The 55415-nt window shown below is 72.2% G+C and carries 48 protein-coding genes (1 of these 48 running past the window's edge); 24 read left to right on the top strand and 24 right to left on the bottom strand.

Annotated elements, in window-relative coordinates:
* Window positions 1-298: 298 nt before the first annotated feature.
* The 4 genes from ACWCXX_RS17865 to ACWCXX_RS17850 all read left to right on the top strand — a co-directional run bounded on the left by ACWCXX_RS17865 (window position 299) and on the right by ACWCXX_RS17850 (window position 4029).
* Window positions 299-1207, top strand: coding sequence for a dihydrodipicolinate synthase family protein (locus ACWCXX_RS17865; protein ID WP_451128180.1), 909 nt, complete (start codon window positions 299-301; stop codon window positions 1205-1207).
* A gap of 66 nt (window positions 1208-1273) precedes the next feature.
* A complete protein-coding gene (locus tag ACWCXX_RS17860) occupies window positions 1274-2275 on the top strand; it encodes a proline racemase family protein (RefSeq protein WP_451128178.1) in 1002 nt (333 codons plus the stop codon).
* Window positions 2272-3213 carry an ornithine cyclodeaminase family protein gene (locus ACWCXX_RS17855; protein ID WP_451128176.1) on the top strand — a complete coding sequence of 314 codons (942 nt, stop codon included), beginning with the start codon at window positions 2272-2274 and terminating at the stop codon, window positions 3211-3213. The genes ACWCXX_RS17860 and ACWCXX_RS17855 overlap by 4 nt, the downstream gene beginning before the upstream one ends.
* Before the next feature lie 87 nt (window positions 3214-3300).
* Window positions 3301-4029 carry a GntR family transcriptional regulator gene (locus ACWCXX_RS17850; protein WP_451128174.1) on the top strand — a complete coding sequence of 243 codons (729 nt, stop codon included), beginning with the start codon at window positions 3301-3303 and terminating at the stop codon, window positions 4027-4029.
* An 85-nt stretch (window positions 4030-4114) separates the two neighbouring features.
* Here ACWCXX_RS17850 and ACWCXX_RS17845 read toward each other — a convergent pair whose 3' ends face one another.
* Window positions 4115-5581: an aminopeptidase P family protein gene (locus ACWCXX_RS17845; RefSeq protein ID WP_451128172.1), complete on the bottom strand. Its 1467-nt coding sequence runs from the start codon at window positions 5579-5581 to the stop codon at window positions 4115-4117.
* 363 nt (window positions 5582-5944) lie between these two features.
* Here ACWCXX_RS17845 and ACWCXX_RS17840 point away from each other — a divergent pair, with 363 nt between their 5' ends.
* A complete protein-coding gene (locus ACWCXX_RS17840) occupies window positions 5945-8329 on the top strand; it encodes a M9 family metallopeptidase (protein ID WP_451128170.1) in 2385 nt (794 codons plus the stop codon).
* 96 nt (window positions 8330-8425) lie between these two features.
* On the opposite strand, the gene ACWCXX_RS17835 is transcribed toward ACWCXX_RS17840, so the two are convergent.
* Together ACWCXX_RS17835 and ACWCXX_RS17830 are read right to left on the bottom strand one after the other, a co-directional pair.
* On the bottom strand, window positions 8426-8815 hold the full coding sequence (locus ACWCXX_RS17835) for a barstar family protein (RefSeq protein WP_451128168.1): 390 nt from the start codon (window positions 8813-8815) through the stop codon (window positions 8426-8428).
* A gap of 135 nt (window positions 8816-8950) precedes the next feature.
* Window positions 8951-9343 (bottom strand): ribonuclease domain-containing protein, encoded by a 393-nt coding sequence (locus tag ACWCXX_RS17830; protein ID WP_451128166.1) that lies wholly within the window; start codon window positions 9341-9343, stop codon window positions 8951-8953.
* 395 nt (window positions 9344-9738) lie between these two features.
* Here ACWCXX_RS17830 and ACWCXX_RS17825 point away from each other — a divergent pair, with 395 nt between their 5' ends.
* Window positions 9739-10101, top strand: coding sequence for an ATP-binding protein (locus tag ACWCXX_RS17825; protein ID WP_451128190.1), 363 nt, complete (start codon window positions 9739-9741; stop codon window positions 10099-10101).
* A 105-nt stretch (window positions 10102-10206) separates the two neighbouring features.
* Here ACWCXX_RS17825 and ACWCXX_RS17820 read toward each other — a convergent pair whose 3' ends face one another.
* Both ACWCXX_RS17820 and ACWCXX_RS17815 read right to left on the bottom strand, forming a co-directional pair.
* Entirely contained in the window at window positions 10207-11280 is a 1074-nt protein-coding gene (locus ACWCXX_RS17820; protein ID WP_451128164.1) for a DUF2637 domain-containing protein, read from the bottom strand.
* A 192-nt stretch (window positions 11281-11472) separates the two neighbouring features.
* Window positions 11473-12321 carry a (2Fe-2S)-binding protein gene (locus ACWCXX_RS17815; RefSeq protein ID WP_451128162.1) on the bottom strand — a complete coding sequence of 283 codons (849 nt, stop codon included), beginning with the start codon at window positions 12319-12321 and terminating at the stop codon, window positions 11473-11475.
* 147 nt (window positions 12322-12468) lie between these two features.
* Here ACWCXX_RS17815 and ACWCXX_RS17810 point away from each other — a divergent pair, with 147 nt between their 5' ends.
* Entirely contained in the window at window positions 12469-13230 is a 762-nt protein-coding gene (locus ACWCXX_RS17810) for a GntR family transcriptional regulator (protein WP_451128160.1), read from the top strand.
* 78 nt (window positions 13231-13308) lie between these two features.
* Here the strand turns inward: ACWCXX_RS17810 and ACWCXX_RS17805 are convergent, their stop codons facing one another.
* Entirely contained in the window at window positions 13309-14094 is a 786-nt protein-coding gene (locus tag ACWCXX_RS17805; RefSeq protein WP_451128158.1) for a hypothetical protein, read from the bottom strand.
* A gap of 164 nt (window positions 14095-14258) precedes the next feature.
* Complete coding sequence (locus tag ACWCXX_RS17800; protein ID WP_451128156.1) at window positions 14259-15983, bottom strand: PucR family transcriptional regulator; 1725 nt, start codon at window positions 15981-15983, stop codon at window positions 14259-14261.
* 433 nt (window positions 15984-16416) lie between these two features.
* Here ACWCXX_RS17800 and ACWCXX_RS17795 point away from each other — a divergent pair, with 433 nt between their 5' ends.
* The 6 genes from ACWCXX_RS17795 (at window position 16417) to ACWCXX_RS17770 (ending at window position 27182) form a co-directional block, all read left to right on the top strand.
* Window positions 16417-17307, top strand: coding sequence for an FAD binding domain-containing protein (locus ACWCXX_RS17795; RefSeq protein WP_451128154.1), 891 nt, complete (start codon window positions 16417-16419; stop codon window positions 17305-17307).
* Between the two features lie 2 nt (window positions 17308-17309).
* The gene (locus ACWCXX_RS17790) at window positions 17310-17903 is read left to right on the top strand and encodes a (2Fe-2S)-binding protein (protein ID WP_451128152.1); all 594 of its coding nucleotides are present in this window, start codon (window positions 17310-17312) and stop codon (window positions 17901-17903) included.
* Window positions 17904-17905: 2 nt separating this feature from the next.
* A complete protein-coding gene (gene pucD / locus ACWCXX_RS17785; protein ID WP_451128150.1) occupies window positions 17906-20290 on the top strand; it encodes a xanthine dehydrogenase subunit D in 2385 nt (794 codons plus the stop codon).
* A gap of 364 nt (window positions 20291-20654) precedes the next feature.
* Entirely contained in the window at window positions 20655-22106 is a 1452-nt protein-coding gene (locus ACWCXX_RS17780; RefSeq protein ID WP_451128148.1) for an NCS2 family permease, read from the top strand.
* A gap of 63 nt (window positions 22107-22169) precedes the next feature.
* A complete protein-coding gene (locus ACWCXX_RS17775) occupies window positions 22170-23321 on the top strand; it encodes an XdhC family protein (RefSeq protein ID WP_451128146.1) in 1152 nt (383 codons plus the stop codon).
* Between the two features lie 105 nt (window positions 23322-23426).
* Window positions 23427-27182 carry a S8 family serine peptidase gene (locus tag ACWCXX_RS17770; RefSeq protein ID WP_451128144.1) on the top strand — a complete coding sequence of 1252 codons (3756 nt, stop codon included), beginning with the start codon at window positions 23427-23429 and terminating at the stop codon, window positions 27180-27182.
* Window positions 27183-27299: 117 nt separating this feature from the next.
* Here the strand turns inward: ACWCXX_RS17770 and ACWCXX_RS17765 are convergent, their stop codons facing one another.
* On the bottom strand, window positions 27300-28562 hold the full coding sequence (locus ACWCXX_RS17765; protein ID WP_451128188.1) for an MFS transporter: 1263 nt from the start codon (window positions 28560-28562) through the stop codon (window positions 27300-27302).
* A 252-nt stretch (window positions 28563-28814) separates the two neighbouring features.
* Between ACWCXX_RS17765 and ACWCXX_RS17760 the strand changes: the two genes are divergently transcribed.
* From ACWCXX_RS17760 to ACWCXX_RS17750, 3 genes are all read left to right on the top strand, one after another.
* A complete protein-coding gene (locus tag ACWCXX_RS17760) occupies window positions 28815-29075 on the top strand; it encodes a hypothetical protein (protein ID WP_451128142.1) in 261 nt (86 codons plus the stop codon).
* Entirely contained in the window at window positions 29060-29242 is a 183-nt protein-coding gene (locus ACWCXX_RS17755; RefSeq protein ID WP_451128140.1) for a hypothetical protein, read from the top strand. Before ACWCXX_RS17760 ends, ACWCXX_RS17755 begins: the two co-directional genes overlap by 16 nt.
* A 104-nt stretch (window positions 29243-29346) precedes the next feature.
* Entirely contained in the window at window positions 29347-29793 is a 447-nt protein-coding gene (locus tag ACWCXX_RS17750; RefSeq protein WP_451128138.1) for a nuclear transport factor 2 family protein, read from the top strand.
* A 73-nt stretch (window positions 29794-29866) separates the two neighbouring features.
* Here ACWCXX_RS17750 and ACWCXX_RS17745 read toward each other — a convergent pair whose 3' ends face one another.
* From ACWCXX_RS17745 to ACWCXX_RS17705, 9 genes are all read right to left on the bottom strand, one after another.
* Complete coding sequence (locus tag ACWCXX_RS17745; protein WP_451128136.1) at window positions 29867-31006, bottom strand: zinc-binding dehydrogenase; 1140 nt, start codon at window positions 31004-31006, stop codon at window positions 29867-29869.
* Window positions 31003-31305 carry a putative quinol monooxygenase gene (locus ACWCXX_RS17740; RefSeq protein WP_451128134.1) on the bottom strand — a complete coding sequence of 101 codons (303 nt, stop codon included), beginning with the start codon at window positions 31303-31305 and terminating at the stop codon, window positions 31003-31005. Before ACWCXX_RS17740 ends, ACWCXX_RS17745 begins: the two co-directional genes overlap by 4 nt.
* A 5-nt stretch (window positions 31306-31310) precedes the next feature.
* Entirely contained in the window at window positions 31311-31973 is a 663-nt protein-coding gene (locus ACWCXX_RS17735) for a glycerol-3-phosphate responsive antiterminator (RefSeq protein WP_451128132.1), read from the bottom strand.
* A 47-nt stretch (window positions 31974-32020) separates the two neighbouring features.
* Complete coding sequence (locus ACWCXX_RS17730) at window positions 32021-33574, bottom strand: FAD-binding oxidoreductase (RefSeq protein WP_451128130.1); 1554 nt, start codon at window positions 33572-33574, stop codon at window positions 32021-32023.
* Window positions 33571-35244: an FAD-dependent oxidoreductase gene (locus tag ACWCXX_RS17725; RefSeq protein WP_451128128.1), complete on the bottom strand. Its 1674-nt coding sequence runs from the start codon at window positions 35242-35244 to the stop codon at window positions 33571-33573. The genes ACWCXX_RS17730 and ACWCXX_RS17725 overlap by 4 nt, the downstream gene beginning before the upstream one ends.
* 73 nt (window positions 35245-35317) lie before the next feature.
* A complete protein-coding gene (locus tag ACWCXX_RS17720; protein ID WP_451128126.1) occupies window positions 35318-36889 on the bottom strand; it encodes an FGGY family carbohydrate kinase in 1572 nt (523 codons plus the stop codon).
* Between the two features lie 94 nt (window positions 36890-36983).
* Window positions 36984-38432, bottom strand: coding sequence for an MFS transporter (locus tag ACWCXX_RS17715; protein WP_451128124.1), 1449 nt, complete (start codon window positions 38430-38432; stop codon window positions 36984-36986).
* A gap of 336 nt (window positions 38433-38768) precedes the next feature.
* Window positions 38769-40322 carry a peptidoglycan recognition protein family protein gene (locus tag ACWCXX_RS17710; protein WP_451128122.1) on the bottom strand — a complete coding sequence of 518 codons (1554 nt, stop codon included), beginning with the start codon at window positions 40320-40322 and terminating at the stop codon, window positions 38769-38771.
* A gap of 304 nt (window positions 40323-40626) precedes the next feature.
* Entirely contained in the window at window positions 40627-41343 is a 717-nt protein-coding gene (locus ACWCXX_RS17705; protein ID WP_451128120.1) for a nitroreductase family protein, read from the bottom strand.
* A gap of 322 nt (window positions 41344-41665) precedes the next feature.
* On the opposite strand from ACWCXX_RS17705, the gene ACWCXX_RS17700 reads away from it, so the two are divergent.
* Genes ACWCXX_RS17700 through ACWCXX_RS17690 form a run of 3 tightly spaced genes read left to right on the top strand, consistent with a single transcriptional unit; the run spans window position 41666 to window position 44106 of the window.
* On the top strand, window positions 41666-41899 hold the full coding sequence (locus tag ACWCXX_RS17700; protein ID WP_451128118.1) for a phosphopantetheine-binding protein: 234 nt from the start codon (window positions 41666-41668) through the stop codon (window positions 41897-41899).
* Window positions 41896-43146 carry a beta-ketoacyl-[acyl-carrier-protein] synthase family protein gene (locus tag ACWCXX_RS17695; protein ID WP_451128116.1) on the top strand — a complete coding sequence of 417 codons (1251 nt, stop codon included), beginning with the start codon at window positions 41896-41898 and terminating at the stop codon, window positions 43144-43146. The genes ACWCXX_RS17700 and ACWCXX_RS17695 overlap by 4 nt, the downstream gene beginning before the upstream one ends.
* A 27-nt stretch (window positions 43147-43173) precedes the next feature.
* Window positions 43174-44106 (top strand): alpha/beta fold hydrolase, encoded by a 933-nt coding sequence (locus tag ACWCXX_RS17690; RefSeq protein ID WP_451128114.1) that lies wholly within the window; start codon window positions 43174-43176, stop codon window positions 44104-44106.
* Between the two features lie 45 nt (window positions 44107-44151).
* On the opposite strand, the gene ACWCXX_RS17685 is transcribed toward ACWCXX_RS17690, so the two are convergent.
* Window positions 44152-44520, bottom strand: a complete 369-nt coding sequence (locus tag ACWCXX_RS17685; RefSeq protein WP_451128112.1) for a nuclear transport factor 2 family protein — start codon at window positions 44518-44520, stop codon at window positions 44152-44154.
* Between the two features lie 195 nt (window positions 44521-44715).
* Window positions 44716-45168, bottom strand: a complete 453-nt coding sequence (locus ACWCXX_RS17680; RefSeq protein WP_451128110.1) for a DUF5709 domain-containing protein — start codon at window positions 45166-45168, stop codon at window positions 44716-44718.
* A gap of 250 nt (window positions 45169-45418) precedes the next feature.
* Here ACWCXX_RS17680 and ACWCXX_RS17675 point away from each other — a divergent pair, with 250 nt between their 5' ends.
* The gene (locus tag ACWCXX_RS17675) at window positions 45419-45688 is read left to right on the top strand and encodes a DUF6296 family protein (protein WP_451128108.1); all 270 of its coding nucleotides are present in this window, start codon (window positions 45419-45421) and stop codon (window positions 45686-45688) included.
* 184 nt (window positions 45689-45872) lie between these two features.
* Here ACWCXX_RS17675 and ACWCXX_RS17670 read toward each other — a convergent pair whose 3' ends face one another.
* A complete protein-coding gene (locus tag ACWCXX_RS17670; RefSeq protein WP_451128106.1) occupies window positions 45873-46292 on the bottom strand; it encodes a cold-shock protein in 420 nt (139 codons plus the stop codon).
* 270 nt (window positions 46293-46562) lie between these two features.
* Between ACWCXX_RS17670 and ACWCXX_RS17665 the strand changes: the two genes are divergently transcribed.
* Entirely contained in the window at window positions 46563-47762 is a 1200-nt protein-coding gene (locus ACWCXX_RS17665) for a winged helix DNA-binding domain-containing protein (RefSeq protein ID WP_451128104.1), read from the top strand.
* Between the two features lie 60 nt (window positions 47763-47822).
* Here ACWCXX_RS17665 and ACWCXX_RS17660 read toward each other — a convergent pair whose 3' ends face one another.
* Window positions 47823-48665 (bottom strand): response regulator transcription factor, encoded by an 843-nt coding sequence (locus ACWCXX_RS17660; protein WP_451128102.1) that lies wholly within the window; start codon window positions 48663-48665, stop codon window positions 47823-47825.
* 129 nt (window positions 48666-48794) lie between these two features.
* On the opposite strand from ACWCXX_RS17660, the gene ACWCXX_RS17655 reads away from it, so the two are divergent.
* Complete coding sequence (locus tag ACWCXX_RS17655) at window positions 48795-50471, top strand: AMP-binding protein (protein ID WP_451128100.1); 1677 nt, start codon at window positions 48795-48797, stop codon at window positions 50469-50471.
* Window positions 50468-52075: an AMP-binding protein gene (locus ACWCXX_RS17650; protein ID WP_451128098.1), complete on the top strand. Its 1608-nt coding sequence runs from the start codon at window positions 50468-50470 to the stop codon at window positions 52073-52075. The genes ACWCXX_RS17655 and ACWCXX_RS17650 overlap by 4 nt, the downstream gene beginning before the upstream one ends.
* Before the next feature lie 22 nt (window positions 52076-52097).
* On the opposite strand, the gene ACWCXX_RS17645 is transcribed toward ACWCXX_RS17650, so the two are convergent.
* The 3 genes from ACWCXX_RS17645 to ACWCXX_RS17635 all read right to left on the bottom strand — a co-directional run bounded on the left by ACWCXX_RS17645 (window position 52098) and on the right by ACWCXX_RS17635 (window position 53979).
* Window positions 52098-52319 (bottom strand): hypothetical protein, encoded by a 222-nt coding sequence (locus tag ACWCXX_RS17645; RefSeq protein WP_148840141.1) that lies wholly within the window; start codon window positions 52317-52319, stop codon window positions 52098-52100.
* Between the two features lie 76 nt (window positions 52320-52395).
* A complete protein-coding gene (locus ACWCXX_RS17640; protein ID WP_451128096.1) occupies window positions 52396-52950 on the bottom strand; it encodes a GNAT family N-acetyltransferase in 555 nt (184 codons plus the stop codon).
* Window positions 52951-53259: 309 nt separating this feature from the next.
* Window positions 53260-53979 carry a hypothetical protein gene (locus tag ACWCXX_RS17635; RefSeq protein ID WP_451128094.1) on the bottom strand — a complete coding sequence of 240 codons (720 nt, stop codon included), beginning with the start codon at window positions 53977-53979 and terminating at the stop codon, window positions 53260-53262.
* A gap of 324 nt (window positions 53980-54303) precedes the next feature.
* On the opposite strand from ACWCXX_RS17635, the gene gcl reads away from it, so the two are divergent.
* Window positions 54304-55415 carry the 5' portion of a glyoxylate carboligase gene (gene gcl / locus ACWCXX_RS17630; RefSeq protein ID WP_451128092.1) on the top strand. The gene runs 664 nt beyond the window's last position, so the window shows 1112 of its 1776 coding nt (coding positions 1-1112); its start codon is at window positions 54304-54306; its stop codon lies beyond the right edge, outside the window.

The raw sequence follows: 55415 nt of genomic DNA, 5'->3' as shown, positions 1-55415 counted from the left end.
AATACATCCAGTATGCGGACGCCCCTCCGCCTTGCGATGCACCGCATCTGACGCCGCGCGCTGATCCACCGGGGATTACGGGACAGCCCTTAGGCTTCCCGCTCGAATGCCGCCCTCCGGCATTCGAGCAGAAACGGTCCGGCCCCGGCCCACCGGGGAGGGCGGCCGGGGTCGCCCGCCCTCCCCGTTCTCCCCGCACCCCCGGCGATCCGGCACACCCGCCACCGCCCGCACCACCACGTTCCCGCCGTACCGCGCCATGCCGCACCGCGACAGGCCACTCACCCAAGGAGTCACCATGCAGACGAACAGTCACCCGCGCACCCGCCCCTGGCAGGGCATCATGGTCGCCACCCCGCTTCCCCTGCGCGACGACCGCACCATCGACTACGACGCCTATGCCGAACACGTGCGACAGCTCGTCGAGGCGGGCTGCGACGGCGTGGTGCCCAACGGATCGCTGGGGGAGTACCAGACCCTCACCGACGAGGAACGCGACCGGATGGTCCGGGTCGCCGTCGAGGCGGCCGGGGACGGCAGCCGCGTCATGCCGGGCGTCTCTGCCTACGGCAGCGCCGAGTCGCGGCGCTGGGCGGAACGGGCCGCCGAGGCGGGAGCCGGGTCCGTGCTGCTCCTGCCGCCCAACGGATACCGCTGCGACGACGCGGCCGTGCGCGCCCACTACGCCGACGTGGCCGAGGTCGGGGTCCCGGTCGTCGCGTACAACAACCCGTACGACACCAAGGTGGACCTGAGCCCGGCCCTGCTCGCCGAACTCCACAACGAGGGCAGCATCGTGGCCGTCAAGGAGTTCACCGGCGACGTCCGCAGGGCGTACGAGATCGCCGAGCGGGCCCCCGGCCTCGACATCCTGGTGGGCGCCGACGACGTACTGCTGGAGCTCGGCGTCGCCGGTGCCGTCGGATGGATCGCCGGCAGCCCGAACATGCTGCCGTCCTGCTGCGTCGAGCTGTACCGGGCAGCGGTGAGCGGCGATCTGGCGACCGCCCTGCCGCTCTACCGGGAGCTGCACCCGCTGCTGAGGTGGGACTCCAAGCCGGAGTTCGTCCAGGCCATCAAGCTGTCCATGGACGTCGCCGGACGCCACGGCGGTCCCACCCGCCCGCCGCGCAACCCTCTGTCCGCCGACGACGCGGCCGCCGTGCGCGCCGCCACGGAGAAGGTCCTCGCCGGGGGCCTGCGCTGAGAACGGCGGCCGGCGCACCCCGCCGGCCGCCGTCCCGTTTCCCCTCGTGACGAACCAGGAGAAGCCATGCAGACACGTCACATCTTCCATGCCGTCGACTCGCACACCGAGGGCATGCCCACCCGGGTGATCACCGGCGGCGTCGGCACCATCCCCGGCGCCACGATGGCCGAACGGCGCAGTTACTTCGAGAAGCACCGGGACGCCGTGCGCACCCTGCTCATGTACGAACCGCGCGGCCACGCCGCCATGAGCGGCGCGATCCTCCAGCCGCCCACCCGGCCGGACGCGGACTACGGCGTTCTCTACATCGAGGTCTCCGGCTGCCTGCCGATGTGCGGGCACGGCACCATCGGCGTGGCGACGGTGCTGGTGGAGACCGGGATGGTGGAGGTCACCGAACCCGTCACCACCGTGCGACTGGACACCCCCGCCGGGCTCGTCGAGGTCGACGTCCGGGTGAAGGACGGCGCGGCCACCGCCGTGACCCTCACCAACGTGCCCGCGTTCAGCGTCGCACTCGACCGGACGGCGGACGTACCCGGCTACGGGACCCTGCGCTACGACCTCGCCTACGGCGGCAACTTCTACGCGATGGTGCACCTGGCCGACCTCGGGCTGCCCTTCGACCGGGCGCACAAGGACGACATCCTGGCGGCCGGACTCGCCCTGATGAAGACGGTCGACGCCACCGACCTGCCCGTCCACCCCGAATCCCCGGACATCCACGGGCTCAAGCACGTGCAGTTCATCGCCCCCGGCTCCGACGCGCGCCACTCCCGGCACGCGATGGCCATCCACCCCGGCTGGTTCGACCGCTCGCCCTGCGGCACCGGCACCTCGGCGCGCATGGCCCAGCTGCACGCGCGCGGCGAACTCGCCCTGGACACCGACTTCGTGAACGAGTCGTTCATCGGCACCTCGTTCACCGGACGGCTCGTCCGGGAGACCACCGTGGGCGGGCTGCCGGCCGTCGTGCCCACCGTCACCGGACGCGCCTGGATCACCGGGACCGCACAATATTTCCTGGACCCGACCGACCCCTTCCCCGAAGGATTCCTGCTGTGACCCTTCCCCTGCTCGGCACCGACGACATCGAGGCCCTGGGGCCGACCGGAGCCGCGGACGCCCTGGAGGCGGCACTGCGCGGGGGGCTGGACCCGGAGTCGGCCCCGGCCCGGCACCATCTCCCGGTCCCCGGCGGGGAGTTGCTGATCATGCCGGCGACCACCCGCCGGGTGACCGGAGTGAAGATCGCCGGGGTCGCCCCCGGCAACCCGGCACGCGGCCTGCCCCGGATCACCGGAAGCTATCTGCTGCTCGACGCCGCCACCCTGCTGCCGCTCGCCCTGCTGGACGGGGCCGCGCTCACCGCGCTGCGCACCCCCGCCGTGTCCGCGCTCGCGATCCGGCACCTCACCGAGCCGGTCCTGCGCCATCTGGTGCTCTTCGGCACGGGCCCCCAGGCGTACGGGCACCTCGCCGCGGTGCTCGCGGAACGCCGGGTGGAACGGGTCACCGTGATCGGCCGCACCCCGCACCGCACCGACGCGCTCGTCGGGCACGCCCGTCGGCTCGGCACGGACGCCCACGCGGGGGAGGCGAACGGGGCGGCGGTCGCCACGGCCGACCTGGTGCTCTGCTGCACCACCTCCGCCACCCCGCTGTTCGACGGCGCCCTCGTGCCGGACGGGGCGACGGTCGTCGCGGTCGGCTCGCACACCCCCGACGCCCGCGAGGTCGACACCGCTCTGGTCTCCCGCTCCCGGGTGATCGTCGAATCGCGGTCGGCGGCCTTGGCGGAGGCCGGTGACCTGCTGATCCCGATCGCCGAAGGGGCCTTCCGGGCGCGGGACGTCGCCGGCAACCTCGCCGAGCTGGTGACCGGCCGGTGCGGCGGCGATGAGCCGGACGGAGCCGGGCGGCCCCGGTTCTTCAAGAGCGTCGGAGCGGGGTGGGAGGACCTCGCCGTCGCCGAGGCGGTGCACCGAGCTTCGACGCCCTGACCAGGTCTCCCGCGACTCCGGGACGGCGGGCCCTCATGGAACGTGACATTGTATTCTGGGGCCCCGCACGGCGCTGGAGGAACAGATATGGCCCGCCTGACGACGCTCAACGCCATCTCCGCGCAGGAGCACTTGCGCGACCAGGTGGGGAACGCCCTCAGGGCGGCGTTGATCGCCGGGGAGCTCCGGCCGGGCGTGATCTACTCCGCTCCCGCGCTCGCCGCCGAATTCGGGGTGTCCGCCACCCCGGTCCGCGAGGCCATGCTCGACCTGGCACGCGAGGGCCTGGTCGAAGCCGTCCGCAACAAGGGTTTCCGGGTCACCGAGTTGACCGAGCAGGACCTCGACGACTTCACCGAGATCCGGGCCATGATCGAGGTGCCCACCGTCGGCCGCATCACCGCGATGGGCCGCACCGAGGAGCTCGAAGCGCTCCGGCCGCTGGCGCGGGCGATCGTCGACGCCGCCGCCGAGCAGGACATCATCGGCTACCTGGAGGCCGACCGCCGCTTCCACCTCGAACTGCTCGGTCTGGCGGGCAACCGCCGACTGGTGGAGGAGGTCGGCAACCTGCGCAAGCGGTCGCGGCTCTTCGGGCTGAACAAGCTCGCCGAGACGGGAAAGCTGGTCCAGTCGGCCGAGGAACACGTGCAGTTGCTCGACCTCATGGTCGCCGGTGACGTGCAGGGCGCCGAGAGCTGCATGCTGGCCCACATGTCGCACGTCAGGTCGCTGTGGGCCGAGAAGCGGGCCGACGGCACGGGCATCGCGGCCCCGCGGGTCGCCACCGTACCGCTGCCGGCCGCGGAGAGCTGACCCACCGGCTCCACCGACCCACCGACCCACCGACCCCGTCGGCGGGCGCCCGTGCACGGACGCCCGCCGACAGGACCGGCCGGAATCAGCCGTCCAGCAGGGCGCCCATCCACTCCTCGATCCCGTCGGCGGTGCGCGGCAGCGCCGACGACATGAGGCGGGCGCCGTCGTTCGTGATCACGAGGTCGTCCTCGATCCGCACCCCGATGCCGCGCAGCGCCCGGGGCAGCGTCTCGTCGTCGGGCTGGAGGTACAGCCCCGGTTCCACCGTCAGTACCTGACCGGCCTCCAGACGCCCGTCCAGATACGCGTCGGCGCGCGCCTGCGCGCAGTCGTGCACGTCCATGCCGAGCATGTGACCGCTGCTGCAGAGCGTGTACCTGCGGTAGAGGCCGTTGTCCGGGTGGAGCGCCTCCTCGGCGGACGGCTGGAGCACACCCCACTCGTGCAGTCCCTCGGCGACGACCCGCATGGCCGCCAGGTGGAAGTCGCGGAAGCGGGCCCCCGGCCGCAGGGCGGCGATGCCCGCCTCCTGCGCGGCCAGCACCAGTTCGTACACACTGCGCTGCACGGGGGAGAACCGGCCGGACAGCGGCAGGGTACGGGTGATGTCGGCGGTGTAGAGGGTGTCGGTCTCCACTCCCGCGTCCAGCAGCAGCAACCGCTCGCGGTCCAGCGGGCCGTCGTTGCGGATCCAGTGCAGCACGCAGGCGTGCGCCCCGGCGGCGGCGATCGTGGAGTAGCCCGGACCGTTCCCCTCCAGCCGGGCCCGCAGATCGAAGACGCCCTCGATCCAGCGCTCCCCGCGCGGGTGCCGCAGCGCCTGCGGCAGGCTGCGCACCACGTCCTCGAACCCGGTCACCGTCGCGTCCACGGCGTGCTGCAGCTGCTCGGTCTCCCAGGGGTCCTTGACGAGACGTAGCTCGCTGAGCACCGCTTCGAGACCGGCCGGGACCGATCGCGTCGACGGCAACGAGCGGCGGGAGCCCAGGAGTTCGTCGACGGACGGATCCACCCCGCCCAGTGCCCGTACCGGCGGCTGCGGTCCGGTGAACAGCTTCTCCCAGGCGGCCAGGTCCGCGCAGCGGATGCCGGTGATCCGGGCCGCCTCCTCCAGGTCGGGCCTGCGGCCGACCCAGAACTCCCCGTACCTGCGATCGCGGTAGAACTCGTGGCCGCCGCGCGGGGACCGGGGGCGCAGGTACAGCACCGCCTCGTGCCGTTCGTCGCCGTCGGGCTCCAGGACGAGGACGTGGCCAACCTGGTCCTCGCCGGTGAGGCCGGTGAGCCAGGCGTAGCCGGTGTGAGGCCGGAAGCGGTGGTCGGTGTCGTTGGAGCGGACGGCGAGCGCGCCCGCCGGGAGCACCAGGCGCTCGCCGGGGAAGCGGGCGGCCAGCCGGGCGCGGCGGGCGGGGGTGAGGTCGAAGGAGGGGACGCGGAGGTCCGTCGGCAGCGGGGACTTGGCCCACCCGGTGCCCATGAAGGCGTCCAGGGCGGGCGACACCGGCAGGTCGTGGCTGCCGGTGCGGGGCGCGGAGAAGGAACGGGACACGGGCTTGCTCCTCGGGGCTCTGAGGGCTCTGGGGGCTCTTGTGGGGGCCGGAGTTCCGGCTTTCCGGCTTTCCGGCTCTCCGGGGACGTGGTGGTGCGGTGGTCGGAAGCCGGTGGTGGCGGCCGGTGCGTCCGGGGCCGCGTGTCACATCCCGTACTCCGACGAGAAGTTGTCGCGCAGATGAATGTGCGTGAGAGGGGTTCCGAAGAACATGTGACATGTGCCATTGTACAGCGCGCAAGGGAGAGGAGTCGTGCTCACGTCACAACGTGAGCGCAGTCAGACCCGGTCCGGCACCGACCTCTTGCATTCCCCCACAACCGCGCCCTGTCGCGCGGTCACCACTCCGCTGGGAGGCGGCACGTGAAGAACCTGAGGGTTCGACAGAAAATAACCGGATTGTCCACTGCGGTCCTGGCTGCATGCCTGGGCGTGGGCCTGTTCACGGCACCGAGCCAGGCCGTCGAGCAGGGCCCCGCCGCGTCGGCTGCGGCCCCCCACTCCCCGGACACCGCCCGGAAGCGGGCGGAACCCCGGACCGAGGACCCCGGTGGTCCCACCGCCGAGTCGCTGACGGCACCCACCGCCGATGCCGCTCATGTCCAGCGCAAGCCGCTCAAGGCCGCCGACCAGCCCCCGCTGTCCGCGTCCAAGGACGCGCTCAAGCGGGACTACGACGACCAGGCCACCGCGCTTCCGAGCCACCCGGCACCTTCCATGAAGGCCGAGAAGCGCCGCGCCAAGAAGCTCGGCACGGCCGCTGCCGAGTGCAACGTCACCGACTTCACCAACAACACCGGAAGCGCCCTGGTCGAGAAGGTCAAGGCGGCCACCACCGACTGCGTCAACACGCTGTTCCGCATCCAGGGCCAGGACGGCTACAACGCCTTCCGCGAGGACCAGATGGTCACCATCGCCGACGCTATGCGCGACGCGTCGGCCTCCTACCCGGGTGACGCCAGCACCGGCATGCCGCAGCTGATCCTCTTCCTCCGGGCCGGCTACTACGTGCAGTACTACGACCCCGACACCGTCGGGGAGTACGGGCCGCGCCTGGTCACGGCCATCCAGGGCGCGCTCGACGGCTTCTTCGGCTCCTCGCACGCCTTCGACGTCACCGACGCCAATGGCGAGAGCCTGTCCGAGGCGATCATCCTGGTCGACAGCGCCGAGCAGAACGCCCGCTACCTGAACATCGTCAAGAAGATGCTGGCGGACTACGACGAGTCGTACAACGACCTGTGGCACATGCGGAACGCCGTGAACAGCGTGTACACGGTGATGTTCCGCGGTCACCAGGTGCCGGAGTTCGTCACCGCCATCGAGGCCGACCCGAGCGTCCTGACCTCGCTGCGTGACTTCGCCGCGAACCACATCGACCTGCTGGGCACCGAGAACTCGTTCCTGGCCGCCAACGCGGGACTCGAACTCGGCCGCTTCCTCAAGGAGGACTCGCTGCGGGACAAGGCGAGCCCGCTCGTGCTCGAACTGATGGGCAAGAGCTCCATCGACGGCCCCACCGCCCCGCTCTGGATCAACCTGGCCAAGATGGTCGACGCCTACGACAAGGGCAACTGCGCGAAGTACGACGCCTGCAACCTCGCGGAGCGTCTCGAGAAGGTCGTCCTGCCGGTGAAGCACACCTGTAGCGACAGCATCACCATCCGGGCGCAGGACATGGCCGCGGAGGAGCTGGAAGCCAGCTGCACCAGCCTGCGCAACCAGGACGCCTACTTCCACGAGGTGGCCCGGGACAACGGTGCGGTCGCCGACGACAACAACAAGACCATCGAGGTCGTGGCCTTCGACTCCAGTGCCGACTACCAGACCTACGCCGGTGTGATCTTCGGTATCGACACCAACAACGGTGGCATGTACCTGGAGGGCGACCCCAAGGCCGAGGGCAACCAGCCCCGGTTCATCGCCTACGAGGCCGAGTGGGCCCGTCCCGACTTCCAGATCTGGAACCTCAACCACGAGTACACGCACTACCTCGACGGCCGCTACAACATGTACGGCGACTTCGCCGCGGGCATGACCACGCCGACCGTCTGGTGGGTCGAGGGCTTCGCGGAGTTCGTCTCCTACTCGTACCGCAAGCTCAACTACGACGCCGCCATCGCCCAGGCCGCGAACCGCACCTACCCCCTGAGCACCCTGTTCGACACCACCTACGAGAACGCCGACCAGACCCGCATCTACAACTGGGGCTACCTGGCCGTCCGTTACATGCTGGAGTCGCACCGCTCGGACGTCGACACCCTGCTCGGCCTCTACCGCAAGGGTGACTGGGACGCCGCCCGTACCCTGCTCACGTCGACCATCGGCAACCGTTACGACGCCGACTGGAACACCTGGCTGGAGGCCTGCGCGGCCGGTGCCTGCGGCGGCGGTTCCACCAACCCGCCCGGTGAGATCACCGAGTGCAAGGACGCCGACACCCGGATGCTGGGCAAGAACTGCATGCGCAGCAACCTGAAGTCCGTCAAGGGCGACTACGCCTACCTGGCCGTCCTCATCCCGAACGGCACCGCCCAGCTGAAGATCACCTCGTCCGGCGGTACCGGTGACGCCGACCTCTACTACAGCGACAAGGAGTGGGCGACCACCAAGGTCAACACCGACAAGTCCGTCGGGGCGGGCAACGAGCACACCCTGACCATCAACAACCCGACGCCGGGCTACCACTTCATCAGCCTCTACGGCAACGAGGCGTTCGACGGCGCCAAGGTCACCACCGAGTTCTGATCCCCACGACCCCCATGGTGCCGGCCGGCCGAGTGATGTTCCCGCTCGGCCGGCCGGTTCCGTCCCGGGGCGCGTCCGCCGGACCCGCTCCGGGGTTCACGACAGCCGCAGCGTGCCGGGCCTCGCGTCGTCCGCCAGGATCTCCACGATCAGGTCGAAGAGCGTCGGCCCCCGCCCGGCCAGCGCCTCGTCGAGCCGCTTCCGCATCGCGGGCCGGTTGGTGGGATGCGCCCGCTCCAGGCTCCGCCGCAGCTGACGGGCCGTCTCCTCGTGGCCCAGGGCCCGTGCGGAGAGCGCGTGGTCCCGCCACTCGAAGACGAAGTCGCCGTCGTCCGGGGTGCCCATCCCGCCGCCCAGACAGTCCGCGAGGGCGTCGAGATTGCGGCCGAAGTACCCGCCGGGGCCGTTCACGGCCTCGCCGATCACTTCCCAGAAGCGTTCCAGGCCGGTGACCCGGGAGCCGTCGATCACATAGGTCACGGTCATGGGAGGGAGCGTACAAGCGCGGCCGGGGCGGCGAGCGCCGGCCGCGGCCCGTGGTCCGGAAGGCCGCGGCCCCGCGTCCGTGATCCGCGCCGCAGGTGGGGGGCTACGGCGCGGACCGGTTCGGAAGTCCGGGCTTCAGCAGCCCGGGTCGATCAGGTCGAAGGTGTCGTAGTGGTCGCTGGTGTAGTAGTCCTCCTGCGCCCGCTCGCCCGTGACGATCCGGCGGGCGCCGCGGGTCGGGGAGCCGGGGGTTATGACCGTGTACTCGTGGTAATAGCCGGTGCTGTGACTGGGGAGGACGCCTTCACGGTTCTGGAAGACGGTGCCGTCCTGCGAGTACGGGAACGGGCCGCCCGCCTCGATCAGATCGAGGGTGTCGTGGGCCTGGGAGGGCAGATCCGAGTAGCAGATGCTGCCGACCGAGTCGGTCGCGGCGGTCGCGGTCGCAGTGACCGGGCCGCCGATCAGGAGAGCGGACAGGAGGGCGGCTGCGCCACCGAGCGTGGTGATCCGTGGGGGGATTCGCATACTCACCATGATGACGCGCGTAGATGCGGTCGCGTCAACGTCAACCGATGTGAATTTTTTGGAAGTTAACCCGATAGGCGTACACGTGACTTCCGTATGTCCTGCGGGTCTCGGACAGGTTTCCGCCCCCGTTCACTTATTGATGAATCGACAAGAGTGGCAGCCCGTCTGTGGGGCATGCATCCCGTGAACGTCTTCCGCGAAAGGGCTTGACGACCGCCCGGCAACAGGGAAGCGGACGGACGGGACGAGAGACCGGAACGACGACCTGGGGGCGATCCACTGTGTGGGCGGGGGACATGACGAAACATCAGGGAGACACCGATTCCATGGAGGACGATGCCTTGCGCGGGCCGGGGGCGCGGGGACCACGGCCGGTCCGGCTGTGTCGCAGACTGGCCCGCGCCGATCTGGCGGCCGTGGGCGAAGTGCGCGGAGCGCTGCGGGATTTCCTGCGCCACCGGTGGCCGGGCGAGCCGGCCGAGGTGGCGGAGCTGCTGCTGAGCGAACTGGTGACCAACGCGTTGATCCACACCGGACACGGGGCGGTCGTCACGGTGAGCGTGGCCCCCGCGAAATTACGGGTGGAAGTGCGGGACTTCGTCTCCGGACTGCCCCTGTCGTACGTACCGGACGCCGACGACGGTACGCACGGCCGGGGACTGATCCTGGTACGGAGTCTCGCGGACGCCTGGGGGGTGAGCGCGCGGGCGCTGGGCAAGGTGGTCTGGTTCGAGCTGGACGGCGAAAGACCCTGACGCGCAGTCGATATTGGTTGCGTCAGGGCCTCGACGGCCGGTCCGCCGATGGATGAGGGCCGTCGCCCGGCCGTCCGGGCGGCGGCTCCGGAAGAACCCCGGGCATCAGCCGAACTGCTGCTCCAGGTCCTTCAGTTTCCGCTCCAGCGAGTCGAGCCGGGGCAGCGCCTGGGTGTCGTCCTCGGCGGTGAGGTCGACGGCGGTCGGTTCATCCGGGTCCCGGTCCAAAGTAGCGGGGCTCGGCCCCGTCACGGCTTGCAGGGATGGCCGGGGGCGCAGGGGCAGTTGTCCCGGCTCGGATATGGCGGGCTCCACGGCGGCCTGTGCGGTGCCCGTCGCGGGGGCGATGGCCTGGACGTCCACGGGGGCGCCCCGGCCGACCCGGTGCCAGGCCCGGTTCTGCCGGTTCAGCGCCTTGATGTGGGCCCGGTCCAGCTTCTCCTGGTCCTTCCTGCGGAGACGGTTCTGCTCCTTCTCCCGCCGGTCCTCACGCACCTCGTCGACGGCCTCGTCCAGGGTGCGTACGCCTTCCAGCAGCATCAGCGACCAGGCACAGAAGGTCTCCCGGGGGGCGCGCAGCCACCGCACGATCCGGATCTGCGGCAACGGGCGGGGCACCAGGCCCTGCTCGCGCAGCGCGGCCCGGCGGGTCTGCTTCAGCGCCCGGTCGAAGAGCACGGCCGCCGAGAGCGACATCCCGGCGAAGAAGTGCGGCGCGCCCGCGTGGTCGATCCCGCGCGGCGCGTGCACCCAGTTGAACCAGGCGGCGGCACCGGCGAACGTCCACACGAGCAGACGCGAGCCGAGAGCCGCGTCACCGTGGCTGGCCTCGCGCACCGCGAGTACGGAACAGAACATGGCGGCCCCGTCGAGGCCGAACGGGACGAGGTACTCCCAGCCCCCGGAGAGCCCGAGATTCTGCTCGCCGAAGCCGACGAGCCCGTGGAAGGAGAGCGCGGCGGCCACCGCCGCACAACAGAACAGCAGGACGTACGAGGCGGTGGCGTACAGGGCCTCCTTGCGTCTGCGGCGCTCCTCGCTGCGTTCCCAGGTGTCGTCGGCCGCGGACGTGTCAGCGGCGCGCTTGCCGCGTGCGACCACCGCCACCGCCGCCAGGACTCCCACGAGCAGCACGGCGCCCGGAAGCAGCCAATTCAGCGATATGTCGGTCAGTCTCATGCGCGGTCCCTTGTGTCGCGTAGGGCATTTCGGGCGACATGATTGCCGAAACCTCCTTGCGCACAGGAGGGTTTCGGGGCAAGAGAACGCCAATGGGTCGGCGGGACGTGCGGATGACCGGGATCTGCTCGAATGCCCGTATGCGGCAGATGAGTTGCGTTCGAATCACGCGACCCGTACGGGCGGTGTCGATCAGCGCGCGGCCGCCAGCTTCCGGACCCGGTCGGCGTCGCAGGTGCGCGGGCAGGTGACGCAGGTGTCCTCGGGGCGCAGGGTGTAGAAGAGGCAGCAGCTCGCCCGGTCGCGGGTGGGCAGCGACTCGCCGTGCGGTCCGGTCAGTTCGCGGAACCCGGCCGAGCCGACGTACGGCTTCGTGGTGCCCGGCAGCAGTGCCTCCAGCTCGGCCATCGCCCGCCGCTCCTCGCCCAGCAGATGGGCGATGTACCAGAGGCCCTCGACGATCTCGTCGGTCGCCATGCCCCACAGCGCCCGCCTGCCGCGCCGCATCCGGGGACCGAAGCCGTCGAGCACCGGGCCGAGGTGGTCGGCCACGGCCGTCAGCACCTCGGCGCGCAGCGCGGCCTCGTCGGGCACCACGCGGGCGCCCGGCAGCGCGGCGGCCGGATCGTCCGGAAGGCAGGCGAACTCCCGCAGCCGCAGGGTCAGATGACCCAGCGTGCGCTGGAACGCCACGTCCTCGACGGGGATCCGGGGCACCCGCCGGTGCAGGAACCAGGGCACCGTCACCAGCAGGCAGGCGGGCCAGGCGTAGCGGTGCAGTCCGAAGCTGGCGACCACGTCGGGGCGGGGCTGCTGCCCGTAGTCCCGCAGCACCTGCGCGTGGTCCCGGGCGAGGAAGGCGTCGAGCGCCGCGCCCCCCGCCGCGAGCTCCTGCGCACCGACCCAGCCCGCGCCGCGAGGCGCCGGCTCGTCGTCCGTCAGCACCTGGGCGCGCAGTCCGGGAAAGACCTCGGCCAGACGCGCGTAGGCGCCGGTCACGGCGGACCCGGTGGCGTGGGGGAGCAGGGCGGGGAGTGTCATGCAGGACCACCGAATCACGACCGTTTGCAGGTAAGCCTTACCTTACCCGAATGGATCGGTGTTTGAACTGCGACGTCCTGCGCCTATCGTGCACAGGGGGCACGGTGCACGCGAGTCGTGCCCGCGTGCAGGCCGAGGAGGTGTCCAGTGGAGCAGGGCGGAGTGCGTGACCGGACGAGGTCGCCGGGCGAAACCGCCGTGCCCGCCTCCGTCCCGGCGGTGGTGCGGGTGCCCGAACAGGTGCGCGGCGAGCACACCCACAGCGAACCGCCCGCCCCGCGGGCCGCGGTGCGGCGGCACTCGGTGCGCGGCCAGATCCTGGACGCGTTGCGCACCGCCCTGGTCGACGGCCGGCTGGCCCCGGGTCAGGTCTACTCGGCCCCCGCCCTCGGCGCACGCTTCGGCGTCTCCGCGACCCCGGTGCGCGAGGCGATGCAGCAACTGGTCGTCGAGGGCGCCGTCGAGGTCGTGCCGAACCGCGGCTTCCGGGTGTCCGAACGCGGCCCGCGCGAACTGGCCGAGCTGGCCGAGGTGCGGGCCCTGATCGAGGTGCCCGTGATGCTGCGGCTGGCCCGCACCGTCCCGCCCGCCGGCTGGTGCGCCCTGCGCCCGCTGGCCGATGCCACGGTGGCCGCCGCGGCCGTGGGCGACCGGGCCAGTTACGCCGAGTCCGACCGGGCCTTCCACGGCGCGGTCCTCGGCCTCTGCGGCAACGAGCAGTTGGTGATGGTCGCCGACGACCTGCACCGCCGTTCCCAGTGGCCCCTGGTGAGCAACCCCGCCACCCGCCGCGCCGATCTGCTCGCCGACGCCGCCGAGCACACCGCCCTGCTCGACGCGCTGATCGCCCAGGACCTGACCGTCGTGCAGTCGCTCGTGCGCGAACACTTCACCGGCGCGGAGGTCTGACGCCGGCGTCCGGAACCGGGGCGGCTCCGGGGCCCGGTTCCGGTTCCGGGCGGCGCGCGCGGCTCCGGTTCCTTTGGCTCAGTTCGCCTCGGCCGCCTGGGGCGGGGGCGGGTCCAGATGCGGGGCCAGCCAGGTCGGCACGCCGCCGAGCAGCCGGAAGAGACGGCCCGCCTCGGCGCGCAGCCGGGTCGCGACCTCCGGCTCCGGCTCCGCGTCCGCCAGCGCGATGAGGGCCGGGGCCGTACCGATCAGATAACCCAGCTCCTCCCTTATCCGCAGACACTCCGTGAAACCGTGCCGGGCCTCCGCCAGCTCGCCCTCGCGCAGGGCGAGCAGGGCGAGCTGACGCCACGTCGAGGAGAGCAGCAGCGCGTCGCCCCGGGCGGCGGCCCCGGCGTGGGCCCTGCGGTACGCGGCGCGCGCGGCCTGCGGCGAGTCGGCGATGTTCTGGGCGATCAGGCCCCGGCGGTAGTCCAGCAGCGGGCGGCCCGGCGCGGACGGGGCGAGCAGGGCCGCGGCGCGGCTCAGGGCGACGCTGGCCTCGTCGGCCCGGTCCCGCATCCCCAGCAGCGTCGACGCGTAGGCCAGATGACCGCGCTCGCAGGCCGCCGCACCGCGCTCCTCGTCGTCGTGGGCCAGGGCCTCGGCGGTGCGCAGGGCGTCCTCGGCGTCGGTCCAGCCCTGGCCGGTGTACAGGCACCGCTCGGTCAGCAGGGCGGTCCGCTGGAGCGCCGCCCCGGGATCGGTGGCGGCGTCGGGTTCGAGCAGGGCTGCGGCGTCCGTCCAGCAGGCGCGCGACCGCAGCCGCCATACCGCTGTCTGGAGCGGCGGATCGTCATCGGCTGTCGTTCCGGAACCAGACATGGCGGTATGCACCACATTGCCCTCCCCGAGCGCGCCATCGAGCTGTTGGGTCTGGGCGGAATCTCAGCACGGATCGGCATGCCCGGCCAAGGGGTCGGGTCAATGTCAGGTGAAAAATTTCACAAACGCTCGCGCTTCCCGGAACCCTTGGCGGGCCCGGGAATTCAGCTCATACGCAGGGCGAGGAAGAAATCGAGCTTGTCCTCCAGGCGCGAAAGGTCACGTCCCGTCAACTGCTCGATTCGTCCGACGCGGTAGCGCAGCGTGTTGACGTGGAGGTGGAGCCGGGCCGCGCAACGGGTCCAGGAACCGTCGCAGTCCAGGAAGGCCTCCAGCGTCGGGATCAGCTCGGCCCGGTGCCGCCGGTCGTAGTCGCGCAGCGGGTCGAGCAGCCGTGCGGTGAACGCGCGACGCACGTCGTCGGGCACGAACGGCAGCAGCAGCACGTGCGAGGCCAGCTCGTGGTGCCCGGCCGCGCAGACCCGGCCCTCGCGGGCCGCCGCCACCCGGCGGGCGTGCCGGGCCTCCTCCAGGGCGCCGCGCAGCCCCTCGGGGGAGTGCACGGGCGCGCTGACCCCCAGGGTCAGCCGGCCGTCGTCGGCGAGGCCCGCGGAGAGCGGCTCGCGGACGGCGTCCAGCAGCGCGTCGGCGTGCAGCGCCACGAGCTCCTCCGCCGGCGCTCCCTCGTCCGGGCCGTCGTCCCGCACGGGCGCGGCCACGGCGGGCAGCGGTACGAGGGCCACTGCCTCCTCGCCCGTGTGGGCGACCGCGATCCGGTCCGTCGAGTCGGGGCCGGTGACCGCCGGATCGACGAGGATCTCCTCCAGCAGCGCCTGGGCGACCGGGCCGCCGGCGAGGGCTTCCGCGCTCTCGGGGGCCGGACCGTCCCCGCCCCATTCGACCCGCGCCACCACGACCTGCCAGTGCGGGGCGGTACCGACGCCCGGCAGCAGCACCGGGGCCGCCACCCGCAGCCGGGCGGCGATCTCGGCCGGCGGGGCACCCGTCTGGACCAGCTCCAGGACCTCCTGGGCGAGCCTGCGGCGTACCGTACGGGCCGCGTCGCGCCGGTCCCGTTCGACGGCGATCAGCTGGGTGACGCCCTGGAGCAGGTCCAGCCGGGCGGCCGGCCAGTCGCCCGCGTCCGCCTCCACCGCGAGCAGCCAGTCCGAGAGCGCCGACTCGCGCACGTCCCGGGAAGCGGGCAGGGCGCCGCGACCGGTGTTCCGGATCGGGAAGAGCGAATACGTGATGCCCTCGACCACGGCCCGGTGCGGGGTGCGGCGGCCGGTGCGGACGGCGGCCAGATGCTGCCCGGCGAGCGCAGTGCCGACCGGGCCGGGCAGCGGCGTCCCGCCGGCGCCCGCGATCTGCCGCCCGGTGGGGGAGAGTACCCAGGCGCGCAGGTCGAGGTCGGAGCCGAGCAGGTCGAGCACCACCTCGGGCCCGCCGCCCGCCGGGCCCGAGGTCATCAGCCTGCGGTGCCGGTCCACGACCGCGGCCAGGTCGCCCGCCCGCTCGCCGGACACCTGGCGCACCACGTGCTCGGTGATCGTTGCGAACGCAACGGTCTCGTGGACGGCGAAGAGAGGCAGCCGGTGCCGCGCGCACGCCTCCACCAGGTCGTCGGGGACGGGGCCCAGCTCCGCCTCGCCCGCCGCGAGCCCGGTGACACCGGCACCTGTCAGAATGCGCACGAACGGCTCCGAGTCCGAGGCGTCCCGGCGCCAGGCCAGACCCGTGAGCACCAGTTCGCCGCCCGACAGGTAGCGGCTGGGGTCCCGCAGGTCGGTGGTCATCACGCCGCGGATGGACCGGTCCAGCTCGTCCTCGCCGCCGAGCAGCCGCAGGCCCAGCGCATCGGTCTCCAGCAGTGCGCGCAGCCGCATCTCGTCGCCGCCGATCTCTTTCGTTGGTGCGGGTGAAAACTGGGTATTGAGGTGAGGTCATCGACCCCCGTCATTCGTTCGAATCTACAAGACGAGGGGTTCGACCGGCCAACTCCTTCATGGTTTCGGTGACTGCACCGGGTGGAGCACGGCTTGTGTACTGGGTCACACATCGCGTCAACAACAACATGGACCAGTCGAGGGCCGGCCGTACCCCAGGGCCTGCCGTCGGCCCCCCCGTCTGCCGTACGACGCCTGGCACGCACGCTCGCAGCGTTGCCGAAGGCCCCGGGTGGCTCCGTCACCAGGGCCCTCCGGCGCCTTGCGATCGCACGCACCAGCCGCCGCGCGGCCGTCCTGCGGACGACGACGGCGGGCCGACGGCAGCCCCTGGCCCCCTCGAACGACCCGATTGAGAAGAAGAGAGCCACTCATGGACTTCCTTCGCCCCGCCAGCTGGGAGGAGGCGCTCGCCGCCAAGGCCGAGCACCCCACGGCCGTACCCATCGCGGGTGGCACCGACGTGATGGTCGAGATCAACTTCGACCACCGTCGGCCCGAGTACCTCCTGGACCTGAACCGCATCGGGGAGCTGTCCGAATGGGAGGTGGGCCAGGAGAACGTGAGGCTCGGCGCCTCCGTCCCGTACAGCAGCATCATGGAGCACCTGCGGACCGAGCTGCCCGGACTGGCGCTCGCCTCGCACACCGTCGCCTCGCCGCAGATCCGCAACCGCGGCGGAGTCGGCGGCAACCTGGGGACCGCCTCGCCCGCCGGGGACGCCCACCCGGCGCTGCTCGCCGCCGGGGCCGAGGTCGAGGCCGAATCCGTCCGCGGAACGCGGATGATCCCGATCGACGCCTTCTACACCGGCGTCAAGCGCAACGCCCTCGAACCGGACGAGCTGATCCGGGCCGTGCACATCAAGAAGGCCGACGGCCCGCAGCAGTACTCCAAGGTCGGCACCCGCAACGCGATGGTCATCGCCGTCTGCGCCTTCGGCCTGGCCCTGCACCCCGAGACCCGTACGGTCCGCACCGGCATCGGCTCGGCCGCCCCCACACCCGTACGGGCGAAGGCGGCGGAGGAATTCCTGAACGCCGCGCTGGAGGAAGGCGGCTTCTGGGACAGCCGCACGATCATCACCCCGTCCATCGCCTCGCAGTTCGCCGCGCTCGCCGCCGGGGCCTGCAACCCGATCGACGACGTGCGCGGCACCGCGAGCTACCGCCGGCACGCCGTCGGGATCATGGCCCGCCGCACCCTCGGCTGGACCTGGGAGACATACCGCGGCAAGGGCCGCAGCACCGAAGGAGCCGCCTGATCATGCGCGTCAATTTCACGGTCAACGGCCGCAGGCACGAGGCGGACGACGTCTGGGAGGGCGAGTCCCTCCTCTACGTGCTGCGCGAACGGCTGGGCCTGCCCGGCTCGAAGAACGCCTGCGAACAGGGCGAGTGCGGCTCCTGCACGGTCCGCCTGGACGGGGTGCCGGTCTGCTCCTGCCTGGTCGCCGCAGGACAGGTGGAGGGCCGGGAGGTCGTCACGGTGGAGGGCCTCGCCGACTTCGCCGCCCACCGCTCCCAGGCCCACCCGGGCAGCGGCTGCGCCTCCGGCACCTGCGGCACCGACCCCGACAGGGCCCGGCAGTGGGAGGCCCGGCCGACCGGTGAGGGGGGCCGACCGGCGGGCGAACTCTCCCCGATCCAGCAGGCGTTCATCGACGCCGGCGCCGTCCAGTGCGGCTTCTGCACCCCCGGCCTCCTGGTCGCGGCCGACGAACTGCTCGAACGCAACCCGGAGCCGTCCGACGCGGACATCCGCGAGGCGCTCTCCGGCAACCTCTGCCGCTGCACCGGCTACGAGAAGATCCTCGACGCGGTCCGCCTCGCGGCCGCCCGCGCGGAAGAAACGGTCTGACGATGGGCCTCACCGGAAATCCCACCAGCATCAACCAGGGCACCCGTGCCAAAGGCGGCATCGGCGAGTCCACCCTCCGCCCCGACGGCACCCTGAAGGTCACCGGAGAGTTCGCGTACTCCTCCGACATGTGGCACGAGGACATGCTCTGGGGCCACACGCTGCGCTCCACGCTCGCGCACGCCGAGATCGTCTCCATCGACATCGCGGAGGCGCTCGCCACGCCCGGCGTCCACGCCGTCCTCACCCACGACGACCTGCCGACGTCGGTGAAGAACTACGGCCTGGAGATCCAGGACACCCCCGTCCTCGCCCACGGCAAGGTCCGCCACCACGGCGAACCCGTGGCGCTCGTCGCCGCCGACCACCCGGAGACGGCCCGCCGCGCCGCCGCGAAGATCCGGATCGACTACCGCGAGCTGCCCGTCGTCACCGACGAGGCGTCGGCCACCGCCCCCGGCGCCCCCCTCGTCCACGAGAACCGCGACGACCACCACGCCGGGCACGTGCCCCACCCCAACATCCTCCACCGCCAGCCCATCGTCCGCGGCGACGCGGACGCGGCGGCGGCCCGCGCCGATGTCGTGGTGAGCGGCGAGTACGTCTTCGGCATGCAGGACCAGGCGTTCCTCGGCCCCGAGTCCGGCCTGGCCGTGCCCGCCGAGGACGGCGGTGTCGACCTGTACATCGCCACCCAGTGGCTGCACTCCGACCGGCGCCAGATCGCCCCCGTCCTCGGCCTGCCCGAGGACAAGGTCCGCATGACGCTCTCCGGTGTCGGCGGCGCCTTCGGCGGACGCGAGGACCTGTCGATGCAGATCCACGCCTGCCTGCTCGCCCTGCGCACCGGCAAGCCCGTCAAGATGGTCTACAACCGGTTCGAGTCCTTCTTCGGGCACGTCCACCGCCACCCGGCGAAGCTCTGGTACGAGCACGGTGCCACCCGCGACGGCAAGCTGACCCACATGAAGTGCCGCATCGTGCTGGACGGCGGCGCCTACGCCTCCGCGTCCCCGGCCGTGGTCGGCAACGCCTCCTCGCTCGGCGTCGGCCCGTACGTCGTCGACGACGTGGACATCGAGGCCATCGCGCTCTACACCAACAACCCGCCGTGCGGCGCCATGCGCGGCTTCGGCGCGGTCCAGGCGTGCTTCGCCTACGAGGCCCAGATGGACAAGCTCGCCGCCGAACTGGGCATGGACCCGGTCGAGTTCCGGCAGCTCAACGCCATGGAACAGGGCTCCGTCCTGCCGACCGGCCAGGTCGTCGACTCGCCCGCCCCGGTCGCCGAACTGCTGCGCCGGGTCAAGGCCAGGCCGCTGCCGCCCGAGCGCCAGTGGGAGGTGGCCGGCGAACAGCCCGACGTACGGGCCCTGCCCGGCGGGCTCTCCAACACCACCCACGGCGAAGGCGTCGTCCGCGGCGTCGGCTACGCGGTCGGCCTGAAGAACGTCGGCTTCTCCGAGGGCTTCGACGACTACTCCACCGCCCGGGTACGGATGGAGGTCGTCAACGGGGAACCCGTCGCGACCGTCCACACCGCCATGGCCGAGGTCGGGCAGGGCGGCGTCACCGTGCACGCCCAGATCGCCCGCACCGAACTCGGCGTCGCCCAGGTCACCATCCACCCGGCCGACACCAGGGTCGGCTCCGCCGGTTCCACCTCCGCCTCCCGGCAGACCTACGTCACCGGCGGCGCGGTGAAGAACTCCTGCGAGGCCGTCCGCGAGAAGGTCCTGGAGATGGGCCGCCGCAAGTTCGGCACGTACCACCCCGCATGGGCCACCGCCGAACTGCTCCTGGAGGGCGGCAAGGTCGTCACCGACGGCGGCGAGGTCCTGGCCGACCTGGTGGACGTGCTGGAGGACGAGGCGGTCGACATCGAGCTGGAGTGGCGCCACCGGCCCACCGAGCCGTTCGACCTGCGCACCGGACAGGGCAACGGCCACGTCCAGTACTCCTTCGCCGCCCACCGCGCGGTCGTCGAGGTCGACACCGAACTGGGCCTGGTCAAGGTCGTCGAACTGGCCTGCGCCCAGGACGTCGGCAAGGCGCTCAACCCGCTCTCCGTCGAGGGCCAGATCCAGGGCGGCACCACCCAGGGCCTGGGCGTCGCAGTCATGGAGGAGATCCTCGTCGATCCGAAGACCGCGAAGGTGCGCAACCCCTCCTTCACGGACTACCTGATCCCCACCATCCTCGACACCCCGACCATCCCGGTCGACGTGCTCGAACTCGCCGACGACCACGCCCCGTACGGGCTCCGCGGCATCGGCGAGGCCCCCACCCTGTCGTCGACCCCGGCCGTCCTCGCGGCGATCCGGAACGCGACGGGACTGGAGCTGAACAGGACACCGGTACGCCCCGAGCACCTCACCGGCTCCTGAGCCGCGGCTCCCTCCGGAACCCTCCGGGCGGTGCGTGCCTCCCGGGAACGTCACACTTCCGCCGCACGCGCCGCCCGGAGCACCGCGGTACCGCCGTTCGCGGTACCGCTCACCCGCAACACAGCAACACAGCAACGCCGCAACACCGCAGCATCGCGACACCGGCAGTGCGGGTGACGCCACACGCCACACGCCATGCCACACGTCGCACGCAGCACGTCGCACATCACACGTCGTATCCCGCTCTGCATGAACAGTTCGTCTCGGGCCGTCCCCCGGGTCGTGCCGCCAGCGCAGACATCCCAAAACCCGCGCGCCGATTCCTTGCCGCGGGTGCCCCTGTGAATCTTGGGAGTCAGGCATCATGACCCAGCAGTCAGTGGAGCCCAGGACCAGTGCGGAGGACGCGGGCACCGGCTCGCGCGTTCCGGCCGGAAGATCCTGGCTCGACCGGTACTTCCACATCTCCGACCGTGGCTCCACCGTCGCGCGCGAAGTGCGCGGCGGCATCACCACCTTCATGGCGATGTGCTACATCCTCCTGCTCAACCCGCTCCTGCTGTCCGGCCCGGATGTGACGGGCAACCGGCTCGACCACGCCGGACTGATCACGGCGACCGCCCTGGCCGCCGCCGTGTCCACCCTGCTGATGGGCTTCGTCGGCAAGGTGCCCCTCGCCCTGGCCGCCGGGCTCTCCGTCTCCGGCGTCCTCGCCACCCAGGTGGCACCCCACATGACCTGGCCGCAGGCCATGGGCATGTGCGTGCTGTACGGCCTCGTGATCGTGCTGCTGGTCGTCACCGGGCTGCGCGAGGTCGTCATGAACGCCATACCACTGCCGCTGAAGCACGGCATCACCATCGGCATCGGCATGTTCATCGCGCTGATCGGCCTGGTCAACGCCGGTTTCGTCGGCAAGGGCGCCCCGGTCGCGCTCGGCGTGGGCGGGCAGCTCGCCGGCTGGCCCGTCCTGCTCTTCTGCGTCACCCTGCTGCTCATCTTCATGCTCCAGGCCCGCAACGTGCCCGGCGCGATCCTGATCGGCATCGTCGTCGGCACGGTCCTCGCCGTCGTCGTCAACGCGGTCGTCGACATCAGCCCGAAGGCATGGGGCGGCAGCGCGCCCGAACTCCGGGGCGACGCGGTCTCGATGCCCGACTTCGGACTCTTCGGCCACGTCGACTTCGGGGGCTGGGGCAGTGTCGGCGCCATGACCGTCGGCATGATCGTCTTCACCCTGGTGCTGGCCGGTTTCTTCGACGCGATGGCGACCGTCATCGGCGTCGGCACGGAGGCCGGGCTCGCCGACGACCGGGGCCGGATGCCGGGCCTGTCCAAGGCCCTGTTCATCGACGGCGCGGGCGGCGCGATCGGCGGCGTCTCCGGCGCCTCCGGGCAGACCGTCTTCATCGAGTCGGCGACCGGGGTGGGCGAGGGCGCCCGCACGGGCCTGTCCTCCGTCGTCACCGGCCTCCTCTTCGCCGCCGGACTGTTCTTCACCCCGCTCGCCCAGATCGTGCCGGGGCCGATCGCCGCCGCCGCGCTGGTCGTCATCGGCGCGATGATGATGCAGAATGCCCGGCACGTCGACTGGAGCGACCGCTCCGTGGCCGTGCCGGTCTTCCTGACCGTGGTCCTGATGCCCTTCACGTACTCGATCACCGCCGGTGTCGGCGCCGGGGTGATCTCCTTCGTCGCGATCAGGGCGGCGCAGGGAAGGTTCCGCGAGGTCGGCGCCTTCATGTGGGTCCTGACCGCCGTGTTCGTCGTGTACTTCGCGCTCGGCCCGATCGAGAGCTGGCTCGGCGCCGAGTAGCGCCGGACCCCGCGCACACACCCGTACGACGTCCTCCGCACACCTCTGGAAGGAGCAGCACCCATGCTGGACATCGCCGAAGAGCTCGGCCGGTGGGTCGAGCAGGGCCGTGACTTCGCCGTGGCCACCGTCGTGGCGGTCGGCGGCAGCGCGCCCCGGCAGCCGGGGGCGGCACTCGCCGTCGACCGCGACGGCACCGCGATCGGATCGGTCTCCGGCGGGTGCGTGGAGGGCGCGGTGTACGAGCTGTGCGGGCAGGCGCTGGAGGACGGCGTCCCGGTGCGTGAACGGTTCGGCTACAGCGACGAGGACGCCTTCGCGGCCGGACTGACCTGCGGCGGCGTCATCGACATCCTGGTGACACCGGTCCGGGCGGACGACCCCGCGCGGGCGGTGTTCGCCGCCGCGTTCGCCGCCGCCTCACGAGGGGAGGCGGCGGCGCTCGCCCGGGTCACCGACGGGCCCGCCGAACTCCTCGGCCGTCCACTGCTGGTACATCCCGACGGCTCGTACGAGGGCGGGCTCGGCGGCCATCCGGAACTGGACCGCACGGCGGCCGCCGACGCCCGCGCGATGCTGGACGCGGGCCGCACCGGCCCCGTCACCGTCGGCGCGGACGGCTCGCGCTGCGGACGGCCGCTCACCCTGCTCGTCGAGTCGAGCGTCCCACCGCCCCGGATGATCGTCTTCGGGGCCATCGACTTCGCCGCGGCGCTGGTGCGGGCCGGAAAGTTCCTCGGCCACCACGTCACCCTGTGCGACGCCCGCCCGGTCTTCGCCACGAAGGCCCGTTTCCCCGAGGCCGACGAGGTGGTCGTCGACTGGCCGCACCGCTATCTCGCGACGGCCGACGTCGACGCGCGCACCGTCCTGTGCGTCCTCACCCACGACGCCAAGTTCGACGTCCCCCTGCTGGAACTGGCCCTGCGGCTGCCGGTCGGGTACGTCGGGGCGATGGGCTCGCGCCGCACCCACCTGGAACGCAACGAGCGCCTGCGCGAGGTCGGCGTCACCGAACTGGAACTGGCCAGGCTGCACTCGCCGATCGGCCTCGACCTGGGCGCCCGCACCCCGGAGGAGACGGCGCTCTCGATCGTCGCGGAGATCGTCGCCGAACGGCGCGGCGGCAGCGGTCTGCCGCTCAAGGGCGCGCACACCCCGATCCACCACGAGACGGGCGAACCGCCGACCGCGGTGATCACGTCCGTGGCCTGAACCCGCCCTGAAATCATGATCGTTGGAGGGCGGGTTCCCGCCAAGGCGGCTTTACGCCAGGAGTGAACCGTGCGGTAGCCGGGCTTTTGGCTATTTGATCTGCGCATGACTTCCACTTCCTCCTTCGCACCCGGCCGGGCGAGACCCGTCCGCGCGGGGAGCCGGGCCCTCCTGGTGGCGACCTCGGTCGCCCTGGTCAGTGGTGCGCTGCTCCCCGTGACGGGTTCCGCCTCCGCCGCGGACCGGCCCGGGACGACCGGCCGTCAGGCCGCCGCCCCCCTCAAGGAGTACGACATCACCCTGCTCACGGGCGACGTCGTGCACTACGCGGACGGCGTCGGCAAGCAGGACACCGTCACCGTCGACCGCCCCGACGGCGCGGTCGGCGGCGTGCGCGTCCAGCAGGCGGGCGACGACCTCTACGTCCTGCCCGACGAGGCCCGGTCGCTGATCGCGGCGGGCAAGCTGGACCGCCGGCTGTTCAACGTCCGGGTCCTCGCCGAGATGGGGTACGACGACCGGAGGTCGGACGGCATCCCGCTCATCGCCACCTACCCGGCGAGCCGGGGCCGTTCGCTGCCCGCCGCCCCGCGCGGCGCCGAGCGCACCCGCGTCCTGGCCAGCATCCACGGTGCCGCGCTGAAGGCGGACAAGGACACCGCCCGGTCCTTCTGGAACGACATATCCCGTACCGAGAAGGCCCGTTCGCTCGACAACGGCATCGCCGGGCTCTGGCTCGACGGCCGGGCGAAGGCCGTGCTCAAGGACTCCGTCCCGCAGGTGAACGCCCCGCAGGCATGGGCCGCCGGCTACGACGGCAAGGGCACCAAGGTCGCCGTCCTGGACACCGGCATCGACGCCACCCACCCGGACGTCAAGGACCGCGTCCTGGAGGCCAGGAGCTTCGTCCCGGGCGAGGAGGTCGTCGACCGGCACGGCCACGGCACGCACGTCGCCTCCACGATCGCGGGCTCCGGCGCCGCCTCCGACGGCGCCAACAAGGGCGTCGCCCCGGGTGCCGGCCTGCTCGTCGGCAAGGTGCTGAGCGACGAGGGCTCCGGCGCGGACTCCGGCATCATCGAGGCCATGGAGTGGGCGAAGGCCGAAGGCGCCGACGTGGTCTCCATGAGCCTGGGCTCCCCCGTCCCGGACGACGGCTCCGACCCGATGTCGCGGGCGGTCGACGCGCTCTCCGCCGACGGCGGCCCGCTGTTCGTGATCGCCGCGGGCAACGCCTACGGGGCGGGCACGATCGGCGCGCCCGGCTCGGCAAAGAAGGCGCTCACCGTCGCCGCCGTCGACAAGCGGGACAACCGCGCGGACTTCTCCTCGATGGGCCCGCTGGTGCGGTCCCACGGCCTGAAGCCGGACCTCTCCGCGCCGGGCGTGGACATCAACGCCGCGGCCTCGCAGGCGGTCCCGGGCACCGAGGGCATGTACCGGTCGATGTCCGGTACGTCGATGGCCACGCCCCACGTCGCGGGCGCGGCGGCCATCCTGAAGCAGCGTCACCCCGACTGGTCCGGCCAGCGGATCAAGGACGCGCTGATGAGCTCGTCCAAGCGGCTCGACGCGTACAACCCGTACGAGCAGGGCACCGGACGGCTCGACGTGAAGGCGGCGATCGACACCACGATCGAGGCCACCGGCTCCGTCGCGGTCGCCACCTACGACTGGCCGCACTCCCCGTCCGACCCGGTCGCCGAGCGGACCGTCACCTACCGCAACACCGGTGCGAAGGACGTCACGCTCGACCTGGCCACGGACACGGACGCCGACGCCTACACCCTGTCGACGAAGAAGCTGACCGTGCCGGCCGGCTCCACCGCCGAGGCCGTGCTCTCGCTGGACCCGTCGAAGGTCGCGAACAACACGCAGTTCTCCGGCCAGGTCGTTGCCAGGAACGAGGCGGGCACCGTCGTCGCGCACACCGGCTTCGCCCTGACCAAGGAGCAGGAGCGGTACGACCTGACGCTGAAGCTCCGCGACCGTGCCGGAAAGCCGATGGACGGCACCGTCGTCGTGGGCGCGCTGGGCGACCCGCAGCTCCAGCCCGTCGCGGTGTCCGGCGAGACCACGCTGCGGCTGCCGCCGGGCAACTACACGGCCTGGACGGCCGCGGACGTCGCCGGTGACCGCCCCGACTCGAAGGCCCTGGCCTTCCTCGCGGCCCCCGAGATCATCCTCGGCAAGCCGACCACCGTCACCCTCGACGCCTCGAAGGCCCGCAAGGTGAGCGTGCGGACGCCGAAGGAGACCGAGACCCGGCAGCTGCGGTACGACATGGCGCGCACCGCACCGGACGGCACCGTCCAGCGCGACGCCTACCAGATCCCGATGATGTACGACCAGCTGTGGGCGAGCCCCACGGAGAAGGTCACCCAGGGCAGTTTCTCCTTCCTGACCCGCTGGCGGCAGGGCGAGAAGCTGATCGACCTGACGGCCGGTGGCCAGGACGTGCCGGTCGCCGTGCAGGGCGGTTCGCCCGTCGCGGAGAGCGGCGAGAAGAAGCTGGAGGCGGTCTTCGCGGGCAACGGCGCCGAGGCCGACTACCGGGGCCTGGACGCCAGGGGCAAGGCGGTCGTCGTCCGCCGCAGCGCCGCGGTCGCTCCCGCCGACCGGCTCGCCCACGCGGTGGCCGCGGGCGCCGGGGCACTGTTCGTCGTCAACGACGGCGACGGCGTCCTGATGGAGAGCTACACCCCCTACGGCACCGAGGCCGCCATCCCGGTCGCCTCGGTCCGGCGGCTGGCGGGCGAGAAGCTGATCGAGTCCGTCCGGCGCGGCACGAAGCTGACGGTCGCGCAGCGGAAGTTCGCACGCTACGTGTACGACCTGGTCGACCGCCACGACGGCGTCGTCCCGGACCGCCCGCTGGAATACGCCCCCTCGGCCCGCCAACTGGCGAAGGTGGAGAACACCTTCTACGGCCACGAGGACATGCTCGGCGGCGGCTACCGCTACGACATCCCGGACTACGGCCCGGGAATCGGCTTCGAGGAGTACGAGAAGTTCCCCGGAACCCGCGAGGAGTGGGTCACCCCGCTGCCCGGCGCCTCCTTCTGGTACGAGAACCACTCGGTGTTCAACGCGGACCGGACGGACTTCGCCCAGGAGATGCGCAGCGGCAGGATGGACTACACGGCGGGCCGCACCCACCCCGCCCAGTGGTTCGCCCCGGTCACCCGCCCGCGTCTTGGCACCGGCTACTGGGGTCCGTTCCGCTCCGTGTACAACGACATCCAGTTCAACTTCACACCGTGGACGGACGGCGGCGCCGGTCACTCGGGCGCCATGTCGGAGGACGAGTACGAGACCACCTCCACCGCCTTCTACCAGGGCGACACGCTGATCAAGAAGGTCAAGGGCCGGGCCGGGTTCGCCTGGGACGTCTCGGCCGAGAAGCTGCCGTACCGGTTCGTGCTCGACTCCACCCGGGACGGCGACGTGTGGAAGACGTCCACCCGCACGCACACCGAGTGGAACTTCGTCTCGGGCGCCATGGACGAGAACGGCCCCTTCCAGGCCGACATCCCGCTGCTCCAGCTGGACTACGCCGTCGACACCGACCTCGCCGGTGACGTGAAGGCCGGCCGGTGGACCGAGGTCGGGCTCTCCTCCGGCACGCAGGAGTGGCTGGACGGCGTGGTGAAGGCGACGAAGGCGTCGCTGTCGGTCAGCTACGACGACGGGAAGACCTGGGAAGCGGCGCAGCTGCGCAAGGACGCGGCCGGTTCCTGGACCGCCCGGTTCAAGACCCCGGAGCGGGCCGGCTCGTTCGTCTCCCTCAAGGCGCATGCCGAGGCGGCCGACGGGCTGGGCGTCGACCAGGAGATCATCCGGGCGTTCGGTCTGAAGTGACCTGCTGAGACCCGCCCTCGAAACGGCCGCACACCCCTCGTGCAGGGGTGTGCGGCCCCTCCCGTACCGCATGGCACCGGCTGCCGTCCGGGAGGACCCGGAGAGCCGGCCCTCCGGTCACGAACGGCTGACCGCACCACGGTCCACCGGACCCCGTGTCACCACCCCGCGTGCCACCACGACCGCGCACAGCAGCGCGGGAACCGCCGCGACCGCGAAGCAGACGGCCGGCGACAACCGGTCCACCAGCAGCCCCACGGCGGCGGCGCCCACCGAGGACCCGGCGTTGACCGCCGTGTTGACCCACGCACCCGCCCGGGTGCGCCCGCCCTCCGCCACGGACTCGTCCGCGACGAGATAGGCGGTGGTCAGGGCGGGCGCGACGAACAGCCCGGCAGCCGCGACCACCCCGGCCAGCACGTACACATCGGGCGACAGCCCGGCCACGGCCAGCGCCACCCCCAGACCGGCGGCCGACAGCGGCAGCCGCACCCGGTTCGACGCGCGCCAGGAGACGGCACCGTGGGCCAGCCCGCCGACCGCGCTTCCGGCCGAGAGCGCGGCCAGCACCCAGGTCACGGCCGAGCCCCGGTGATGCTGCTCGGTGAACGCCACCACCAGCAGATCCAGACCGCCCAGGCACAGCCCCACGGCCGCCGCCACGATCGCGGCGTGCCGCACCCCGACGAGGCCGAGCAGCCGCTGCCCGCGGGGAGCGTCCTGCCGGGCCCCGGCCGCCTTCGCCGCCGGGGCCGCGCCCCCGCCGCCCACCGCGGGCGAGGACACCAGGGCCAGGGTGCCCACCAGCACGAGCGCCGCACTGATCGCGACGCCCGCCGCGGGGACGGTGAAACCGATGACCACGCCCACCAGCAACGGCCCGGTGACGTACAGCAGTTCCTCGGCGACGCCGTCCAGGCTGTACGCCCGCCGCAGCAGCTCCTGTTCCGGGACGAGGCCGCTCCACAGGGTCCGCATCACCGGTCCCAGCGGCGGCGTGGAGGCACCCGCGGCCATGGTGAGCGCCCCCAGCAGGACCGGCGAGGCGCCCGGCCGCCAGGTGACGAACGCCAGGGCGGCGAGCAGTGCCGCGTAGGTCCCGGCCATCGGCGGCAGGGCCCGGCGCGGCCCGTACCGGTCGATCAGCGCGGCACGGGCGGGGGAGAGGAGGACACTGGTGGCCCCGAACAGGGCCATGACGGTACCGGCGACGGAGTACGAGCCGGTGACGTCGTTCACCGCCAGCATCAGGGAGAGCGAGACCATCCCGTACGAGAGCCGCCCCAGCAGGGCGGAACCGAAGGTGCGGGCGGCATGAGGGGTGCGCAGGACGGCGGCGTACGAAGGGGTGCGCGCAGGCGCGGGTGACGACGAGAGCATGAGGACGTTCCTCGTGAAGGGCAGCACGACGCACGGCGCTGCGGGCATGCGGGGACACCGAGGGGCCGCACCCGGTGCAACGACGGGGCGCGGTCGGTCACGGGGTCCTACGCACGGGAGAGGAACACGCCGGTCAAGGTACCAGGGCGGACGGCGCGTCGAGAGGGGCTCCGGGGCATCCGCGCGGAGCGGGCGGGCACGAGGCGCGCCGCCCCCGTCCCGGCGGACGGGGGCGGCTTCCTGGACGGCCGGGTGACCCATCGGCTGATGGAGGACTACTGGCCGACCGCCGACGCCGATCCGTCCAGCTCCGGGCCGGAGGCGGAATTCGCCGGGATCTGGCGCGACATGCCCAAGATCGTGTTCTCCTGGACCCTGGAGCGGACCGACTGGAACACCACGATCATGCGGGAGGTCGACCCCGAGGCCATCGAGGCCCTGAAGGCGCAGCCCGGCGGGGACCTGTGTCTCGGGGCGCCGGCCTCGCCGCGACCTTCATGCGGCTGGACCTGATCGGCGAGTACCGCCTCTACGTCCATCCGGTCGTCCTCGGCCGGGGCGAGCCGCTGTTCCCGGCGTCGGCAGGCCGGATCGAGCTGACCCCGGCCGGGACCAGGGCCTTCGGCAACGAGGTGGTGCTCCTGCGCTACGAGCGCCGCGCGGTTGCTCCACCGGAATGAACTCGCCGGGCCGCGGCGCCCCGAGCGGTGCCGCACCGGGCCGCACGGGGCGCCCGCCCCGTATAACGGCCGCACCGTCGCGAGATCTCATGAAAGGACCGGCGATGACACTCGGAGCCGATGAACGTCTGGCCATCTTCGAACTGCTCGCCCTGCACGGGCACTTGGTCGACAACGGTGAACTGGACCGGCTGGACGAGCTGGTCACCGAGGACATCGTCTACGACGCCTCGGCGCTCGGGCACGGCCAGCTGCGCGGGCTTGCCGCCTTCCGCGACATGGCACGGGCACGGGCCGCGGCGAAGAACGGGCCCGTTGGCCACCACGTCACCAACATCGTCCTCACCGAGGCCGGGGACGGCCGGGTGCACGCGCGGTCCAAGGGCATCGGCATCGGTGCGGACGGCGGGTGCGGCACCGTGACCTTCGAGGACGAGATCGTCCGCGGCGAGCATGGCTGGCGGGTCGGCAGGCGCAGGATCGTCCCGCACGGCGTGCCCTCCGGCGCGCCGGACGGGCAGGAGGCGCACACGGCGCAGCAGCGCACGTGACCAGGCCCGTCGCGGCCACCGGAGCCTGCCCGGCGGGAGGGGAACGCCGGTGGCCGCGACACGGGTCGGACCGTCAGTCGGTCAGCAGGCCCGAGGTGTCGATGACCTGACGGATCGCCCGGCCCGAGGCCAGCTCCTCCATCGCCGTGTTGATGTCGGCCAGCGGCAGCGTGCCCGTGTGCATCCGCTCCACCGGCATCAGGCCCGCCCGCCACAGGTCCAGGAACCTCGGTATGTCACGGCGCGGCACCGCGTCGCCCATGTACGAACCCAGCAGGGACTTGCCCTCGCCCGCGAACGCCAGCGCCGGTACCTCCAGCACCCGGTCGGGGGCGGGCAGGCCCACCGAGACGACCTTGCCGCCCCGGGCCACGGCCGTCAGACACTCGGCCATCACCTTCGGGCTGCCCACCGCCTCGACCGCCACCTCGGCGTCGCCGGAGGTGAGTTCGCGGATCAGTCGCGGGGCGTCGTCGGGGGCGAACGCGTGGGTCGCGCCCAGCCGGAGGGCCAGTTCGCGCTTCTCCGGGACCGGGTCGACCGCGACGAGCGGGTACGCGCCGGCCGCGCGGGCGCCCAGCACCGCGGACAGGCCCACCCCGCCCAGGCCGTAGACCACCACCGACTGCCCCGGGCGCAGCGCCGCCGTGTTGATGACGGCCCCGGCACCGGTCAGCACCGCGCAGCCGAACATCGACGCCACGGCGAACGGGACGTCCTTCGGGATCGGCACCACCGACTCCTGGGCCAGCACCGCGTGTTCGGAGAAGGCGGAGACGCCCAGCTGGTGGTGGACCGGGGCGCCGGACGCGTCGGTCAGCAGCGACGGGCCGTGCAGCAGTGCGCCCGAACCGTTCGCCGCGGCGGCCCGCGCGCACAGCGCCGGCCGGCCCGCCGCGCAGTCGGGGCAGAAACCGCAGCTCGGCACGTAGACCAGGGCCACGTGGTCACCGGGGGAGACCCGGCCGACGCCCGGCCCGGTCTCCTCGACCACCCCCACCGCCTCGTGGCCCAGGGCCATCGGCAGCGGACGGACCCGGTCGCCGTTGACCACCGAGAGGTCCGAGTGGCAGAGCGAGGCGGCCGCGACCCGGACCAGCACCTCGCCCTCGCGCGGGGCGCCCAGCTCCAGCTCCTCCACCTCGACCGGGCGGGACTCGGAGTACGGGCGGGCGGTCGACACGCCGCGCAGCACGGCCGCACGGGTCCTCACGCGGCCACCTCCGGACGCGGGGCGCAGCGCAGCACGTCACGGCTCTCCAGCAGCGGGACGACCCTGTCGAGCACGATCTCCCGGAAGTGCGCGGTGGCGCAGTGCGCGGTGAAGTCGGCCTCGGAGGCGTACTCCTCGTACAGCACGATCGCCCGCGGGTCCTCGGTGCCCTGGTGGACCCGGTAGGCGAGGTTGCCCGGCTCCTGCCGGGAGGCGGCGGCCATCGTGTCGAGCAGGGGGAGGACGGTGTTCTCCGCGCCCTCCCTGGTGCGGTAGCGGGCGACGACTACGTAGGACATGGGGGTTACTCCTGGGGTGGTGCGGCGGGCCTCTTCAGGGCGGTGGGCGGGACCGGCGGCAGCTGGTCCCGGCGCAGGTGCCAGAGGCGGGGGTCGGACGTGGCGGCGGCGGCCGAACCCAGGGCCAGCGCCAGCGCGACGTCCGCGGGGGACTCCACGAAGCCCGCGGCGATCGAGGGGGACATCGCGCGCTGGGCCTGCGCGCTCATCCGGCCGATGATCGGGGCGGGCATGATCTCGACCAGGTCCGGCGCCCCGCGCGAGATCGCGTCCGTGGAACGGCGCAGGTTGGACCGGTCGGTGACGAACACCTTCATCATCGTCAGCAGGCCGAGCGGGCGGCCCTTCTCTATGAGCGAGAGCCGGGTGCTGACCACGCCGTGCGCGCCCATGTTCTTGATGAACTCCAGCGCGCCCCGGTCCTGGGCCAGACCGGGGCTGCTGTCCACGTTCACGAACACGGTCTTCCCCGCCCGGCCCAGCGCCGGCACGACCTGGGGCAGTTGCCCCACCGCGAGCGAGGCGAGGATGCACACCTTGGCCGGCGCGGTCAGGAACTGCCGCAGCGGCTGGGTGCCGACGACCGAAGCGACGACCGGCACCTCGGCGAACACCGAGGCGAGCCGGGGGTCGAGCACGGCACCGGACCGGGAGGGGGAAGGGGTCATGGCAAGGACCTGCCTGGGAGGAGGGGTTGGTGGCTGCCGGCCCGGTGTCAGCTCAGCGGGGACGTACCGAATCGGCTGGGAAGGCCCAGTTTGCCAGGGTTGAGGATGCCGGCCGGGTCCAGGGCATTCTTCACCGCGACGAAGGTCGCGAAGCCCGCCCCGAGGGATTCCTCCAGGTAGGGGCCGCGCAGCAGACCGCAGCCGTGGTGGTGGCTGAGCGCCGCCGCGTGCTTGATCAGTACGGCGTTGGCGGCGTCCCACACCGAGCGGTACCAGTCGCGGCGCGACTCGGGAGCCACGTCGCCGCGCAGCGAGAAGTAGACGCAGGCGCCGTCGGTGTACGCGTGGGACTGGTGGGCCGAGGCGGCCAGGGTGCCGTCCACCGACTGGATCGCGGCGACCACCTCGTCGTAGATCACCGGGAGGTCGGTCCAGGACGCGGCCATCTCCAGGGTGTCGGCGACGAAGCCCGGACCCGGCTTGAAGCCGTCGGCGGACTTGCCCACCAGCATCCGCTCGTTCAGCCAGCGCTCGAAGACCGCCCTGCTGTCCAGCTCGGGGCCGTACTCCGCGCAGACCTCGGCCGCCACCTTGATCGAGGCGTCCACGACGGCCGGGTCGCCCTCGTCGGCGACGAGCAGCAGATTGGTCTCCGGGTGGCCGAAGTGGGTGCCCGACTCCAGGGCGTCGTACAGCCGCAGGACGGCCGGGGTGGCGCCGCGCTGCATGATCCTGCGGCAGGCGTCCAGCCCCTCGGCGAAGGTCTTGAAGCCGTACGCGACGGCGTTCGCGTACTCCGGCAGCGGGTGGACCCGCAGCCGCGCCGACACGATCACCCCGAGGGTGCCCTCGGAGCCGACGAACAGCTGACGCAGGTCCGGGCCGACCGCGGCGCGCGCGTAGTCGCCGTACGTGGCCCGGGTGCCGTCGGCGTGCACGACGTCCACGCCGACGACCATGTCCTCGATCTTGCCGTACCGGGTGGAGAGCTGACCGGCGCCGCGGCAGGCGATCCAGCCGCCGACCGTGGAGACGGCGAAGGCGGACGGCCAGTGGCCGGTGGTGACGCCGTACTCCTCCTGGAGCTGCTTCTCGAAGAGGTCGCCGAACATGCCGGCCTGGACGTCCACGATGTTCGACTCGGCGTCGAAGCCGGTGATCGCGTCCAGCCCGCAGACGTCCAGGACGACGCCGCCGAACACGGGCAGCGCCGCGCCCGTGACGTTGGAGCGGCCCGCGGACGGGGTGACCGGGACGCCCGCCTCGTGGCAGATCCGCAGCACGGCAGCGACCTGGTCGGCGTCGGCCGCCTCGACGACCACGGCGTTCGGCGTCGCGGGACGGCCCTCGGTCTCGCCGATCATCGACCCGGCCCACCAGTCGCGGGTCCGGGTGACGACCTCCTCGCGCGAGGTGTGCACCGCGTGCGCGGCCTCGCGCAGCGCCTCGACGACGGCCGCGGGAACCTCGACCGGGTCCACCTGGAGCGCGGCCTCGCCGTCCCCGACCGGGGTGTTGCGCGCCCACTTCGCGAAGCTGGGGGCGCCGACGGTGTAGTCGCCCCGGTTGAACGGATGGGTGATGGTCTGACGGCTGATCATGCTGCTGCCCCTTCGAGGAGTACGGACTTTTCGTGACGGACGGCCGCGAGGTACTCGGCGACCGAGCGCTCGACCTCCGCCTCCGTGAGGTTCAGTTCCCGGCCGAGGATCGCTCCGACGGCCCCGGCGGCGTCCACGGACGCGTCCCGGGCGAACAGCCGGGCGCGCAGCCGGCGCGAGAGCACGTCGTCGACCGAGCGGGCCAGTTCGGCGCGGGCCGCGTACACGACCTCCGCCTTCGTGTACGGGAGTCCCGCGACGACCGGCTCGGCCAGCGACGGGTCGTCCTGGATCAGGTCGCCGACGAACCGGGCCTCGGTGCCGAAGCGTTCGCCCAGGTGCGCGGCGATGCCGCCGGACGCGGCGACGGCCTCGGCGTCGTACCCGGCGCCGCCGAGCAGCGGGAGGTCGACGGTGCGGCTGCGGCCCCTGCGGCCGAGCACCGTCATCACCTTGTCGATGACGAGTTCGCCCATGTGCCGACTGGTGGTGAGCTTGCCGCCGGTCACCGTCACCATGCCGGTGCGACCGATGGTGATGTGGTGGTCGCGGCGCATGTCGAGCGTCGCGCCCTCCTTGCCGCCGACCAGCGGACGCAGACCGCCGATCGAGCCGACCACGTCGTCCGGGGTGAGCTTCCCCTCGAAGGCGGTGTTGGCGCCCTCCAGCAGGAAGTCCATCTCCTCGCGGGTGCAGTGCACGTCGTCGGGGGAGCCCCGGTAGTCCTCGTCGGTGGTGCCCAGCACGACGCTGTTGCCCCAGCGGGTGCAGGTCGCGCGGCGGGCCCGGCCGGGGATCGGCACGGTGACCGTGCAGTTGATCCGCACCTTGTCCCACGGCACCACGATGTGGACGCCCTTGGCGGGCCGGACCTGCGGCCTGTGCCCGTCGTCCGCCTTCGCGTCCAGCTCGTCGGTCCACACCCCGGTGGCGTTGACGACGGCGCGGGCGCGGATGTCGATGCTGTCGCCGTCCGCCGAGACCCGGGCCCCGGACACCCTGCCCGCCCGCATCAGCAGGCCCTCGGCCCCGGCCCCGTTGAGGACCGTCGCGCCGAGCGCGGCGGCGGTGCGGACGATGGTGAGGACGAGCCGGGCGTCATCGGTGCGGGCGTCGAAGTACATCAGCCCGCCCTTGAGGTTCTCCGAGCGCAGCGTCGGCGCCTGCGCGAGGACCTCGGGAACGGTGAGCCGCTGGTGGAGCTTGCCGATCCGCCACCCCCCGACCAGGTCGTACGTCCACAGCAGCCCCTCGAAACCCTTGGCCAGACGGGCGTCGAACACCCCCTCCTTCTCCAGCACCGGGAAGAGGAACGGCAGCCGGTGCACCAGGTGCGGGGCGTTCTTCCGGAAGCGGTGCCGCTCCAGGAGCGAATGACGGACCAGATTGACGTTGCCCTGCTCGATGTAGCGCAGACCGCCGTGCACCATCTTCGAGGACTTCGACGAGGTGCCGGACGCGAAGTCGTCCTTCTCGACCAGGGCCGCGCGCAGACCGCGCGAGACCGCGTCGAGCACGGCGTACGCCCCGGTGATGCCGCCGCCGATGACGAGCACGTCGTAGGTGTCGTCGGCCAGCCGGCGCTTGAGGGCCGCCCGGTCGAGCAGCAGGGGCGTACGGCGGGTCGCCGCGGCGGAGCGCCGCGGTTTCCTGGCGGGCATGGTGATCACAACATCAACTCCTGGTGTTCCGGTGCGGTGGCCGCGTGGTCGGGTGCGGCCACCGGGGCGACGGCCGGGGCCGTCAGCGAGGGTCATGGGGTTCGGGGGCCTTCAGCGGGAGCAGCGCGGGATCGTCCAGATGGGCGATCAGCACGTCACGCCAGGCGCACCGCTGGGCGGCGCGTTCGGCCGCCGTGATCGAGGGTTCGAAGATCCGGCCCTGCGGCTGCGCCTCGACGACCTCTTCGAGCGAGGACCACAGGCCCTGGGCCACCCCGGCCAGATAGGCGGTGCCGCGCAGGCTCGCGGTCGCGGAGTCGGAGACCCGTTCCAGTGGCAGACCGGTCAGGTCGGCCTGGATCCGCATGAGCGGGTCGCTGCCGGAGACTCCGCCGCCGACCCGGAGCCGGGTGAACGGGGTGCCCATGGTGTCGGCGACGCCGTCGATCAGGTCGCACACCGAGTGCGCGATCCCGTCGAGGACGGCGCGTGCGAGATCGGCGCGGGTGGTGGCGAGGGTGAGCCCGGTGAGGGAGGCGGTGGCCTCCGGGTGCCAGACCGGCGTACGGACCCCGGCGAGCGCCGGGACGAAACGCGGGGTGCGGCCCGGCCGGGTGGGGACCCGGCCCGCTTCCTCACCGAGCTCCTTCGGCGAGGCGAACAGCCCCAGGCCGTCGCAGAGCCAGCGCAGCGCCGAACCCGCCGTGGAGGTGTACGCCTCCAGGCTGTAGTGGCTGGTGCCGCCCTGCCGCCGGCCGGGCTGGGCGAGCACCCCGGAGATGTCCGGCCGGGGCAGGGCGGGCGTGGTGCCGGTCGCCGCGTCGACGAAGGCGCCGGTCCCGTACACGCACATGCCCTGCCCGGCGGCGAGGCCGCCGAGCGCGACGAGTGCGGCGTGCTGGTCGCCCATGGAGGCGGCCAGCGGGACGGCGATGCCGAGGGCGGCCGGGTCGGTGGTGCCGAATCCGGCGTCGTCGGAGCGGAGCTCCGGCAGCAGGTCGAGGGGGAAGCCGAGGTGGCCGATCCACTCCTCGTCCCAGGCGTGCCGTTCCAGCAGGTAACCACCGGTGGAGGCGGCGTTCGTCGGCGTGGTGGCGTGCACGGCGCCGCCGGTGAGGCGCCAGATCAGCCAGGTGTCGACGGTGCCGAAGAGCAGTCGGCCCGCGCGGTGCGCGGCGGCCGTCTCCGGGTGCGCGGCGATCTGCCGGGCGGCCCAGAGGAAGGGGGAGCGGGCGCCGACCGGCCGGCCCTGACGGGCCAGCAGGGCGGCGTCCCACTCGGTCCCGTACGCGGTCAGCTCGGCCGCGTGGCGCCGGTCCTGCCACACCACCGCGGGCAGCAGCGGCCGTCCGGTGACCCGGTCCCACAGCATCGCGGTGGCCCGCTGGGTGGAGAGGGCCACCGAGGTGATCCCGATGCCCTCCGCACGGGCCCGGCCGACGGCCCGGCGCGCCACCTCGACGGTGGCGGTCCAGATCTCCATCGGGTCCTGCTCGACCGAGAGGTCGTCCGGGTGGGCGACCTGGATCGACCGGTAGAACACCTCGTGGGCGGCCCCGGAGTCGAGGACGACCCCGGCCCTGGTGCCCGTGGTGCCCTCGTCGATGGACAGCACACCGCGCCGTGGGGCGGCGCCGGGGAACGTCTGCGTCATGGCAGCCCTTTCGTTGCGGGCATCGCGAGCGAGCCGTGCGGAGGGATACGGAGGGGAGGGGACCATCGTGGGGTGCGACGGGCCCGGCGGCCGGTCAGCGCGCGGCCGCGGAGCGGGTGGATTCCGGCGCGTCGGTCCGGGCGGCGGACCCGCCCCGTCCGGCGACCTCGTCGGGGGAGGCGGCCCTCGTCGGGTCCCACTTGATCGCCAGACAGGTGATCAGGCCGAGCAGCGGCACGACGGAGAGCACCAGGAAGGTGTCGGCGAGCCCGAGGGAGTCCTTGATCTGCGGGAAGACGTACAGCCCGACGACGCTGCCGAAACTGCCGACCATCCCGGTGACCCCGGTGCCGAGCGCGCGGACGTCACTGCTGTACGAGAGCGCGGCGATGGACTTTCCGTTGGCGCCGGGGCCCGCGGAGTGGCAGAGGATGAACAGCACCGGCAGCAGGAACGCCACGGCCGTGGGCACCTTCTCGAAGGTCAGCCCCATCGCGAGCAGCGCCACGAAGACCCCGGCGAACCCGGCGGCGGAGCTGAGCCGCAGCCCGAGCCGGCGGCCGAAGTACGCGGAGAGGAGACCGCCCGCGATGCCGAAGGCGTTGAAGACCATCGAGCCGATCGTCGCCTTCTCGAAGCTCTCGCCGAAGATCGCCAGGCTGATCAGCGGGAGGTACCAGCCGACCGCGAAGTACTGCATCGACTGCCCGAGCGAGATGACCGAGGAGAGGACCGTCCGGGGCAGGTACTCGCCCTTGAACAGCAGCCCGGCCTGGCGGAAGCCGATGGCGGGTGCCTCGGCCGCGGCCCGGGTCACCTCGTCGGGCCGGCCGGCGACGGCCTCGATCCCGTAGATCCGGTCCAGGTTGGCGACGGCCTCGTCCAGCCGGCCCTTGCTCGCCAGCCAGGTGGGACTCTCCTTGAGCATCAGCCACTGGCCCACCAGCAGGACGCCCGCGACGACCGCGGCCGAGCCGACCGACCAGCGCCAGATGTCCGCGCCGACGTCCAGGTTGAAGAAGACCAGGGCGAGCGCGAGGTTGCTGGTGGTGGCGACGTACCAGACGGCCTGCCACAGGTTCAGCCGACCGCCCAGCTTCGCGGGGGTGTACTCGGCGAGCAGCGCCATGGCGACGGCGAAGTCGACGCCGTACGCGACCCCCACCAGGACCCGGCCGAGCCAGACCGTGGTGAAGTCACCGGCGAAGGCGGCCAGCAGGGCCCCCGCGATGGCGAACACCTTGGCGATGAGCAGCGGGGGGACGCGGCCGATCCGGGTGGCGAGCCAGCCGCCCACCGGGTTGAAGACGATCGCCAGGGCCGGAGCGGTGGCCGTGAGTACCGACACCTGGGTGCTGGTCAGCTCCATCTGGGTCGTCATCGGCCCCAGACCGGCGCTCAGCGCGGCGTTCGAGTAGGCGTCGAGGAACAGCCCGCCGAACACGAGGAACCAGATGACCCGCGCCCGGCCGGTGATCCTTCCCAGCCCGTCGATGAGCGCAACGACGTCGCCGACGCCTTTGACACTCGGACGTTGTGCCATGAATCCGCCTTCGAGGAAGACCCATCGGTGGCACGGGGAGCACAGAAAAACAGGCACGACGAAACCACCGACAGGTGGTCTGTGTCTGTGCCTGTCAAAACACTGCGGAAAGCGCCGCAGCACGTGAACTGCAAGAAGTACGAACTACGCAGTGAGGTTAAGAACGAGTCGGGAGAAACGTCAAGGGTTTCCGGAAGGTTGCCCGGACATTGCGTGCGTACGACGCCGCGGGCGGTGCCCCGCCGGCCCGCCGTCCGAGTGGCGGGCCGACGGGCGGACGGGCGGGGCGGCACGGCACGGTCCGTGCCGCCCCGCCCGTGGCGGTGTCCGGGTCCGTCAGCGCCCGGCCTGCAGCGCCGCCCAGGTCTTGGCCCCCACGACGCCGTCGGCCACCAGGCCCCGGCTCGTCTGGTAGCTGCGCACCGCGGTCGTCGTCGCCGGTCCGAAGCTGCCGTCGACGGCGACCGTCGAACCGAGTGCCGCGGTCAGCGAGCGCTGGAGCCGCTTCACCGCGTCGCCCGACGCGCCCTGCTGGACGGCCGTCGTCGAACCGGCCGACAACAGCGCGGTCCAGGTCTTGGCCCCCACGACGCCGTCGGCCACCAGGCCGCGCGCCTTCTGGTAGGAGATCACCGCGCTCTTGGTGGTCGGCCCGAAGCTGCCGTCCACCGCGCCCGCGTTCTGGCCCTGCTCGTTCAGCAGCTGCTGGACGGCCTTGACCTGGGCGCCCGTCGAGCCGCTCTGCTGGGTCGCGTACGCGGTGAAGCTCAGCCCGTCGCTGCTGTCGCCGCCACCGGTGTCCCCGCCGACCAGCTGCATGTAGCGGTTCCAGTCCCAGTACGGGCCAGGGTCGGTGTGGTCGTTGCCCGGCGCCTCGCTGTGCCCGAGGATGTGCGCCCGGTCCTTCGGGATGCCGTACCGGTCGCACAGGTGCTTGGTCAGGGCCGCCGAGGAGCGGTACATCGTGTCCGTGAACCAGGACGGGTCGTCGATGAACCCCTCGTGCTCGATGCCGAGCGACGAGGCGTTGGCGCTCCGGGCGTGGTACGCGGTGTCGCTGTCGCGCACCGTCTGGGTGATCTGGCCGTCGGAGGAACGCACCACGTAGTGGGCGCTCACCTCCGCCGCCGGGTTCTGGAACCAGCTGATCGAGCCCGCGTACGAGCCCTGCGTGACGTGGACGATGATCTTGTCGATCTTCGCCGTGCGGCCCTTGGTGTAGTTGTTCGTGTGGGCCGCGGCCCACAGCGCCGACGGGTAGTCGGTGCTCTGGGTGCGCACGCCGGTGGCGGAGAGCGAGCCCTTCTGCGGGGCTACCGGACGGCTCGTCACCGAGATCCGCTCGCCCCCGGGCGCGACGGCGTCGAGCCCGTCGGCCAGGAAGGTGTAGACGGTGTCGGCGTACAGGGTGGCGAGGGCCCCCTGCGAGCCGCTGTACCGGGCGACCACCGGGTACCAGGCGTCGATGTCGTCGCGGTCCCGGGCGTCGAGGCCGAGCTTGTCCGCGTGGGCGCGCAGCACCGCCGCGCCGCCCATGATGTTGGCCCCGGTGTCGGTGCGCAGCTCGGAGAGGGATTCGCCGGTGAGGTCGGCGGCCCGCTCCAGCGACCGGTTGGTGGGGTTGCTCACCAGGTGCATCACGCCGTAGCCGTTCGCCTGGCTGGGGCGTCCCGAGTGGCCGTCGAGGCGGGTCTCGCCGTAGCCGACGGCCGCGAGCAGATCACGCGGTACGTCGAACTCCGCGGCGGCCCGTGCGAACGCCCGGTTCATCGGGTGGTCGTCGCCCGGGGCGGCGAGGGCCGGGGTACCGGTCACGGTCAGGACGGTGGCGGTGAGGGCCGCGAGGACGGAGGCACGGCCCGTCGTGAGGGCGGCGGAACGTCTGGGCATACCTGCTCCTGCTCGGTGGGGGGTGTGGGGGAGAGAGGAATGGCCCCCGGGCCCGAGTGGGGTGGGCCGAGGGGCCATGAAGCCCGCCCAGACTATCTATCTGTTAAGAGCATGACAATCATCTGTCGGTGTGTCGAACTGCCCGTCACTCCAACGGAGTTGAGTCGACACCGAGAGTCGCCCGGAAGGGGCCGGCGACCTCGCCCGGAAGGCCCGGGGACCTGCCCGGCGACCGGGCCGCCGGTCGCCGGGCGAGGGCGGCCGGTCGTCGGGCAGGGACAGGGGCTCGGGGCGGGGAGCCGTCCTACCAGCGGTCGCGGTGGATGACGTCCGCCACCGGACGGCGCCGGACCGGGCCGAAGTTGCCCTGCGGCCACCCGACCGGGACGGCGGCGTAGGTGTGCATGTCCTCGGGGATGCCGAGGACCTCCTTCCACTCCTGCTCCAGCATCAGGTGCCAGATGGTGATGTTCGCGGCGAGCCCCAGGGCCCGTGCGGCGAGCAGGAGGTTCTGCACACCGGGGTAGACGCAGGAGCCCTCGGCGAGCGCCTGGAACCGTGTCCCGGTGTTCGCCATGTGCTCGGTCGCGGCCGGGCCGAGCGCCCGCGCGGAGGCCAGCAGCCCCTCCTCGTCCAGCCGGGGCTCCGGGAACCGGTAGCAGGGCACGATCAGTGCCGGGGTGTCGGCGAAGTGGTCGCGCTGGTACTCGATCGCGGCGACCATCCGACCGTACGCCGCCTCGTCCATGCCCTTCGGCGCGTACTTCCCGGTCGTCGCCAGATAGGCGTCCACGCACCGCTGCCACAGCGGCGCGAGACGGGCCATCACCTCGCGGTCCGTCACCACCACGTACTCGTAGCACTGCATGTTGCCGCCGCTGGGGCCCCAGACGGCCGCCTGTATCAACTGCTCCAGCGTCTCGTCCGGCACCGGTTCCGGCTTCAGACGGCGCATCGCGCGCATGGTGGACATCGTGGCGAAGAGCGCCGGTCCGTCGGTCCGATTCGTATCGATCGTCATGATCGCGGAGTGTACGGGCGAAGTGCGGCAGGAGGGAGAGGCGGATGTCTGCCCGGGAGGCCCTTCCCATGACCCCTTCCGGGTGGTTCTCCGTCCCGGACGGTTCCTCTCCCGGACGGGGCCCGTGACCGCCGACGCGCCGGGCGGCACGGGCCGATGGATTCGCACACCCGGCCGCCCTGCCGTCATACGGGGGAACGCGGACCGGTTTCTTCTTCGCGAAGGCGTATAAAGGGTTCCTCCGGACCGGCCGGCGTCCCCCGATGGCACTCACCCCTCACGCGGCAGGGCGTCACCGCGTACGAGAGCGCAGGAGCGCCGCATGAGCACGGCAGAAGAGATCAACGACTTGCTGGTGGCGAACTTCGGGACCGATCCCCTCGCCATCCATCCCGAGGTGCCGCTGCGTCACATCGGGCTCGATTCCCTGGCGTTGGAGGAGCTCCGGCTGCTCATCGAGGACCGGCTGGACGTCGACCTGGACGATGTGCACCTGACCTCGCGGGACACCGTCGGCCAACTCGTCGGCGCGGTGCATTGCAGGGTCGCCGCGTGACGGGCCGCCCTTACCGCCCCGAGCCGTTCGCCGCCGCCGTCACCGGGATCGGCCTGGTCACCTCGGCGGGCACCGGGACCGGGGCCACCTGGAGCGCCGTCACCGAGGCGTCGGACGCGCCCTCGGTCCTGCACCGGCCCGAACTGCACGGCCTGCCCTGCGACTTCATATACACCATCACCGACCTCGACCCCCGGGCCCTGCTCGGGGTGGCCACCGCGCGGCTGATGGACCGCTTCTCGCAACTGGCCGTCATCGCGGCCCGCGAGGCCGTCGCCGACGCAGGTCTCGACCCCCTGCTCTGGGACGGCGGACGGGTTGCCGTCGTCATCGGTTCCGCACACGGCGGACTGCCCTTCTACGACGAACAGCACACGGTCCTCACCGAACGCGGCGCACGCCGGGTCTCCCCGAAACTCGCCCCGCTCACCGTCGTCAACGGCGCCGCCAGCAGCGTCTCCACCGACCTGGGAGCCCTCGGACCGAGCCAGGCCGTCTCCACCGCCTGCTCCTCCGGGACCGTCGCCATCGGCACCGCCCACCAGATGCTCCGCGCCGGGGCCTGCGACATCGTCGTCGCGGGCGGCGCCGAATCGGTCTGCTCCCGGCTGCTGATCGCCAGCGCCTGCCAGTTGAAGGCCGTCTCCACCCGGCGCGACGACCCCAAGGCCGCCTGCCGCCCCTTCGACACCCACCGCGACGGGTTCGTCGTCGGCGAGGGCGCCGGACTCCTCGTACTGGAACGGCCGGAGCACGCCCTGGCCCGCGGCGCCACCATTCGCGCGCACCTCGCCGGTTACGGGGCCGCCTGCGACGCCTACTCCGCCGTCGCCCCCGACCCCGGGGGCCTGGGCATCGAACGGGCCCTGCGCACCGCACTCGCGGACGCCGGGGTCGACGCCCGGGACATCGGCCACGTCAACGCCCACGGCACCTCGACCGTCTCCAACGACCTCGTCGAGGCGACGATGCTGCGCCGAGTCCTCGGCGAACACCCCCTGGTCACCTCGACGAAGGCGATGACCGGGCACACGCTCGGGGCGGCCGGCGGCATCGAGACCGCGCTGACCGTCCTGGCGCTCCAGCACCAACTCGTACCGCCCACCGTGAACCTCGACGCCCCCGACCCCGGGATCCCCGTCGACGTGGTGAGCAAGGAGGCCCGGCGGGGAACGTTCGACGCGGCCGTCAAGACCTCGCTCGGTTTCGGCGGGCACAATGCCGCACTCGTTCTCACCAGGCCCTGACCGGAAACCGAGAGACACGGAGCCACCATGGCCGACGAGATCATCCGGACCCTGTCGGTGGACGGACTGCGCTACGGCTACCGGGTCCTGAGACAGCCCTCCCCGCGCACCGAACCGGTCCTCGTGCTCGGCGGCGCGCTCCAGGGGATGTACGGCTGGCCGCAGATGGACGACCACCTGGGACCGTTCGCCTCCGTCGTCACCGCCGACCTGCCCGGCATGGGGGACGCCGACCCCCTCCCGGAAGGCACCGGCTACGACGTCCTGTACGCCGCCGTCGCCGGGATCATCGACGACCTCGGCGTGCCGAAGGTCAACCTCTTCGGGTTCTCCTACGGCACGTCGATCGCCTTCGGCTGCGCCCGGCGCGATCCCGGCCGCGTCGCCCGGTTGGTCCTCGGCGGGGTGCCGTCCCACATCACCGGCGAGCAGCGCGACCGGTGGAGCCGGGCCGTCGGCCGACTGGAGAGCGGGGACATGGAAGGGCTCGCCGCCCTGGCCGCCGGGGTGCTGATGTGCCAGGACCCGGAGCGCCGGGTCCACCGGGGCGAACTGGCGCGGCGTTATGTGCGGCGGACGTTCCTGCACGCCCTGAACCACTCCCCGCACGCCGCGCGGTCGTTGCAGCGGGCGCTGGAGCACCGGCCGGACTTCTCCGGCGGGCTGACGGGCGTACCGGCTCTCGTCTTCGCCGGTGAGCACGACACGGTGACCCCGCCCGAACGACAGCGTGCCTTCGCGGCCACGATCGAGGGCAGCCGGTTCGTCACGATCGGGGAGTCCGACCACTGGGTCGTGCTGGAGCGCCCGGACGACGTCGCGGACCTCGCGGCACGCTTCTTCACCGATCGTCCGCTGGAGTCGGCCCCCGGCCTCGCCGCACTTCCCGCCCAGTCCCGCGCGGCGTCGTCGCGGGCGGCGTCGTTGCGGGCGGCGGGACCGTCCGCGACGACGCGGTGACACGGGCGGAGGGCGCGCGGCCCCGGGCCGGGGGAGGGCCGGCTCTCAGGCCCCGGGGACGCGGTCGAGGAAGCCGCTGACCGAGGCGATGCGCCCGTCGTCGGCGAGGGTGATCACGTCCGACCCGGCGGCGGGCGCCGAACCGTCGGCGGTGGAGACCAGGTCCCAGCCGAAGCGCACGATGTCGTGGTGCCCGTCGGGGGTGCCGGTCAGCCGGAATTCGAAACCGGGGAACTGCTGCTGGGCGCCGCTGATCGTGGCCGCGAGCCCTTCGTGGCCGCGCACGTCGGCCAACGGGTCGGTGTAGGTGGCCTCCTCGGTGAAGGCGGCCGCGACGGCCTTCGCCAGGTCCTCGGGCGTGGCGGCGTTCCAGGCGGCGAAGTAGCGCCGGACGGCGTCCTCGTACATGGCCATCGGGTGTGTCCTCTCCTCGCGGTCCGGCCCGGGGGCCGGCTTCCGTGTGCTGGTGAGAACCACGATGGCCGAAGGTGCGGAGGGCGTCGATTACCCACGAGGTCATGCCCGGGGCCACGCGCGAGGGCGGGGCGGCTTTTTCCGGGCGCGGTGGCCTGGGGCGTTCCCGGCCGGGCGGGACTTTCGAAATACGCCCTAACCGTCCGACACCACGTGCACGGCCGCTTCCTCGGCCGATGCCCCCGCCCCGTCGATGCCGACGTCCTCGGCGGCCAGGGTGTCCGGCTCGTCGATGTCCAGCTGCCGGGTGAGCCGGCCGGCGCGCACCGTGCCGACCTCGTCGTCCCACGGCTCGCCGTCGCCGTCGGACAGGTCCCCCACACCGTCCCCGTCGCCGTCGGCCCCGGCGATGTCGGGCAGTTCCCTGGCCAGCCGGCTCTCCAGCGATTCACCGGTGTGCTGCTCGGCGGCGGTGGTGCCCAGGTCCTCCACCGCCCATGGCCGCTCGGGCGGGGAATAGCCCTCGTCGAGCGCGTCGGTCAGACCCCGGTGGTCCAGGGTGTCCTCGACGTCGAGTTGTTCCATGGGGTCCGAGGCCTCCGGCTGCTGGGGCTGGTAGACGTCATCTCCCCTGTCGGCATCATTCATGGTGTGTCCCTTCCCGCTCCTCGGGGATCCCGGTCGCACATGCCGTGCATGCCGTGCACGCGACGCATACGACTCGGGACAAAAGGGGGTCTTCGTGCGGTGTGTGCCCGAATGTCGTCGAACCGTCCGTACGGGTTCAGGATAAGTGGCCGGGGCGGGAGGCCGCTGCTCGGGCGTGACGGGCCGGACGGAGGGACCATGGAAGGTACAGGGGGAAGATGCTTTGCCCCACCCGTCACGGGAGGCCGCCATGGATTACCCGGAGAGCTACCAGTTGGTGTTTCAGGCGTCCGCAGTGGAGGACGACACGGTGACCGTCTGGCGCACGGCCCAGTCGGGGGCGGGGGGATACCCGGTCTACGAGGACGAGACCGGGATCGTGCGCGCGGAGATCAGCGACCGGGGCGAGGTGCGCATGCTGGCCAGCGGCGGACACCAGGTGCTCGGCACTCCGCTCGTGGTGCGGGAGATGAAGGACGAACAATTGAGCACGCCCCGCGGTGACGCCGGACCGGTGTAGGGGACCGGTGCGGATGCGGTGGGCGCGGGCGGAACCAGCGCTGACAGACCGGTGCAGACAGAACCGACACGGACGGAACCGGCGGGGGCGGAATGGGCACGGACAGGGTGACGCCCCGCGACCCGGACGCCCCGGTGGGCCGGTCGCGGGGCGTCGGGCCCTGCGGTGCGTGCGCCGTCCGCGATCAGCCCTCGGTCCAGCCGCGGTTCTTCGCGAACTGCAGCAACCCGCGCCGGATCTGCAGGATCTGAGAGCCCGTCAGCGTCGGCGCCGACTCCAGCAGGACGTCGGTGACGTCCCGCGTGAACTCGGCCGAGCTGAGTACGTCGCACAGGGCGTCGTCGTCCGACGCCCCGGAGACCGCCGCGGGCCTCGGCGGCGTCACGGGCTTCCCGTCGGGCCCCTCGGCGAGCCGGACCGACGAGGCCTTCAGCCCGCGGTCGCCGTCCTCGATCTCGAACTCGACCGCCGTACCCGTATGCACGTACGACTCGGGGATCAGCATGTCGTTCACATGGAGAAAGACGTCCTCACCACCGTGATCGGGCGCGATGAACCCGTATCCCCGAGCTCCGTCGAACCGCACGACGCGACCAGAAACCACACCGACCCCCAAACAAAGAACCGGGCCCCTTGCCCGTTCGCCACACATGGCTCGACCGGAGAATAGCCCCGGTCGATCGGGTCGCGCGACCCGATCGCAACAATCGGTCCCGGCCCGCTCCCGGCGGGCGCGCCTGCGGTACCGGCCCCGTTCGTCCGGGCCCGCCCGGGGGCGGGGGGCGTCGCCGGACGGCCCGGCGGGGCGTACGCATCGATGTACGTACTCCAATGAGGACCGAAACTGTCCGCAAGAGTGCGTACCGTGCCGTTCATGGCCGTCACGAAGCATGCCTCCGCCACGAAGAACCCCGCCGCCGGGAAGAACTCCGCCGTGTCCGCGGTGCTGTCCGCCCGCGCGCTGAACCGCGCCACGCTGGAGCGTCAGCTGCTGCTGCGCCGCACCGCGATGTCGGCGAAGGACGCCGTGGAGCATCTGGTCGGCCTCCAGGCGCAGAACACCAAGCCGCCCTACTACCAGCTCTTCGCCCGCCTCGACGGCTTCGACCCGGCCGAGCTCGCCGGGCTGCTGGAGTCCCGCGAGGCGGTCCGCATGGTCACCCTGCGGTCCACCATCCATCTGCACACCGCGGCCGACGCGCTCACCCTGCGCCCGTTCGTCCAGCCGGCGCGCGACCGGGAGCTCCAAATGTTCCGCAAGGGGCTCGTCGGGGTGGACCGGGAACGGCTCCGGTCGCTCGCCCGGGAACTCGTCGAGGAGCGGCCCCGGACGCCCAAGGAGATCCGCGGGGCACTGGCGGCCGAATGGCCCGACGCCGACCCGCAGGCCCTGGGGACGGCCGCCCGCTGCCTGCTGCCGCTGGTCCAGGTCACCCCGCGCGGGGTGTGGGGGAGGAGCGGCCGGGTCGCGCTGACCACCGCCGGACACTGGCTCGACGGCGCCCCGGAACGGGTCCCCTCCCCGGACGACCTGGTCCTGCGCTACCTGGGAGCCTTCGGGCCCGCCTCCGTCCAGGACATGCAGACCTGGGCCGGACTGACCCGGCTGCGCGAGGTCTTCGAACGGCTGCGCCCGCGGCTGATCACCTTCCGGGACGGGAACGGGACCGAACTCTTCGACCTGCCGGACGCCCCGCGTCCGGACGAGGACACCCCCGCCCCGCCCCGCTTCCTGCCCGAGTTCGACAACGTGCTGCTCGGCCACGCGGACCGCACACGCGTGATCCCGCAGCAGTACCGGGGACGCAACGGGAAAGGCAACCAGACCTACGGCACGGTGCTGGTCGACGGCTTCCTCGCAGCCGTCTGGCGACTGGGCACCGGCACCGGCACCGGTTCCGGGGGGACGGTCCTCACCGTGCAGCCGTTCGGCAGACTCGGCCGCGCCGACCGCGACGCCGTCACGGAGGAGGCCGCGCGGATGCTCACCACCCTGACGGCGCGGACGGCACCGGACACCGTCGACGCGCACGGACACGACATCCGGTTCGCGACGTTCATCGACTTCGGATGAGGACGGCGCGCGTGAGGACGGTGCGCGGCGGGCCCGGCACGGAAAACACCCCGGGCCGGCTCAGGGAAGCAGCCCCGCGCGCCGCGCCGCCACCACCGCCTCCAGACGGGTGTGCGCCCCCAGCTTGCGCATCGCCGAACGCAGATACCCCTTGACCGTCTCCGGCCGCAGCCCGAGCCGCTTCGCCGCCGCCGCGTTCGTCGCCCCCGACGCCACACAGGCCAGCACGTCCACCTCGCGCGGCGCCAGCCGCACCCCACAGGGCTCCGACGTGCGGAAACCGGCCGCCGACGCGAGCCGCCCGCACACCGACAGCAGCTCGTCGCGCAGGGCCGGGTCGACGACCTTCGGTACCAGGGAACGCAGCTCGCGGTGCGCCTCGCGGACGTCCTCCCACGCCTCCGGGGCCGCCCTCGGGTCCGTCACCTGCTCCCGGGTCGCGGTCAGCAGCTGCTGCACCTCGTCCCGCACGACCAGGGCCTGCTCCACGTCCCGGGCGGCGGACACCGCCGCGTCGAACGTGCGGTCCCCGAGCGTGACCGGCTCGCGCAGCGCCCCGTACAGCACTCCGCGCACCCTGCGCCGCACGACGACGGGCACCGCGACCACCGAGCGCAGCCCCTCCGCCGCCACGGCCAGGTCGTACTCGTGGCTGATGTGGCGCGAGGAGTGGTAGTCGGTCACCGCGCACGGCCGGGACAGGGCGATCGCCTTGCCACCGAGCCCGCTGCCCGCCGAGATGACGAGGCCGCGCAGAGCGGTGGTCTGCGCCCCGTTCAGCTCGGCGATGCGGGCATGGCGGGCATCTGCGAGCAGTCCGCCGAAGGCCACGGGCAGCCCGCTGGTCCGGCGCAGCCGCAGCAGCGCGGCTTGCATCTCGACCGCATCGACGGATTCCGGCACGCTGACGCCTCCCTGACCGGCCCGGGGCCTCGGTCACCCCTTGCTGCACCCCCGTTCGGGGGTGGTGAGACCTGGGTCACTGTTTACATGATGTTAAGTGACCGGTCCGGTCCGCAATGAGGAGGGCACATGTCGGCAACCAGTGCGACGGAAACGTTCCGGGCCGCCCGGGACTTTCTGCTGCGGCACCGTGAGGACTACCACGCGGCCTACGAGGGCTTCAGCTGGCCGCGCAGCGACCACTTCAACTGGGCGCTCGACTGGTTCGACGTCATCGCCGAGAACAACGACCGCACCGCCCTGCACATCGTGGAGGAGGACGGCGGCCGCACCGAGGTGTCCTTCGCGCAGATGTCCGCCCGCTCCAACCGGGCCGCGAACTGGCTGCGCGCCCGGGGCGTACGGGCCGGCGACCGCGTCCTCGTCATGCTCGGCAACCAGGTCGAGCTGTGGGAGACCGCCCTCGCCGCGATGAAGCTGCGCGCCGTCGTCATCCCCGCCACCCCGCTCCTGGGCCCGGTCGACCTGTGCGACCGGGTGGAGCGCGGCCGGGTCCGGCACGTCCTGGTACGGGACGCCGACACCGCCAAGTTCGACGAGGTGCCCGGCGACTACACCCGGATCTCCGTCGGCGCCGACGTGCCCGGCTGGCTGTCGTACACCGGCGCCGACGAACAGCCGGAGACCTTCGAGGCGGACCGGGAGACCGACGCCGACGAGCCGCTGATGCTCTACTTCACCTCCGGCACGACCGCCAGCCCCAAGCTCGTCGAGCACACCCACATCTCCTACCCCGTGGGCCACTTGGCGACGATGTACTGGATCGGCCTCAAGCCCGGGGACGTCCACCTCAACATCTCCTCGCCCGGCTGGGCCAAGCACGCCTGGTCCAACCTCTTCGCGCCCTGGAGCGCCGAGGCGACCGTCTTCATCTTCAACTACACCCGCTTCGACGCCGGCCGGCTGATGGCGGAGATGGACCGCTCGGGCGTCACCAGCTTCTGCGCCCCGCCCACCGTCTGGCGGATGCTGATCCAGGCCGACCTCTCCCAGCTGAAGACCCCGCCGCGCGAGGTCGTCGCGGCCGGCGAGCCGCTGAACCCGGAGGTCATCGAGACGGTGCGGCGTGTCTGGGGCGTCACCATCCGGGACGGCTTCGGCCAGACCGAGACCGCCGTGCAGGTCGCCAACACCCCCGGCCAGCTGCTCAAGGCCGGTTCGATGGGCCGGCCCAGCCCCGGTTTCAAGGTCGAGCTCCTGGACCCGGTCACCGGTGAGCCCGGCGCGCTGGAGGGCGAGATCTCCCTCGACCTGTCGGCCCGCCCGGTGGGCCTGATGACCGGCTACCACGGCGACCCGGACCGGACCGCCGAAGCCATGGCCGGCGGCTACTACCGCACCGGCGACATGGGCTCCCGCGACGAGGACGGCTACATCACCTACGTCGGCCGCGCCGACGACGTCTTCAAGGCGTCCGACTACAAGATCTCGCCGTTCGAGCTGGAGAGCGCTCTGCTGGAGCACGAGGCGGTCGCCGAGGCCGCGGTCGTCCCCGCCCCCGACCCGGTCCGGCTCGCCGTCCCGAAGGCGTACGTCGTCCTGGCGGAGGGCTGGGAACCCGGCCCCGACACGGCGAAGCTGCTGTTCGAGCACTCCCGGTCGGTCCTCGCCCCCTACAAACGGGTCCGCAGGCTGGAGTTCGCCGAACTGCCCAAGACCGTCTCCGGCAAGATCCGCCGCATCGAACTGCGCGAGCGCACGGCCCGCGGCACCGGCACCGAGTACGACGAGGGGGACCTGCGATGAGTGAGCTCTCCTACGCGCACGGCGCCGACACCACCCCGTTGCTCGGCGACACCATCGGGCGCAACCTCGACCGGGCGATCGAGGCGTTCGGCGAGCGCGAGGCGCTGGTGGACGTCCCGTCGGGGCGGCGCTGGACGTACGCCGAGTTCGGCTCCGCGGTCGACGAACTGGCCCGCGCGCTCATGGCGTCGGGCGTGGCCAAGGGGGACCGGGTCGGGATCTGGGCGGTCAACTGCCCGGAGTGGGTGTTCGTGCAGTACGCCACCGCCCGCATCGGCGCCGTCATGGTCAACATCAACCCCGCGTACCGGGCGCACGAGCTGGAGTACGTCCTGAACCAGGCCGGGATCTCGCTCCTGGTCGCCTCGCTCTCGCACCGCACCAGCGACTACCGCGCCCTGGTCGGCCAGGTCCGCGCCGGCTGCCCCGCGCTGCGCGCCGTGCACTACATAGGGGACCCGACCTGGGACGAACTGCTGGCCACGGCCGGGGCGGTGACGCCCGGACAGCTCGCCGCGCGCGAGGCCGAGCTGTCCTGCGACGACCCGATCAACATCCAGTACACCTCCGGCACGACCGGCTTCCCCAAGGGAGCCACGCTCTCCCACCACAACATCCTCAACAACGGTTATTTCGTCGGGGAGTCGATCGCCTACACCGAGCAGGACCGGGTCTGCCTGCCGGTGCCCTTCTACCACTGCTTCGGCATGGTCATGGGCAACCTCGGCGCCACCTCGCACGGCGCCTGCATCGTGATCCCGGCCCCCTCCTTCGAGGCCGCCGCCGTCCTCGCCGCCGTGCAGCAGGAGCGCTGCACCTCGCTCTACGGCGTCCCCACCATGTTCATCGCGGAGCTGAACCTCCCCGACTTCGGCTCGTACGACCTCTCCTCGCTGCGCACCGGCATCATGGCCGGATCGACCTGCCCGGTCGAGGTGATGAAGCGGGTCGTCGCCGAGATGCACATGGCCGAGGTGTCCATCTGCTACGGCATGACGGAGACCTCGCCGGTCTCCACCCAGACCCGCCGCGACGACGACCTGGAACGCCGCACCGGGACCACCGGCCGCGTCATGCCGCACGTCGAGATCAAGGTCGTCGACCCGGTGACCGGGGTGACGCTGGAACGCGGGAGGACGGGCGAACTCTGCACCCGGGGCTACAGCGTGATGCTCGGTTACTGGGAACAGCCCGAGCGCACCGCGGAAGTGATCGACGCCGGCCGCTGGATGCACACCGGCGACCTCGCGGTGATGCGGGAGGACGGTTACGTACAGATCGTCGGCCGGATCAAGGACATGATCATCCGGGGCGGTGAGAACATCTATCCGCGGGAGATCGAGGAATTCCTCCACCGCCACCCGAAGATCGCGGACGTGCAGGTGGTGGGCGTTCCCGACGACACCTACGGCGAGGAGGTCCTGGCCTGTGTCATCCCGAGGGACCCGGCGGACCCGCCGAGCCTGGAGGAGGTGACCGGGTACTGCCGCGAGCAGCTGGCCCACTACAAGGTCCCGCGGCGGCTGCAGATTCTGGAGACCTTCCCGATGACGGTCAGCGGGAAGGTCCGGAAGATCGAACTGCGGGAGGGCTACGGCCGGTAGGACCCGACCGGCCCGGGTGCGGTCAGGCGGCCTCGATGATGTCGCCGGTACCGCCCCGGGTCGCGGCCGCCCATTCGATCAGCAGCACCTCGTAGGCCGCGGATTCCACGGAGGACCAGTCCTGACCGGCCCGGGCGTCCACGAAGGCCCGTATCGCCTCGTTCGCCTGGGCGGCGGAGCGGGGCTTCGAACGGGTCGCGCGCGGTCTGTCGGTGGATGGAGTGTGCCGTGCAGTTAAAACCATGGGCACTACTTTAGGGCCCGCCACTGACACAGGCCGAACATTTGTGGTGCCCTGGCCCGAACGTGACCGATTGCACTCACTGCGGTCTTCCGGTTCCGGTAAGGCGCGACTGGTGTGCGGCGTGCGGGATTTCGCGCCGCATGCAGACCCTCGGCCAGCGGTCCAGGCCGTGTTCGGCCTCCTCCGCCCTGATCTTCCGCAGCCCGTCGGTGAGTTCCGCTTCGCCGAGCGTGCGGAAGCCGAGCCGGGCGTAGTACGGCCCGTTCCACGGCACGTGCGAGAAGGTCGTCAGGGTGAGCGCGTCCAGCCGCAGACCGGCCGCCCACCCGTCGAGGTGGGCGATCAGGGCGGCGCCCAGGCCGCGCCGGGCGGCGGACGGATGCACGGAGACCTGCTCGATGTGGGCCGCCCCGTCTACCGGATCGGCGATCAGATAACCGACCGGGCGGTCGTCGGGGTCCGCGGCCACCCAGGCACGGCCGGCCCGGCGGTACTCGTCCAGCAGGTCGAGGGGCGGGGGATCGTCGTCCGCGACGGCGGTCATGCCGAGCGTGCGGAACGGCTCACCGGCGGCGCGCTCGATGTCCTGGAGCAACGGAAGATCGGAGCGGCGGGCGGTACGGATGCGCATGCGTCCAGTATGTCGCCCCGGTCTCCTCCGCTCGCCCGGGGCCGGACGCGCGGGCGCCGCGGTCCGCACGGGCGCCGCGGTCCGGGCATGATCCAGACGAAAAGACCCTAAGGGCTGTCCCGTAATCCCCGGCGGGCGCGCGACGACAGCCACTTCCCCGAGCTCTCGGCTGCGCTCGAGCAGGGGAGACCCCATCCTCGCTGCGTTGTCGGAACGTCCGAATACATCCGGTATGCGGACGCCCCTCCGCCTTGCGATGCACCGCATCTGACGCCGCGCGCTGATCCACCGGGGATTACGGGACAGCCCTCAGGCCCCGGTGCCCAGCAGTTCGTCGGCCGGGCTGTTGACCGGCTGGGGCGTGCCCGTCGCGTCCATCATGAACAGCGGCATGCCCAGTCCGTCCGCGCGTGCCCCGGCCTCCGGCTCGTATCCCGCGAGGGAGAAGAACACGCCGGTGGCCGACGCGCCCAAAGCGTGCAGCCAGAGGCACTCGACGTCGCGCAGGGCGGTCGCGCGGGCGGCCGTGTCGACCTGGGCCAGCAGCCCGGGGGCCCGCAGGTCGATCCGTGCGGGGGAGGGGCGCGACGGCCGTACGACGTCCTGGTAGCCCAGCCACCGCAGGTACCGGGCCGCGGTGGCGACCGCGTCGTCCGTGCCGAGGATGGCCGCGGGCCGGAACGCCGGCCGGGGCACCGGGGCCGTGCGCGGCAGCGGGATGTGGGACGGCGGGGCCGCGTCGTCGGGGGCGGGGCCGTCGCCGGGGGCCGCCACCGGCCGGACCGGTATGCGCAGCACCGCCCCGCAGGGGCAGCACAGCTCCGGCTGCGGCCACTGGTCGTGGCGTCCGCAGGCGCGACAGCGCACCGTCACCCAGTCGTCGTTCCAGGTGCGGTGGGTGATCGGCACGACCGGGGCGCCGGGCAGCAGGGGCGGGGCGGTCGGGGCACCGCACGGGCAGGGGTACACCGGGCCGCTGTACGCGTGGTCGCGGCGGCAGGCCGGGCAGCGTACCGGCACCGACTCCACGATGGTCTCCCTCCGGGCCCGGGGCCGTCCCGCGGCGGGGCCGCTCCGGCGCACGGGACGCGCCGGTGCCGGCCGGTGGGCCCACTCCGTTCTCCGTCCATGGTTCACCAGGAGCGAGGCCCTGGGGAGGGACTTGGCACATTTCGCGGGCCGTGGCGGGCGCACGGTCCGCTCCGTGCGCCGTCCCTTGACGGCTGTCGGGGCGCACTTTAGATTGACTTCCACATAACAGAATAAAACTTCCGTGATACGGAATTGGTGCTCTCAGGTGGCGCGACAGAGCCCGAATCCGCCAGGTCCCAGCAGGAGCACTCAATGCCTCGAATGACCGCCGCCCGAGCGGCAGTTGAGATCCTCAAGCGCGAAGGCGTCAGCAACGCGTTCGGTGTGCCGGGCGCGGCGATCAACCCCTTCTACGCGGCCCTCAAGGCCTCCGGCGGGGTTCACCACACGCTCGCCCGGCACGTCGAGGGCGCCTCCCACATGGCGGAGGGCTACACCCGGGCCCGGCCGGGCAACATCGGCGTCTGCATCGGCACGTCGGGGCCGGCCGGCACCGACATGATCACCGGCCTCTACTCGGCCATCGCCGACTCGATCCCGATCCTCTGCATCACCGGCCAGGCCCCCACCGCCGTGCTCCACAAGGAGGACTTCCAGGCGGTCGACATCGCCTCGATCGCGGCGCCGGTCACCAAGGCCGCGACCACCGTCCTGGAGGCCGCCCAGGTTCCCGGCGTCCTCCAGCGGGCCTTCCACCTCATGCGCACCGGCCGGCCCGGCCCCGTCCTCGTCGACCTGCCCATCGACGTCCAGCTCACCGAGATCGAGTTCGACCCCGACCTGTACGAGCCGCTGCCGGTGCACAGGCCCGCCGCGACCCGCAAGCAGATCGTCCGCGCGCTGGAGCTGCTGAACGCCTCCGAGCGCCCGCTGATCGTCGCGGGCGGCGGTGTCATCAACGCCGACGCGTCCGAATTCCTGGTGGAGTTCGCCGAGCTGACGGGCATTCCGGTCGTCCCGACCCTGATGGGCTGGGGTGCCATCGCCGACGACCACGAGCTGAACGCGGGCATGGTCGGCCTGCAGACCTCGCACCGCTACGGCAACGCCAACTTCCTGGAGTCCGACTTCGTCCTCGGCATCGGCAACCGCTGGGCCAACCGCCACACCGGCAGGCTGGACGTCTACACGCAGGGCCGCACCTTCGTCCACGTGGACATCGAGCCCACCCAGATCGGCAAGATCTTCGCCCCCGACCTCGGCATCGTCTCCGACGCCGGGGCGGCGCTGGAACTGTTCGTCGAGGTGGCGCGCGAGCTGAAGGCGGACGGGAGGCTCAAGGACCGCTCGCGGTGGGCCGCCTCCACCCAGGAACGCCGGGCCGCGCTGCAGCGCCGCACGCACTTCGACAACGTGCCGCTGAAGCCGCAGCG

The organism is Streptomyces sp. NPDC001732, assembly GCF_053596315.1.
The sequence above is the reverse complement of the archived record's forward strand: the minus strand, read 5'-3'. Positions and strand labels throughout refer to the sequence as shown.

Bases quoted from the DNA above. Each gene is read 5' to 3' on its own strand.
- ACWCXX_RS17865 (WP_451128180.1), top strand. From the start codon at position 299: ATGCAGACGAACAGTCACCCGCGCACCCGCCCCTGGCAGGGCATCATG.
- ACWCXX_RS17860 (WP_451128178.1), top strand. From the start codon at position 1,274: ATGCAGACACGTCACATCTTCCATGCCGTCGACTCGCACACCGAGGGC.
- ACWCXX_RS17850 (WP_451128174.1), top strand. From the start codon at position 3,301: ATGGCCCGCCTGACGACGCTCAACGCCATCTCCGCGCAGGAGCACTTG.
- ACWCXX_RS17835 (WP_451128168.1), bottom strand. From the start codon at position 8,815: ATGACCGTGACCTATGTGATCGACGGCTCCCGGGTCACCGGCCTGGAA.
- ACWCXX_RS17830 (WP_451128166.1), bottom strand. From the start codon at position 9,343: ATGCGAATCCCCCCACGGATCACCACGCTCGGTGGCGCAGCCGCCCTC.
- ACWCXX_RS17820 (WP_451128164.1), bottom strand. From the start codon at position 11,280: ATGAGACTGACCGACATATCGCTGAATTGGCTGCTTCCGGGCGCCGTG.
- ACWCXX_RS17815 (WP_451128162.1), bottom strand. From the start codon at position 12,321: ATGACACTCCCCGCCCTGCTCCCCCACGCCACCGGGTCCGCCGTGACC.
- ACWCXX_RS17805 (WP_451128158.1), bottom strand. From the start codon at position 14,094: ATGTCTGGTTCCGGAACGACAGCCGATGACGATCCGCCGCTCCAGACA.
- ACWCXX_RS17800 (WP_451128156.1), bottom strand. From the start codon at position 15,983: ATGCGGCTGCGCGCACTGCTGGAGACCGATGCGCTGGGCCTGCGGCTG.
- ACWCXX_RS17795 (WP_451128154.1), top strand. From the start codon at position 16,417: ATGGACTTCCTTCGCCCCGCCAGCTGGGAGGAGGCGCTCGCCGCCAAG.
- ACWCXX_RS17790 (WP_451128152.1), top strand. From the start codon at position 17,310: ATGCGCGTCAATTTCACGGTCAACGGCCGCAGGCACGAGGCGGACGAC.
- pucD (WP_451128150.1), top strand. From the start codon at position 17,906: ATGGGCCTCACCGGAAATCCCACCAGCATCAACCAGGGCACCCGTGCC.
- ACWCXX_RS17780 (WP_451128148.1), top strand. From the start codon at position 20,655: ATGACCCAGCAGTCAGTGGAGCCCAGGACCAGTGCGGAGGACGCGGGC.
- ACWCXX_RS17775 (WP_451128146.1), top strand. From the start codon at position 22,170: ATGCTGGACATCGCCGAAGAGCTCGGCCGGTGGGTCGAGCAGGGCCGT.
- ACWCXX_RS17770 (WP_451128144.1), top strand. From the start codon at position 23,427: ATGACTTCCACTTCCTCCTTCGCACCCGGCCGGGCGAGACCCGTCCGC.
- ACWCXX_RS17765 (WP_451128188.1), bottom strand. From the start codon at position 28,562: ATGCTCTCGTCGTCACCCGCGCCTGCGCGCACCCCTTCGTACGCCGCC.
- ACWCXX_RS17755 (WP_451128140.1), top strand. From the start codon at position 29,060: ATGCGGCTGGACCTGATCGGCGAGTACCGCCTCTACGTCCATCCGGTC.
- ACWCXX_RS17750 (WP_451128138.1), top strand. From the start codon at position 29,347: ATGACACTCGGAGCCGATGAACGTCTGGCCATCTTCGAACTGCTCGCC.
- ACWCXX_RS17740 (WP_451128134.1), bottom strand. From the start codon at position 31,305: ATGTCCTACGTAGTCGTCGCCCGCTACCGCACCAGGGAGGGCGCGGAG.
- ACWCXX_RS17735 (WP_451128132.1), bottom strand. From the start codon at position 31,973: ATGACCCCTTCCCCCTCCCGGTCCGGTGCCGTGCTCGACCCCCGGCTC.
- ACWCXX_RS17730 (WP_451128130.1), bottom strand. From the start codon at position 33,574: ATGATCAGCCGTCAGACCATCACCCATCCGTTCAACCGGGGCGACTAC.
- ACWCXX_RS17720 (WP_451128126.1), bottom strand. From the start codon at position 36,889: ATGACGCAGACGTTCCCCGGCGCCGCCCCACGGCGCGGTGTGCTGTCC.
- ACWCXX_RS17715 (WP_451128124.1), bottom strand. From the start codon at position 38,432: ATGGCACAACGTCCGAGTGTCAAAGGCGTCGGCGACGTCGTTGCGCTC.
- ACWCXX_RS17710 (WP_451128122.1), bottom strand. From the start codon at position 40,322: ATGCCCAGACGTTCCGCCGCCCTCACGACGGGCCGTGCCTCCGTCCTC.
- ACWCXX_RS17705 (WP_451128120.1), bottom strand. From the start codon at position 41,343: ATGACGATCGATACGAATCGGACCGACGGACCGGCGCTCTTCGCCACG.
- ACWCXX_RS17700 (WP_451128118.1), top strand. From the start codon at position 41,666: ATGAGCACGGCAGAAGAGATCAACGACTTGCTGGTGGCGAACTTCGGG.
- ACWCXX_RS17690 (WP_451128114.1), top strand. From the start codon at position 43,174: ATGGCCGACGAGATCATCCGGACCCTGTCGGTGGACGGACTGCGCTAC.
- ACWCXX_RS17685 (WP_451128112.1), bottom strand. From the start codon at position 44,520: ATGGCCATGTACGAGGACGCCGTCCGGCGCTACTTCGCCGCCTGGAAC.
- ACWCXX_RS17680 (WP_451128110.1), bottom strand. From the start codon at position 45,168: ATGAATGATGCCGACAGGGGAGATGACGTCTACCAGCCCCAGCAGCCG.
- ACWCXX_RS17675 (WP_451128108.1), top strand. From the start codon at position 45,419: ATGGATTACCCGGAGAGCTACCAGTTGGTGTTTCAGGCGTCCGCAGTG.
- ACWCXX_RS17665 (WP_451128104.1), top strand. From the start codon at position 46,563: ATGGCCGTCACGAAGCATGCCTCCGCCACGAAGAACCCCGCCGCCGGG.
- ACWCXX_RS17655 (WP_451128100.1), top strand. From the start codon at position 48,795: ATGTCGGCAACCAGTGCGACGGAAACGTTCCGGGCCGCCCGGGACTTT.
- ACWCXX_RS17650 (WP_451128098.1), top strand. From the start codon at position 50,468: ATGAGTGAGCTCTCCTACGCGCACGGCGCCGACACCACCCCGTTGCTC.
- ACWCXX_RS17645 (WP_148840141.1), bottom strand. From the start codon at position 52,319: ATGGTTTTAACTGCACGGCACACTCCATCCACCGACAGACCGCGCGCG.
- ACWCXX_RS17640 (WP_451128096.1), bottom strand. From the start codon at position 52,950: ATGCGCATCCGTACCGCCCGCCGCTCCGATCTTCCGTTGCTCCAGGAC.